This is a genomic window from Duganella zoogloeoides (assembly GCF_034479515.1).
GTDB classification, from domain to species: domain Bacteria; phylum Pseudomonadota; class Gammaproteobacteria; order Burkholderiales; family Burkholderiaceae_D; genus Rugamonas; species Rugamonas zoogloeoides.
In genome coordinates, this window is the sequence record NZ_CP140152.1 from 2064171 (window position 1) to 2119622 (window position 55452).

The following is a 55452-nucleotide window of genomic DNA, read 5'->3' on the forward strand; positions in this document are numbered from 1 at the left end:
TACCTGCAAACAGGCCGGGTGGCCGGCAAGGCGCAGGCGGCGGGCAGCATGGCCGAGGCGATCAGCCTCAGTTTCAGCCACCTGGAGCCAGCCGACCTGCGGGCGATTGCCGTGTACATCAAGTCGCTGCCGGCGGCGGTTGGCGATGCGGACCAGGCCATTGGCGCCTCGCGCTTCGAGCAGGGCAAGGCAGGCAATGCGCTGGACAAGATCCGTGGCGTGAGCTATGGCGAAAATATCAAAGGCGCCAACCTGGGCGCGCAGATCTTCTCGGCCAACTGCGCCTCGTGCCACGGCTTCAATGGCCAAGGCACCAAGGATGGCTACTATCCTAGCCTGTTCCACAACTCGGCTACCGTCAACACCAGCAACCTGCTGGCAACGATCCTGCTGGGCGTGGACCGCAAAACGCTTGAGGGCCACGTGTTCATGCCGCCGTTCGGCGACCAGGTCAACGCTGTCAACCACCTGTCGGATACCGAGGTGGCAGCGCTGGCCAACTACATGCTGGCGCAATTCGGTCCCGGCCAGGCTGCCGCCACCATCACGACCAAGGCCGTGGCGGAAATCCGCCAGGGTGGTCCGCAATCGCACCTGTTGATGATGGCCCGTGCCGGCGCCGTGCTGGGCGTGCTGGCCCTGGCCCTGGTGATCGTCTTTGTCCTGCGCCGCCGCAAGCGCGCTGCCTCCGTTTAAGGAACCGATATGCATAGCATTCTCACTTCGCGGCGCGGCGCGCTCAAGGCGCTGGGCGCGCTGGCGCTGTCCGGCGTGGCCAGCCAGCTGCTGCTGTCCACTCGCGCCAGCGCCGCCCTGGCGCCGGCAGGACAAGGCTTGATTGATTTCATCGACGTCTCGCGCACCTTGACCGGCAAGGCCGAGATCAACCCAACGCTGGCGCTGGCCTTGTACCAGGCCTTCGCCAGGAACTCGGCGGAGATCGATACCGCGCTGGCCGGACTGAAAGCCACGCTGGGCACGGGCGAGGTGCTGGCGCACGACGACAAGACCACGTTCGCGGAAGCGCAAAAGGCCGAACAGGCACTGGCGCAGGCCATCCTCCAGGGCTGGTACCTGGGCGTGGTCGGCAAGGGGAAGAAATCGGTGTGCGTGGCCTACGTCGAGACCTTGTCCAACCGGGCCGTGGCCGACGTCCTCGTGCCGCCGAGCTTTTCGTACGGCCCTTGCGGCAGCTGGTCCGCGAAACCGTGATCACCTCATTTAAATAATCTCTATGAACACTATCAATTCTGCCGACATCTGCGTGATCGGTGGCGGTATATGCGGCGCGCTGCTGGCGCGCAAGCTGGCGCTGGCCGGCAGCTCGGTGCTGATGCTCGAATCGGGTCCGCGCGTGGGTCGCGGCGAGCTGGTGGAGCGCTATCGCCATTCCGCCTTCAAGTCCGACTTCATGGCGCCGTATCCGTTTTCCGAAATGTCGCCGCACCCGGTGTTCACACCGGAAGCGAACAAGTACATCGAGCAGGTGGGACCGCACGCGTTCCAGGCCCAGTACATCCGCATGCTGGGCGGTACCAGCTGGCACTGGGCGGCGCAGATGTGGCGCTACCTGCCGTCCGACTTCAAGACCCAGTCGCTGTACGGCGTGGGCAAGGACTGGCCGATCAGCTACGAGGAACTGGAACCTTATTACTACGAGGCGGAAGTGATTTCCGGCGTCGGTGGCTCGCTTGAAACCGGTTCGCCGCGCTCGCAGCCGTTCCCGATGGAGCCGGTGCCGGCATCGTACTTCCAGCAGCGCGTGACCGAGCGCCTGGCGCCGGACTTCAAGGTGCTCGACGACTGCACCGCGCGCAACAGCCGCAGCTTCGACGGCCGCCCGGCCTGCTGCGGCAACAACAACTGCATGCCGGTATGCCCGATCGACGCCCAATACCACGGCGGCATCGCCGCCACCAGCGCCGAAAAGGCCGGCGTGCACACCATCACCGAAGCGGTGGTGTACAAGCTCGAACATGACGACCAGGGCGCCATCACGGCGGTGAACTACTACGACTGGAACAAGACCAGCCACCGCGTCACCGCCAAGACCTTCGTTATCGCCGCCAACGCCATCGAATCGGTGAAGCTGCTCTTGATGTCGGCCAGCCCGAAATTCCCGAACGGCCTGGCCAACCGCAGCGACCAGATGGGCCGCAACCTGTGCGACCATCCCGCCATCGGCGTCACGTTCGATGTCGATGAACCGATCTGGCCGGGCCGTGGCCCGGTGAGCCCGTGCTCGATCGGCCAGTTCCGCGACGGCGACTTCCGCCGCGAACACGCGCCGTTCCGCATCGATATCTCGAATTCGTCGCAGGTGGCGTCGGTGACCAAGGAGCTGATCGGCGCCGGCTACTACGGCGTCAAGCTCGAAGGCTCGATCCGCGACCGCGCCTCGCGCCGCATGAGCATCAAGAACGCGCTCGAACAGCTGCCAGACCCGGACAACCGCGTGACCCTGAGCGACAAGAAGGACGCGCTGGGCCTGCCCACGCCGCGCATCTACTGGGACATCGACGACTACGTCAAGAAGGGCACGGTGGAGACGCGCAAGCGCTACGACGAGATCGCCAAACAACTGGGGGCGACCAATATCAAGCATAGCAAGGAGGGGGCGTTCAGCAACCGCCAGCACATCACCGGTACGCTCTCCATGGGCAAGGACGAAAAGAACAGCGTGACCGATCCGTTCGGCCGCGCGCACGATCATCCGAACCTGTACATGGTCGGCACCGGCGTGATGCCCACGGTGGGCACGTGCAATGTCACGCTCACCGCCGTGGCGCTGGCACTGCGCACTGCGGACAAGATTCTGTCGGAGGCGCGCCATGCTTAAGCTCTGTCGTTATGTTCTTCGTGCCGGCGTGGCCGCTGCCGCCGGCCTGGTGCTCGCTGCCACCGGCGCGTCGTACGCCCATGCCGCCGACGGCGCCACCCCGGCGCTGATCGAACGCGGCAAGAACCTGGCCGTGGCCGGCGACTGCATCGCCTGTCACAGCGCTGCCGGCCGGCCCGAGTACACGGGCGGACTGGCAATCGCCAGCCCGCTTGGAACCATCTATTCGACCAACATCACGCCGTCCGTCAAAGCCGGCATCGGCGGATACACGCTCGAGCAGTTCAGCCGCGCGGTGCGCACGGGGGTGCGCGCCGATGGCAGCCACTTGTATCCGGCCATGCCGTATACCGCGTATGCCAAGCTGACCGATGACGATACCGCCGCCCTGTACGCGTACTTCATGCATGGCGTGGCTGCCAACGACACGCAGGCGCCAGTCACCAAGCTGCCATTCCCGTTCAATATCCGCCTGTCGATGGCGGTGTGGAATGCGCTGTACCTGGACGACAAGCCGTACGTGGCCGACAAGTCAAAATCGGTGGAGTGGAACCGCGGCGCCTACCTGGCGCAAGGACTGGCCCATTGCGCCACGTGCCATACGCCGCGCAATTTCCTGATGGCGGAAGACGCTGGGCAGTACCTGCGCGGCGGCTCGCTCGGCACCTGGTATGCACCCGATATCAGCCCGGGCGCGTTGTCCGATGGCGGCTGGGACCAGGCCGCGCTGCAAGCGTACCTGGCGACCGGTCACGCACCGAACGGCGCCACCGCCGGCGGCCCGATGCTCGAAGCGATCGACAAGAGCTTTTCGAAGATGGATGCGCAGGACATCAAGGCAATCTCGGTGTACCTGACCGACTCGCCGGGTACCGCACGCAAGGCCGCCACGCCGGCCAACGTGCCGGTGCTGCCGTCGAGCGACATTGCCGAGATGGCCGGCAAGATCGGCGCCGGCGAACGCCTGTACCGCAATAACTGCGCCGCGTGCCACCAGGTGAACGGCGACGGCGTGCGCGGTTTGCCGGCGCTGCGCAACCACCCGTCGCTGCGCCACCCGAACGCCGACAACGTGGGCATGGCCGTCCTGGAAGGCGTGTGGCCCGAACATCGGCAGGGCATGCCCGGCTTCGAGGACGAGCTGACCGACCGCGAAGTGGCCGAACTGACCAACTACGTGATGGCCACCTTCGGCGGAAGCCGCGTGACCATCGATGAGCAGCGCGTGCGCACGCTGCGCGCCGGCGGGGCAACTTCGTCGCTGTTGCTGCTGGCCCGTGCCGGCATGGCGCTGGGCGTACTGGTTGTGCTGGCCGCGCTGCTGTGGTGGCGCCGCCGGCGCCGGTCCGGCCCTTCAACGATTTGAACGGACATTATCATGCAATGGTTTTACGATCTGAAAATCAGTAAAAAGCTATTCCTGTCGTTCGGCGCAGTGCTGGCGCTGACGCTGCTGCTGGGCGTGGTGACGATCGCCAGCATGGGCCGGCTCAACGCGGCGTCCAACCAGCTCTCGTCGCAGTCGCTGCCAAGCATGCGGTTCATCCTGGCGCTCAAGTCGGCGCTCAATACCACGCGCCGCTACGAGATGGAGCAGTTGCTGGCGACCGATCCGGCGCGCGTGGACAAGTACGACGAGATGATCGCGCGCATGGTGGCCAAGGTGGACAAGCTGCAAGGCCAGTTCCAGGGCACCATCACCAACGGCGAAGACCGTCAGTTGCTGGCGCAACTGGTGGCCGTGCGCGCCGACTACGCGGTGGAGCGGGCCAGGATGGTCGAGCTGCGCAAGCAGGGGCGCCGCGATGAAGTGCTGGCGATTGCCGAAGGCCGCTCGTTCAAGCTGATCAACCAGAGCGCCGACGTGATCGACAAGATCGCCCAGCGCACGCAAGACCAGGGCGATGCCAACAGCGATGCGGCCGAAGCGCAGTACCTCTCCGCGCGCAACCAGGCTATCGCGCTGCTGGCCGCCAGCATCGTCATCGGCATGCTGCTGGCGGCGTGGGTGGCCCGCATCGTCTCGCGTCCGCTGCAGCACGCAGTGGACGTGGCGCGCCGGGTAGCCGACGGCGACCTCACCGCCAACGTGCGCGTGACCTCGCGCGACGAAAGCGGCCAGCTGATGGCAGCGCTCAGGCACATGAACGACAGCCTGCAACGGCTGGTGGGCCAGGTGCGCGGCAGCACCGACACCATCGCCACCGCCTCGAGCCAGATCGCCGCCGGCAACCAGGACCTGTCCTCGCGCACCGAGCAGCAAGCCAGTTCGCTGGAAGAAACCGCGTCGTCGATGGAAGAGCTGACGGCCACCGTCAAGCAGAACGCCGACAACGCGCGCCAGGCCAAGGGGCTGGCGCTCTCCGCTTCGCAGATTGCGGTCAAGGGTGGCGACGTGGTGGGGCAGGTGGTGGGCACCATGGCGTCGATCAACGCATCGTCGAAAAAGATCGTGGACATCATCGCGGTCATCGACGGCATCGCCTTCCAGACCAACATCCTGGCGCTGAATGCGGCGGTGGAGGCGGCGCGCGCCGGCGAGCAGGGACGCGGCTTTGCCGTGGTGGCGTCCGAGGTGCGCAACCTGGCGCAACGCTCGGCTGCCGCCGCCAAGGACATCAAGGTGCTGATCGACGACTCGGTGGCGACCGTGGGCGCCGGCACCGCGCTGGTGGACCAGGCCGGCGCCACGATGGGCGACATCGTCGCCAGCATCACGCGGGTGGCGGACATCGTCAGCGAAATCACCGCCGCCAGCCAGGAGCAAAGCGCCGGCATCGAGCAGGTCAACCAGGCCATCACGCAGATGGACCAGGTCACCCAGCAGAATGCGGCGCTGGTGGAGGAGGCCGCGGCTGCGGCCGAATCGATGCAGGAGCAGGCGGCCGCGCTCAGTGAACGGATGGCGGTGTTCAAGTTGGCCGGGCAGGCGTCGCCAGCCGCATCGCGTAGCGCCTTGCGGCTGGGCGCCCGGTAAGCCGGTCATGCGGATCGCCACCGGCGGCTCAACCGCGTCCGGTGGTGGAAACAGTCGACATGAGCGTGGCGCCGCAAGTGGTCTTGTGGCCCTCGAACGCCACCGGCACGCCATCGATCAGCACTTTCGGATCGCCCTCGGCGATCTTGCAGTTGTTGTGCCCCTTGATCGGGCAGATGCACTGGTCGCCCTGGCGTGCGACTGCAATGCCCAGCACTGTGCTGTTCGGGGCGGCGGAGATGACTTTGCCGCCGTGGGTGGTGGGGTCGCCGAGGCGGATGACGCCTTTCATTTCGAATAGCCCTGGATGTACTTCGGCGCATCGTCGCGCAATCCCCACCAGGGCAGGTAGGCGTCGGCCATGCTGCGCGCGCGAAACCAGGGTTTGTCGGGATCGATGGGACGCACCACTGCCGGCGGTGAGACAACGACGGCGGTTGGCTGCTCCGGGTCGGTCGTTCCCGCCACCACTACATGTTTGCCGAAGTGATTGGCATAGCCAATGGCGAGCGCAACGTTGGTCAACGCCGAACCGGCGCCCATTTCTCCCAGCAGTGCAGGGGTGTTGAACGACTGCTCCAATAAATCGAGATCCGGCGCTTCCGTGGTGAGGGTTTGGGCCAGCGGCCCAAGCCGGCGCGATGAATCGGGGTGGGAGTTGTTGGCGTCGTGGATCACGTAGCCGACCTGGTTCGGTTTGATGGCGGCGTTGTCGCTGACTTTATCCAGCGTTGCCTTCCATGCCTGGACTATGCGTGGCGTCGCACCCCCGTCACCGATATCCGAGAGCTTGGTGGTTTCCGGGCGCGCGATCCAGGCCAATGCCTTGCGGCCGGTCTTGTAGGTGGGGCCGGCCAGTACCAGCACGACCAGGTTTTCGTTGATTTGATGGTCGAGCGGCCGGCTGGGGGCATCCCAGCTCATCGCCCATGCGGTGCGGTCGGGATGGACTTCGAGGTAATCGATGGCGGCTTGCAGGGAGGTGAAGCCGGCGTTGGGGCCGCCGGCGGTGACGCGCACGTCGGGAGGGTCGGGGCGGGTCCATAAGGTGGGCCGACTTGGATTACCCATGGCGAAGGTGTTTTGAAGAATCTGCTGCGTCTTCTTGCCTGCTGCCTCGGCGTCGAAGTCCTTGCTCGGTAACGCATATTCAACGCGTATGCCAGCGAGTTCACGCCAATACTTTTTTCTTTTGATGTTGTTGACGTTGTAGAAGTAATCGGGGTCGCCGTAGTAGTTGTCGTGTAGTAGTCCAATAAGCTCGTATTGATATCCACGATGGTAATTGAGTTTGGATGTTTGTCCTGCATTCCCGTCGGCTATCAGTGATACATATTTTACCGTGGAATAGTTGAAGGGTTTTTTGCGCAACATATCGTCATCTGCGTTCGGCTTGGCGATGCCCATAACCCATAACGTCTGCCATTCTGTTGGGTAGTCCTTGCGGTGAAGTGGATTTAGCCAGATTAATCCCACGACTTGTACACCAGATTTTTTTATCGGGTTCATACTAAGAGTTTCTTTCATTGCTAAATTTTGTTCATGCAGGGGAGAGTTTTTGCACCCGGTTAGTAAAGCGAAAATTATTAGAAGCGTGCTGCCCATGATTTTCATAAACATTTATTTGCTCCGTCGTCTTGATGAAATTTCTACGTGCGGTTGTCAACAATTTTTTTCGGGATAAGTAAGTTATTTTCCTTCTTCGATATCCATATGCTTATAGGTAGCCCATTGATGCTTCCCGATTTGAAATGATCCGACTCGGCACTGTTTTCGATGTCTTTTACATCCTGCAGATATCGCCAATCTGAAAATTTCAAGAATCGACTCATATCCTTCTCCGATATCTGGCAAATCCCCACCGCAACGTCATAAGCCAATGCCCGCTCCGAATGCATCGGATTAGTAAAAATCGTCGAATGATCAGTCGCTGCCGCATCGACGGTCTCCGCCAGGCTGACCTTGATGTGCTCAGTTCTCCAGGCCGTGTATTTCGCACTTGCCTTTGACGGGTCATCCTCCTCGACCACCTTCGCATCGGCCGCATACAACTTTTCCCGCTTGGCCCGCAAGCGCAGCATCGCGTGCTGCTCGTATCGCAGCGATGCCTCGTCGCGGTCGTTGCCCAGTGCCACATCCGTGCTGCCGTCGGGTGCTTGGTGGACATTCGCGTAAGGGTCGCCAGCCTGCCGGACCCGGTTGCCGTCGCGCGAAGCGCCTGGCGGGTCATAACCCTGATCGAACGCGGCGCTGGGCTGGCCGAAGCGCATGCCTTGCGGTAGAAAGGGCGGATAAAGCGCCGGCGCGTCAGCGGGAACTTGCCAGTCGGCCTCTGGCAGTGCATTGACGCGCTGCCTGGAAAGGGCGGTGACCAACGTCCCCAACGGCGCCAGGACGACGGTGAAAAAGCGTCCAAGGAAAGAATCGCTCGCCTCCAGCCCTTTCTTGATCGAATATCGCGCGATCTTGGAGTGCGGCAGCCAGAAGTCCTTGCTGCCGCTTTTCGGTTTGCGCCAGTGGTTATCCCAATAATGGTAGGTTTCCTTTTCGCCCACCTTGAACCCCTGGGCAAACACGCGCTGCACCAGCACGCCCTGCGCCCTGGTTGCGTCGATCTCGTTAAAACTATCGCGATTTGTGATCCCAAGCCAGCCGATGCCGCGCACCGTTACCGCAGAGATGACCTGGTCATGGGGATTGGAATATAAGGTCACGCGGCCATAAGTCGATCCTTGAACACCGTATTTCCCGCGATCGGTCTGGGCATCGAAACCTCCGGTGCGGTTGGCCATGCGGCGGTCGATCCGCTCTGTGGTTTGCAAGGCATCGAGCGCTTTGCGAGTGCGCACGATGTCAAAGAACGCGGCCAGCGTGGCGATGCGGGCTGCGTGGGTCTGCCGCCCGGTATTGCCATTCGGGTCGACCAGGTTGCCCTGGGTCCAGTCTTCAGCGAGATTGTCCTTGACCAGGCTGTAAGGCGGATTGGCCAGAACGTAATTGTCGGCCACGCACGGCCCGCTTTTGCCGTCGGCGTCCGTCACGTGCGGCATGCGGTCGCCGAGGAAGGCGGCCGCCATGCCGATCATATTGCCCTGGCTATGGCAGACGATGGTGATCGGCACATCGGCTTGCGCCTTGCGGATCGCTTCGACCAGCTTGGCCAGGCGGTACGCGGCCAATACAAAGTAGCCGCGTGGCGGGCACGCATAGACGTCACGTTCGTTGACCGGATTGAGGTGCTGGACCTGCATCCACAGGAACAGCTTCTCCGACAGCCCTTCGTTCCACAGGTCGGGTAGCGAGGTGCAGCCGTTGGCAAACGGGCCGCCGCCCCAGTAGTTTTGTTCGTTGAGATAAATCTTGTCGCCGAAGGCCTGCAACTCTTCGCCGCCGGCCTTATAGCCCCACCTGAAGCGGATCACGGGCGAGCAGGCGTTGCCCATGTCGAAGAAGTTGTTGGAATTGAGTTCGGGATTGATGAAGCCGTCGTCGGTCAACTCCTGCGCGTAGGTGATGGCCTTGAGCTGACCCGATGCCGGGCCCGGATACTTCATCTGGTCGCTCCGGCGCGCCAGCCGGGTGTTCAAGCCGTCGCACAGGCCTTGTTCGCAAGCGTCGTACCACTCGCCATCCGAGTTGACGCCGTGGACCAGGATCACGATGCCCGGCAAAGGCAGGGCGTGCGGGATGTCGTAGTGGGTTGCATCGAAGTCGGTGTGGACGCTGCCCCGGGCGAAGGCCACGCAGTCGTTATCGGGTTTCAGCGCCATGGCATCTCCGTGTCCGTTCAATCGCGCGGGATGAAAAAGGTGGCGGTCAGCTGTTGCAGCTGGTCGCCGGTGATGGTCGGGCCTTTGCCGTCCGCATCGGTAACGCCGGAGACGACCTTGCCGTCCTCGGTTGCCACCGACACCTGCACGCCTTCGCACGGCGCGCCGTCGAGGGGGCTGACCAGGCGCGGCGTGCGTCCCAGTTGGCCTTCGCCGAAGGTGGGCAGTTCGCCGCGCTGGCTGGCCGGGCCGTTCCAGTGGTGGCCATCGGTCTTGATGGTGAGCGCGCCGGGACCGCCCAGTTCCACGGTACCGCCGGAGAGCTTGAGGTAGGCGCCGCCCTGGGTCATCAGGGTGATTTCGTCTTGCGCCACGCCGACGATGCGGGTGGCGGAGGTGAGCCGCAGGTCGCGTGCGGCGTCCAGTTGCATCAGGTCGTGCTGGCTTTGCATCCGGTACTTGCCGTGGTGGGCGATCTGGGTAATGCCTTGCTGGTGGGAGAACAATGAAATGCCCTGGCCTGCGTTGATGTTGCAGCACTTCGCGGCACTGAACTGCAGGTGTCGTAGGGCTACCTGGTCGATATTGCCCACGGCGTAGTGGACCATGGTTTTTCGCGTGCCCAGCGCGATGCCTTCAGGTGCGGTGACGGCGATGGTCGGCAGGTCGGCCGGCTTGACCGCGCTGGCGCTCGAGAGCTGTTGATGCAGTTCGCTGGCGCCGGCAGCGTCAAGCGCCAGCGCCTGGTGCTGCGCCGCGTACGTGCCCAGCGACTTGAACAAATCGAGGCAGTCCTGCATCAGCGCCAGGTGCTCTTGTTGGTCCAGCTGCGTGCCGGCGGCGTCTAACCGCTGCCATGCCGAGATCAGCAGCGAGCGGGCCGTGCGCAGGCTGCCACTGCCGTCGGTGCGCAGCTCGAAGCCGTCGCCGCGCTGGTCAGCACTACCGGCCTGGCGCGGGGTGGTCAGATAGCCGAGATTTAAGGCGCTGGTGGCGTGGTCGCTGGCCAGTTGAGCGCTGATCTGGCCGGTGGTGTCGTCGAAGCGCAGCTGGCTTTTGCGCTGGCCTCGAATTTCCTTGCTGCGCATGCCGGACAGGTAGCGGTTGCCGGGCAGGCCGCCGCCGTTGCCAAGTTCCGGCGGCACGCCGACGCCGTTGAACAGCTGGCCCACGATCACCGGCCGGTCGGGATCACCGCCGAGGAAGTCGATCAGCACCTCGCTGCCCACGCGCGGCAAGCTCACTGTACCCGCTTGCTGCCGGGCAGGCCCCGCGCCGGCCCATGACGTGGCCACGCGGATCCAGGCGCTGTCGGTCTCGGTAGTGGAGGCGCCGGCGCCGCTCGCATGCTGGTGATCCTGCGCCCGGGTGGCAGGAAAGCGTACCTTGACCCGGCCCAGCGCATCGCAATGGACTTCCTCTCCGGCGGGGCCGACGACGATGGCGCTTTGCGACCGGGCGCCCGGCACGTCGATGCGCGGATCGTAGGCCGGCACGAGGTGCACATCCTTGCGCACGCACGTAAAGCGGTTGCGATAGCGGTCGCTGTGCGCGTGGGCGACGGCGCGCCAGCCGCTCTGCGCGTACAGGCCTTCGAGACGCGCATCGAGCGCTTGCGGGAAGTTGTTGCGGGCTTCGATTTCCAGCGCGGTGATCACGAAAGCGCGTTCGGCTGGCGGGTGCTGGTCGATCTCCGGGTGACCGGATAGTGTGAACCACTCGCCGGTCCGTAAATCGCGCACACCGCTCTCGCCATAAAAGCACTTGGTCTCCAGATCGAACCGCGCCATCCGCAGAGCGCCCAGTTGGCGCAGGTCGTCGTTGTCGCTGCCGGCGTGCGGCGTCTCGGCCAGGTAGTCGGTGAGCGTGGCGGCAAAGCGGTTGCCGTGGCTACCCTGGTCGGCCAATGCCTCGCTGCCGGTTTGCATGAACTCGACGCCTTTCGGCCGCTTGTAGTCCCAGCTGAAGCGCTTGACGGCGCCCGGGCGCAACTGACGCGCGGCGGTCCAGGAGGTGATGGCGTCGCGCTCCTCGGTGGCGTGGTTGCGGTGAAAGCGGATGGTTTCCGCGGCGCTCACGGGCAGGCGCGCGGCGTCGTCGAACAGCACCAGCGTGTGGGTAGGGTGGTCGGCATCCGCTGCGCCGTGCCGTACGTACCACGAGATGCCCCGACGCTTGAGCAGCCGGCGCAGGAACTGCGCATCCGACTCGTTGTACTGCATGGTGAATTCACGCCCGGGGAACGCGCGCTGCGCCAGTGCGGCGTCGATCTCGTAGTGGAACGTGGTGACCATCACCGGGTTGGTTTGGCGCCACTCGGACATCAGGATAGCGGCGATATCCAGCTCGTTCTGGTTGCGGAAGATACGGGTGTTGGTGCGGTGCTCCATTAGCGCCAGTGCGTCGCGCAGCACCAGCTGATAGGTGGCAAGCCCGCCATCGCTCATGCCGGCACAGGCTTCGGCGACGATGCCGCATACCGCGTGCAGGTCGCCGCGATCGGTGACCAGTTGCAGCTCGGCTGGCACGGCGATGAACTGCTTCAGCGGCAGCGTGGCGTCGGTGGCCACGCACAGCACGCGGTACTCGATGCCGCCGCACACGGTTTCCGTGCCGGAGATGCGGTGCGGCAGCAGCAGGTCGTCGCTGTTGCCATCGTCAAAAGCCAGCCGCAGCCGCAATGGACGGTTGCTGGTGTTGAGCAGCGCTAGCGCTCTGTCGGTGGCCATGTGTGCTCCTGTGCGGTCAGTTGCCCAGTATCACTGTTCCTATCGGCAAGTTATTGCGGAGGCGCAACTTCAGGATGCGGTGCGTACTGTCCCGGAATGGACGATGTCATAGCAAAAATCGTCGCTGTCACCGCTGCGGCCGTGCAGGAATACGCCGTGGCCGAGGCCCACGGTGGCGGACAACTGGCAGGGTTCGATATCGGCTGCGTGCAAGACCAGCCGCACCCGGTAGCGGACATTGACCACGCCGAACATGGCCAGGATGTCCGCCAGTTCTTGCGCCCCCTTTGCGCCGGGCAGAAATTGCTCGTACCGTTCGCGGCGTAGTGGACCGATTTTTATCTCGGCAGCCAGGTCGGCGCGATGACAGTGCTCACCCAGCATGGCGCCCTGGCCCAGCGTGCAATGTTCGACCCCCAGGTGCAGCCGGTCCTCGCGCAGGTACCAGCCGCCGACGAACGGCTGAAACGTCACCGGCACAGCGAAATAATCCGTGATGACAGCGGTGATGGCCGCTGCCGTCACCGGTCGCTGGCGGAACAGCGCGGCATGGTGGGCCAGCGCTTGCGGTGGCAATCCAGTCCCTGCAGGCGGGGTGCCCGCCAGCGCCAGTTGCAGCGCCAGGAACTGGTCGCGCCCTGGCGGCTGGCTATCGATGCGGTGGGCCGCCCAGGCCTGGTAAAACTGCATGGTAGCGCGCGTGCCCAGCAAGTCGAGGAAGGCGCGCGGGCCGGCGTCATGGTGCTGGCGTTCGGCCTCTGCGATGGCTTGCGTGTAATGGGCGGGCAGGGCGCTGCTGTTACCGAGCAGGCTGAATGATGCGGGGGTGAGGTGGATGACTTGCGCGGGATCGTTCTCGAGCAGGTCCAGCAACTGCTCACCGGTGCGCACTTCGCGGTTGTCGTGCGTGCGCGCCCACAGCGCCGCCAGCTCGCTGGGCGGGAAGCTGCTGGGCATGCGGCTGTGAAAGCGCAGGCGTGCCGGCGGATCCGCGGTGCCGGATTGTTCGAGCCAGCGCAGCAGCAGGCGCACAGCCTGGAACAGCTCGAACCGCGTCGGGTCGGCCAGCAGTTGCTCGATCAAACCAGGGCCTGGTGGCCGCTTCGGGGCGGGCATCGCAGCAATTCCTTTCCGGAGTTCGACAGCACGATCAGGCGGGTGAAACTGTTAAATTGGACGGTCATGGCCAGCACATGATCGATCACCTGGGCAAACACCGACAGCCCGATGCCCGCGAATGCGTGGTCGTCCACGGTGAGCATGATATCGATGCCGTACACCAGGCTGCCACCACTGCTGTCACTGCGCCAGACGCTGGCGCTGCGGTGCTGCAAGGCGGTGATGCCGTCGATTTGCCGCTGCGTCACGTCGGAAGCGGCCAGGTCGTGCAGCGCCAGCATCTCCTTCAATACCGGCAGGCCGTCGCGGGTCAGGCTCTGGTGGTTGAGATTGAGGAGCGACACCAGGCGCCACTGGGTACTCTGGTTGATGGCGAAACGCCGTGGTCGGGTTGGCCGGCGCAGCAGCAGCACCGGCACGTCGCTGGCCGATCCTTCGTGGTGCAGGTCGCCGGTTGTTTTGCCAGAGGGGAGCCGGCACGGCATCTCGCCATTGCTGCAGGTGAGATTGATGGAAGCGGATGCGGTGGTGGCTGCGGTGTGGGCTGCGGTGGTGGCTGTCAAGGGCTGCATGGCGCTGTCGGTGAAAGCGATCTTCATGGCGTGGCCGGGCGAAGAGATGGCCAGCGCCTCATCGCGGCGGACGGTCCAGTAACGGCCACCGGCTTCGCCATGGCGCATCGCGTATAACGGATGCAGGTCCGCGACCCGGCTGCGGGCGCCGTCGTGGCGCAGCATGCTCACCTGGTCCACGCTGAAGATCTCGAACGTGTGCGCGCGCGGGTTTTCCACTGTCAGCGAGTATTCCGCGCACGTGTGATCGAGTTCGATCGGGCGTGCCGGGTGGCGGAACAGGTTGACGACCGGTGCACAGCTGGTGAGCAAATGCCTGGCGTCGAGCGACTTCAGGCGCGCCATGGTGTCGTCGCGGTTGGCATCGGCCAGTACCAGGTGCAGGGTAAAGCTGCGGCAGTCGCGCGGCAGTGCGGCGCCGATGGCGTGCATGTCGAGATCGACGAAATTGAATTTTTCGGGAAAGCAGAAATACTCGGTGAGCAGGCGATAGGGCGACGGGTGGTTGCCGGTGGGGAGCAGCGCCTGGTCCGGCCGCAAGCCTACCGCCAGCAGCGGCGCCTGCACCAGCAGCGACCATGGTCCGTCGCCGCTTTCCACCAGCGCGCAGGCGGTGCGCAGGAACAGCGCGTCGCGCAGCGCGGCGGCCAGGCCGGCATCGGCGTTGATGTACAGACGCAGCGCATGGTCCGTGCAGGCAGCGCTGGCGGTGAGCGCGATGCTGATGGCCGGCCCTGCGTTGGCAGGCAGGCGCACGCTGCGCGGCACTTCGAGCGCGGATTGCAGCCGCACGCTGTCGATCCTGAGCGGTTGCAGGACCAGGTCGTCGGTGGTGGTGAACTTGCACAATATGCCATCGTGTTCGGCAGCGCTCATGACGGTGCCGCGCGGGATCACGGCGGTGTGATCGAACGGATCATCGGTAACCGCATGCACGATCGAGCAGGAAGGAAAGGGGCGCAGGTAATGCGGAAAATTGTTGTGTAAAACCGATTCGACGAACTGCACATGCGAGTCGTCGAGGCGCTTGGCGGTGCGCGCGTTGAGCAGGGCGCAAGCTTGTACCAGGCGCTCGACGTGCGGATCGTTGCAGCCTTCGCCGCTGATGCCCAACCGGCCGGCAACCGCCGGATAGCGCGTGCAAAAATCGCCAGCCAGCGCGTTGAACAGCGCCAGCTCCGCCTCGTAGTATTTCAGCAGGTCGTTCATTGTCGTTTTGGTCCCCATAGCCGCGCTGGCGAACGGCAATTATTGAGGAAAACAACAAATTAATACTGAGATGCAACAATGTAAGGTCAGCCGATCGAAGTTTTAGAACCGCGTCTCGCGCGCCACCCGCAAAAACTGGTCAAGAATACCCGTGCAGTCGAGCAGCTCCACGCCACCGGCGCGGTGGAATTCGGGGTGCCATTGCAGGCCCATGACGAACGGCGCCTTGCGGTAGCGGATCGCTTCCACCATGTTGTCGGGCACCGACAACGCTTCCACCATCATGTCGCGGCCCAGGGTTTTGACGGCCTGGTGGTGGATCGAGTTGACCGTGCCGCTGGCCTGGCCCTTGAACATGCGCGACAACGACGAACCGGCCGGGAAGGTGATGTCGTGGCGATTGCGGTCGTAGTCGTCGTTGACGTGGGCCAGCGAATCGGGCACGTCGGAAGCAATGTCCTGGTACAGCGTACCGCCGAACGCCACGTTGATCAGCTGGCAGCCGCGGCAGATGCCCAGTACCGGCTTGCCCGCTTCCACGAACTCGTGCAGCAGTTCCAGTTCGTACATATCGCGCGCGCGGTCGCCGCTCCACTCGGGGCGGGTGGGCGTTTCGGCATAGCTTTGCGGCGAGACATCGGCGCCGCCTTGCAGCACCAGGCCGTCGAGGTGGCGCGCGTAGTCGCGCAGGCGGATGTTCGATGGATGCAGCAGGCCGTCGGTGTTCACGGTCGGGATCATGAAGACCAATACGTCTCGCGACATCACCCACTGGGCGATCGATTCTTCGAGATATTGCAGATTCTTGCTGCGCAGGCCGGTGGAGCCGGCTTCGGGATGGAAGATGCGCGCCGAGATGCCGATGTGGAGCGGGCGCTGCACGATGTGGCGGGTGACCGAGGCGGCCACGCGCCGGTAGCGCGCCATCAGCACCCGGCCCCACAGGCTGAACACGGTGTCGCCGGGGTCGAGGTAGCGCGGCGTGGCGGTGTTGATCTTGCTGTCACCGCGCGCCGGCCGGCGTTCCTGGTCGGAGGCGCGACGGTGCGGTGTGCTGTCCTTGTCGTCAGGGCCGTCAGTCATGCTGTTCCTCATTTACGGTAACGTGTTGTTAGTGTGCCACAAGCCAGCGTCGGCAGTCGCCCGGTTCACAATTCCTTACATGTCAGCCGGTATCAATCGGAAAGCCCGGTCCGCCTGGGCGGCCCTATAATCGGGCCATGAGAAAACTATGGAAAACCATCGGCCGCGTGGTCGCCTCGATTGCGATTGGCGTTGCTACCGCCTGGGGTGCGCTGGCGCTGTGGTACCAGCCGCCGTTGCAGGTAGAGGCGCTGCGCGTGCCGGCCATGGGCCTGTGGGTGTCGATTGCGCCGGTCACGCTCTTCTGGTGGTGGCGCCTGCACCGCGCGCGCGTGCTGCTGCCGTGGGGCGCGGCCATGGTGGCGCTACTGGTGTGGTGGGGCACTTTGCAACCGAGCCACGAGCGCGTATGGGCCGACGACGTGGCGCGCATGGTCACCGGCGACGTGCAGGGCAGCGTGGTCACGCTCGACCAGGTGCGCAACTTCGACTGGCGCAGCGACGACGACTACACGCCGCGCTGGGAGCGCCGCAGCTACGATCTCGATCAACTGCGCTCGGTGGATGTGGCGCTGTCGTACTGGATGGGCCCTGCGATTGCCCACACGCTGGTGTCGTTCGGTTTTGCCGACGGCCGCTACCTCACATTTTCCATCGAAATCCGCAAGGAGCGCGGCGAAAGTTTTGACGCCATCGCCGGCTTTTTCAAACGCTACGAAACGGTGCTCATCGCCGCCGACGAGCGCGACATCCTGCGCGTGCGCACCAATGCGCGCGGCGAGGATATGTATTTATATCGTTTGAACATTCCGCAGAAAACCATGCGTTCGCTGTTCCTGTCGTACCTGGACGAAGGCGCGCAGCTCAAACGCACACCGCGCTTCTACAACACGCTCACCGCCAACTGCACCACCATCGTGTTCGAGATGGCGCGCCGGATCGATACCGCGCTGCCGCTCGACTGGCGCCTGCTCGCTTCCGGCTACCTCGACCGCTACCTGTTCGATCTGGGCGCGCTGGCCGGCCCGCAGCATTTCGACACGCTGCGCCAGGCTGCCCACATCACGGCGCGCGCGCGGGCGGCGGACCAGGCTCCCGACTACTCTGCTGCCATCCGCCAGCCGGCGCCCTGAAAGATCAGTGATGGAACCAGGACTGGCGGGACAGCGTCGGCGCGCGGAAGAAGCCGGGCTGGCCATGCGCTGGCGGGTAATACAGCGGCGGCAGCGCCCGCGCCGCTGCCGGGGTGCGCAAGCCGCGCATCACTCCTTGCCGGTGCAGGTTCTTAGCCGCCCCTTGAGGATCTTGCCGGTGGCTGCCGCCGGCAGGGCCGCCATCACGATGATCTCGGCCGGCCGTTTATAAGGCGCCAGGTGCTGCGCCAGCCAGGCGTGCAGGTCTTCCAGCGCCACGGGATGGCGGGCGTCCAGCTCGATGTAAGCGACCACGTCCTCGTCGCCATGCCCACCGGGGCGTCCTACCACCGCCGATTGCGTCACGCCCGGGTGGGCGTTGAGCACCGTTTCCACTTCCAGCGGGTAGACGTTGAAGCCGGCGCGGATAATCAATTCCTTGGTGCGGCCGACGATGAACAGCGCGCCGTCCGCGTCGCTGCGCGCGACGTCACCGGTATCGAGCCAGCCGCCGTCACGCATGCTGGCGGCAGTGAGTTCCGCATCGCGGTAATAGCCGAGCATGACGTTCGGGCCGCGCACCCACAGCTGGCCATCGACGCCGGGTGCGACCGGCACGCCATGCGCGTCCACCACGCGCACCGCCACGCCGGGGATGGCATGGCCGACCGACGTGTCGGTGCGCGGCTGGTCCAGGCGCGTCTGGCTGACGGTGGGCGAGGTCTCGGTGAGGCCGTAGCCGTTATGCAGCGGCACGCCCAATACCCGCTCCACGCGCGCCTTCAGGCTGGGCGCGAGCGGCGAACCGCCCGCGTAGGCGAAGCGCAAATGATTCGGCAAAGAGTCGTCAACGCTGCCGAGCCTTTCCAGCAGCTTCGCATACATGGCCGGCACGCCCTGGACGATGGTGAGTGCGTGCTCGCGCAGCGCGGCCAGCAGCGCAGCGGGCGTGAAGCGTGGGCACAGGTACAGGCAGGCGCCCGCGTAGAGGGTGCCCAGCATCACCGATGTCAGGCCATAGACGTGGGTGATCGGCAGCACGCCGTATGCGCGGTCGGATGGCACGAGGCCGCGCAGGCGGCTCGAGACTGCCGCGACGAAGAGCAGGTTGCGGTGGCTGAGCATCACGCCCTTGGGCGCGCCGGTGGCGCTGGTGGTGCCGGTGGTGTACACCAGCGCCGCCACCTGGTATTCGGACGCCGCGTGCACCGGTTCGGGTACGCGGCCGGTATGCAAGGCGCCGACCATCCAGGCGCCGAACGGCGAATCGGCAACGATGGCCGCGTGGCGCAGGCCGTGGGCGGCAGTCTCGGGCGAGGTGCTGGAGCCAGGCGCGCTGGTATAGATCACGCGGCGCGCGCCGCAATGGTCGCGGATCTGGTCCACCTCGTGCGCGGAGAGGCGGCCGTTGACGTGGACGATCCAGGCGTCGAGATCGGCGGCGGCAAAGGTGAGTGCCACTTGCGCTGCGCAGTTTTCGCCGACTACCATCAGGCGGTCGCCGGCGCGCACATCCAGCGCGCGCAAGTTGGCGGCAGTAGCGTCGATGGCGGCAGCCAGCTGGGCGTAGGTCCAGTGGCGGCAGCCGTCGTGCAGGGCGGGGGCGTGCGGGGTGTCGTGCGACCAGCGGCGCACGATGGCGCCGAGCCGCGCCGGCAAGGATGCCAGCAGGGTATGGAGATCGAAGTCGTTCATCTGGCCGGGACCGTCGTTGGCGAAAAGCGGCCAATGTGACGGCACCGCGCGCCAGTGTCAAGCCTTGATGTCGAGCAGCGAGCCCAGCGTTTCGTCGGAGGTCTTGATCACCGACAGCGATGCTTGCGTCTGCGCCTTGTACACCAGCGAATTGGTGATGTCGGCGGCCAGGTCGGTGGCGCTGGGTTGACCGCCTGCGGCCAGTTGCTGTCCTTGCAAGGAAATCGATACCCCACCGCCGGCCGGGGTCGACTCGCGGAAATTCACCTGCGCCGGCTGGAAGCCTTGCGTGGATGCATTCGCGATCGAGTGGGCGCTGTTGGACAGCGCGCTGAGGCCGGCGGTAACGCCGCTGGCGCCGATGTGTAGGGCTGAAATGGCCATGATGAAATTCCCCTAGGGCAATACCCCCGATTGTACACCTTTGATCCAGATCATGCTTGGTGCGAAATGCTCATTTAGGCTTGCAGTTCGACCTGCGCTGGCGCAATGTGCCCGGTTCGCTTTCCAGGTTGATCAACCCGCAATCCTGTTCGTGGAGGACTATCCAATGTTTCCATATTCCCAATCCGTCACGCCCGCCGTCAAATCGCATCTCGACGCCCAGATGGCATTTTTCAACGACATGTCACGTTCGATGTTTCGTACCGCCCAGCAGTTCAGCGACCTCAATCTGCAGATGGCGCAAACCATGCTGGAAGATGTCGCGCACACCGGCTGCGATTGCCTCACCGCCAACCGCGCCACCGACATGATGTCGGCCGCTGCCAGCCGCGCGCAGCCGGCCACCGACAAGCTGCGCGCGTACCAGCAGCACCTGTCGCGCATCGCCGCCGACACCCAGGTGGAAATGTCCAAGGTCGCCGGCGAACACGTGGAATCGACTACCCGCACCGCCAAGGTGCTGGCCGACGAGGTGGCCCGCACCGCCCAGGAAGAAGCCCAGCGTGCGCTGCAACAGCAGGAATCGGCCATGGAGCGTGCCGCCGATCCGTTCCGGCAAAACGGTGCGCGGCGCATGGCCGATGGCCAGGATCACCAGCCCTACGGTAGTAGCACCGGTACCCAGGCGTCCGGCCAGGCCACGGCAGCGCAAACCGCAGCGCAAGCCGCCGCCCAAAGTGGCAAGCAAAGCGGCGCCCGCAAGGAGGCATGAGCACCGGATTGCCCCTCCTGAGGCAGACGGCACCATCGTCAACGATGGTTTATCATCGGGGCCTGTTGCCCTGGAGATAAAGATATGACGAATGCCACCGCCCAACCCGATTCATTGCACATTGTTTGCCCCCACTGCGACGCCGTCAACCGGCTCCCCGCCGCCAAGCTGGCGGCGCAGCCGGTGTGCGGCAAGTGCCAGAAACCGCTGTTTACCGGCCAGCCGGTCGATCTGACCAGCGCGCGGTTTTTAAAGCATATCGAGCGCAGCGACATTCCGGTGCTGGTGGACTTTTGGGCGCCGTGGTGCGGGCCGTGCCGGACGATGGCGCCGTTTTACGCGCAGGCCGCCGCCAGGCTGGAGCCGCACTTCCGCGTGGTCAAGGTCGATACCGAGCAGGCCCAGGACCTGGCCACCCGCTACGCGATCCGCAGCATTCCCACGCTGGCGCTGTTCAAGGGCGGCCGCGAAGTCGCGCGCCAGCCGGGCGCCATGGATGCGACCAATATTATTGCTTGGGCCAATCAAAACAATCGCTAAAATCGCCATCGCCATCGCCATCGCCATCGCCATCGCCATCGCTGCGTTGCAGCGCCGCGCCGTAAGTTAGACCGTCATGCGCCGAAGGTTTTATCAGGCGCTGTTAATGGCTGGCCGCGTTGCGCATGATGCGTACCGGCTTGCTGCCGGACTCGGCCGGCTGCGCGGGCAGCATGTCGGCCAGCGTCTGTTGGTCGAGCACAGCGAGAAATGCCCTGGTGGCATCGTTGAGCGTGTGTTTGAGCTTGCAGTCGTTGGTGAGCGGACAGGTGTCGTGGGCGCGGTCGAAGCATTCGGCCATGAAGAAATCGGTCTCGGTAGTGCGCACCAGCTGGCCGATATTGATGTCGGCCGGTTCCTTCGCCAGCCGCAGGCCGCCGTTGCGGCCGCGCACCGTCTCCACCAGCCCGGTTTGCCCCAGCTGGTACACCACCTTCATCAGGTGGTTTTTCGATATCCCGTGCAGGTCCGCGATGTCCTGGATGGTCACCAGGCGGTCGCGGTTGGCGCTCAGGAATAGCAGCGTGCGCAGCGAGAAATCTGTAAATTGGGTGAGGCGCATCGGCGGGGATTCAGGTAGATTGAGGCGCTATTTTAACCGGGGACAGGGTTTTGTGCGGATGCGCACCGACGCCTTGGCGGCACCGGCCGACACTACCCGAAATACCTAGGAGGAAACATGATCGACGACCAGGCACGCCGAGAGTTCATCAACGAATTGTGGGAACGCTTCGAACAACTGCAACAATGGGCCGAAGCCAACTGGCCAGACCAGGAAAACCCGCTCACCAGCGCCGACTTCGTGGAAGCGCGCAAGGAAATCCTGGGCTTGCGCAACCCGGCGCAAGCACCGGGCAAAGTGCCCGAGGCGCGCGAGCCAGAGCAGGGCGGCGCCCAGTACGAAAACCTCAATCCTGCCCCATGGCCGTGAGTGATCAGGCTTAAAAACCGTCATCCCCGCGTACGCGGGGATCCACAGAACGCTTGGACTGCGCAACCGCTCGCATCGCCCACGGATTCCCGCCTTTGCAGGAATCATAGCTCAAGCTTGCTCGCTCAGTGCACCACCGGCTTGCCGACCTGCGCCAGCAACCACGCCAGCACCGCCACCACCAGGCTCCCCAGCACACCCCACGCCAGGTTGAGCGCGCTGTCGAACAGCAGCGGCGCCACCAGTCCAGACACCAGCGCAAACAGCAGCATCTGCACGAACGACTGCATCGACGACGCCAGTCCGCTATTGTTCGGGAAGTACTCGAGCGCCATCAGGGTGATCGGTGTCATCATCAGCGACAGGCCGAACGAATAGATAAACAGCGGCAGCACCGCCCACGGCACGGCAGCGGTGAAATACAGGTTGTAGCCGACGTTGATCACGCCGGCCAGGATCATCACCGCAAAGCCCATCCAGGCCTGCGCCTTGCGCGCAAACTTGTGGGCGAATTTGCCCGACAGCGCCGAACCCACCACCATGCCGCCGATCAGCGGCACGAACATCCAGGCAAACGCGGTTTCCGGCAGGTGCAGGATGTTCATGACGAAGTACGCGGCCGAGCCGATGTACAGCGCCACGCCGGCAAAGCTCATGCCCACGGCAATGGCCAGCAGCAGGAAATGGTGGTGGCACAGCACCTTCCAATAATTGCGCGCGATGACTCCGAGGTGGAACGGGTGGCGATCTTTTACGGCCAGGCTCTCCGGCAGCAGGCGCGTGACGGCAACGTACATCACGATGCCGAAGGCGGCAAGGAACCAGAAGATCGAACGCCAGCCAAAGCTCACTTGCAGCCAGCCGCCCAGTACCGGCGCGATTGCGGGCGCCAGGCCGAACACCATCATGATGTGGGCCAGGATTTTTTGTGCGGCGGCGCCGGTAAAGCGGTCCTGCACGATGGCGCGGCCGACGACGGAACCGGCGCCCGCCGCCAGGCCCTGCACGATGCGGCAGGCCAGCAGCACGCCGATCGACGGCGCCAGCGCGGCCCCGATCGACGCGGCGATGTACAGCACCAGCGACACCAGGATCACCGGGCGGCGGCCGAACGAATCGGACAGGGTGCCGTAAAACAGCATCATGAAGGCAAAGCAGAACAGGAACATGCTCAGGGTTTGCTGCACCATGATCGGGCTGGCGTCGAACGCCACGCCGATGGCGGGGAACGATGGCAAATAGGTATCGATAGCGAGCGGGCCGACCATGGTCAGGCCGGCCAGCAGGATGGTCAGCAGAATATTCATTAAAGGCGTATTGTTCGTTGGACCCGGCATTTTACGCGATATGCGGCCAGCGCATATCGGGCGACATTTTGATTCGTTCACCTGGCGGCGTGGTGCGCGTATGCTTGATCATCGGCGTACTATAGCCAGAATTATCGCCAAAAATTTTAGATTTTCGAGACATGACTATTGATACCTTCGACGCCACCGGCGTCAAACCATCGCACTGGAACCTGGCCAGTGTGATCGAACAGCTGCGCGTGTCGCGCGAGGCCACCCATAATATCCGCCACCAGGGCCGGGTGCGCGAGCTGCCGTCGCGCGAGGCGCTGCAAATCATCGTCAACGGCCTGTCGGCGGTGCTGTTCCCCACCCATTACGGCCGGCCCAACCTGACCGACGAAAGTATCGATTACTTTGTCGGCGACACCCTTAACACCACGCTCAACCGCCTGACCGAACAGGTGCGGCGCGGCTTGCAATTCTCGGCCACCGAAGAAGTGCCCGACGACGCCGTGCTCACCCAGCAGGCCCACGCCATCACCCGCGAATTTGCCGCCAACCTGCCGGGCATCCGCGCGCTGCTGGTCTCCGACGTGCACGCGGCGTTTTCCGGCGACCCGGCCGCCACCTCGGTGGCCGAGATCATGCTGTGCTACCCCGGCACCATCGCCATCCTGTACTACCGCCTGGCGCACTGCCTGCACCGCCTGGGCTCGCCGTTCCTGGCGCGGCTGATATCGGACATCGGCCACTCGCTCACCGGCATCGACATCCACCCCGGCGCTCAGATCGGCGGCAGCTTCTTCATCGACCATGGCACGGGCGTGGTGATCGGCGAGACCGCCATTCTCGGCCAGCGGGTGCGCCTGTACCAGCACGTCACGCTGGGCGCCAAACGCTTCCCGGCCGATGACCAGGGCGTGTTGATCAAGGGCGTGCCGCGCCACCCGGTGGTCGAAGACGACGTGGTGATCTACGCCGGCGCCACCATCCTGGGCCGCATTACCATCGGCGCTGGATCAACCATCGGCGGCAATGTGTGGCTTACCCAGAGTGTGGCGCCTAACAGCAATGTCTCCCAGGCCCAGATGCGCAACGACTAGAGCAAGCCTTCAGCGGGCCAGCAGCGTGTAGCAGATGGAGCCCGAAAACCCCATCAGCACCACTGACGCGATCCGGTGCACCATCGGCTGGCGCGGGGTGGCGCTGGGGTAGGCCAGTACGGCAGCGCCCATCGAAATCCACAGTGCGGCGATCGGCAGCAGCAGGGCGCTGAAGATCAGGTAAGCCTCGAGCAGCGCTGCTGGACCGGCCGCCAGCGGCGGGAAGACCACGGTCGCAAAAAAGAACGCCTTGGGGTTGAGCAGCGTGACCGTGAACAGGTCGCGTGGACCGATGCCCTTGCTGCCGGCTGCCCCGGCCTGCGGCGCGGTGCGCCACAGCTTGATGGCCGACCAGGCGATGTACACGGCCGCACAGGCGCGCGCCACTGGCGGCGCCCATGGCGCCACGGCAGCAGCCAGCGCCAGGAACACGCACCACACCCCGATCGAGATCAGGTAGCCGACCCACTCGGCCGCGATCAGCGGCAGCGAACGGCGAATGCCGTCGCGGCTGCCCGCCAGGAACAGCAGCGTGTTGGTGGGGCCGGGCGTGAGCAGCACGGCGGCTATGGTCAGCGCAACGAACGTGGTGCCGTGCGGCGCGAGCTCCGACAGGGAAGGAAAAGCCATGGATGCTCCCGAAAAAATGCAGACGCCAGTGTGCGGCAGTTTTGATGCTTTGGCAATCTTTCAGTATCAGAGCCGTACCGCGTGCGCCACGTGACCGGCAGCGAGCCGCGCGCCGCCACCGAGCACCTGTCCGCGCAAGGTACCGCCGTCGTACGCCGTGCGATACCGCCCGCGCCGCTGCAATTCCGGCACGATCAGCTCCACCACGTCGCGCATGCTGTCGTGGGCCACGGCAAAGGCGAGGTTGAAACCGTCGATGCCGGTGTCGTCCTGCCATGCTTCCAGCTGGTCCGCCACCTGGCGCGGATCGCCTACCAGCACCGGGCCGCGGCCACCGAGGCCGATGAACAGTGCGGCCTCGCGCACGGTCCAGGTGCGGTCGGGATCGGCCTGGGTGAACGACGCCAGCGCCGAGCGGCCCGCGTCCGATTCGATGTACTCGACGGTGGCGTCGAGCGGAAACTGGCTGAAGTCGATGCCGGTCCAGCCGGATAGCAGGGCCAGCGCCGCCTCGATATCGACGTGGTTGCGGTAGTCCGCGTACCTGGCCCATGCTTCGGCCTCGGTGGGGGCGGTGACGATCAGCGCCTGGGCGTAAATTTTGAGGTCGTCGCCGTCCCGGCCGGCCGCGCGCACTGCGGTGCGCAGGTCATCGGCGTACTTGCGCACCACGGTCTTGCTGGGACCACTGACGAATGTGCACTCGGCATGGCGCGCGGCAAAGGCCGTGCCGCGCGGCGACGTGCCGGCCTGGTACAGCAACGGCGTGCGCTGCGGTGACGGCTCGCACAGGTGAAAGCCCGGCACCTTGTAAAAGCGGCCTTCGTGGTTGATAGCGTGGATGCGCGACGGCTCGGCATACACGCCGCGCGCCTTGTCGTTGACCACGGCGTCGTCGTCCCAGCTTTTCTCCCACAGTTTATAGACTACGTCCATGTATTCGTCGGCCAGGTCGTAGCGCTCGTCGTGGCCCAGTTGCCGGTCCAGGCCCAGGTTGCGCGCTGCGCTGTCGAGATACCCGGTGACGATATTCCAGCCGATGCGCCCACGCGTCAGATGGTCGAGCGTGGAGATGCGCCGCGCGAACGTATAAGGATGCTCGTAGGTGAGGGCGCAGGTTACGCCGAAGCCCAGGTGGTTAGTCACTTGCGCCATCAGCGGCACCAGCGCCAGCGGATCGTTCAATGGCGCCTGCACCGCGTGGCGCAGCGCGGCGTCGGCGCTGCCCTGGTACACATCGTAGGCGCCCAGCACGTCGGCCAGGAACACGGCGTCGAACAGGCCCACCTCCAGCAGGCGCGCCAGGTCGGTCCAGTGGTCAGGATCGGTGTAGCGGTGGCCGGTGTCGCGCGGATGCGTCCACAGGCCCGGCGACTGGTGGCTCACCGTGTTCATCTGGAAGGCGTTGAAGCGGATTTGCTTGCTCATGTCACTTGGCCGGCTTGGCTGCCACCTCTTTGGCCAGTGCCACCTGGTAGTCGGTCCTGGAGTAGTCAGCGAATTGCTTGTTGGTGATGTCGAGGAATTCGCGCGAGCGGTAGGCGGCCGCGATGTCCCTGGCAAACGGCTTGTCCTTGTCGGCCGTGCGCACTGCCACCAGGTTGACGTAGTTGTCCGAGATTTTCTCGGTCTTTAACGCGTCCTTGAGTTTCAGGCCCGAGGCCAGCGCGTAGTTGCCGTTGACGAAAGAGTAGTCGGTGTCTTGCAGCGAGCGGGGAAGCTGCGCAGCTTCGAGCGGGATCAGCTTGATCTTTTTGAGGTTAGCGGCGATGTCGCGCTCGGACGCGCGCACCGGGTCGTACTTGTCGCGCAGCTTGATCCAGCCCAACTGGTCGAGCAGCACCAGTGCACGCGCCTGGTTGGTCGGATCGTTGGGCAGCGCCACCGTCGTGCCGTCCTTCACCTCCGCCAGTGTCTTGTGGCGCTTGCTGTAGATGGCGATCGGCGCGGTGGGCACTTTCACCAGTTCGGTGATGGGCAGCTTGTTCTCGGTGGCGAACTTGTTCAGGTACACGATGTGCTGGAACACGTTGGCGTCGAGCGAACCTTCGGCCAGCGCGAAGTTGGGCTGGATGTAGTCGTTGAACTCCACCAGCTTGACTTTATATCCCTTCTTTTCGAGCAGCGGCTTGATGCCCAGTTTGATCTGGTCCGCGTACGGACCGGCGCTGGTGCCGATAACGATTTCTTTCGGATCTTTGGCGTGAACCGGCGCGTTGGCGCCGAGCGCCAGTGCCAGTGCTGCCAGTATCGTGGTCAATGCGGCATGGCGGCGGATCGGATTGATCATGGTTATTCCTTAACGTTTGTCGATGCGTTTTGCAATGCGGTTGCCGGTGAACTGGATCAGTTGCACCATGATGATCAGGATGGCGACAGTGGCCACCATGATGTCGGTCTCGAAGCGGTAATAGCCGTAGCGGATCGCCAGGTCGCCGATGCCGCCGCCGCCCACCACGCCGGCCACAGCGGAATACGACAGGAAGCTGATCGCCAGCACGGTCAATGCCAGCACCAGGCCGGAGCGCGCCTCCACCAGCAGCACGCGCAGCACGATCTGCAGTTCCGACGCGCCCATGGCGTGCGCCGCCTCGATCACGCCGCGCGGCACTTCGCGCAGGTTCTGCTCGACCATGCGGGCGAAATACGGAATGGCGGCAAACGACAGCGGCACCGCGGCCGCCAGCGGCCCGATCGACGTGCCGGCAATCAGGCGCGTCAACGGCACCAGGGCGACCAGCAAAATGATGAACGGGAACGAGCGCACCGTGTTGACCAGCCAGCCCAGCACCAGCGCGGCCGGGCGGTTTTGCAGCGACTGGCCATCGGCCACCAGGAACAGCACGATGCCGAGCGGCCCGCCGATCAGCACTGCTGCCGACAGGCCGATGCCGAGCATGGTGAGCGTTTGGCCGACGGCAGTGCCCATCTCGGGCAGCATGGCGACGATGGCGTTGAACGACACGCCCAGCGTGGAAAACAGTTCAGACATGGGCCGGCTCCCGGTAGGCAGCGATGGCGGCAACATCGGCTGTGCGAGGGTCGGTGGCAGCATCGGCGGCGTTCGCGGGGCTGGCGAGATCGGCGACATTCGCCCTATTGGCGGTATTGAACGCAGCAAGCTCGCGGCCCAGTGCGGTCTTGCGCGGTGCGGTGTCGTGGCCTGCCGGTTCGTTCAGCGCGAATTCCTCGGCAATCGCGCCATCCTCGATCACCGCCACGCGGTTGCAGATTTCGGCCAGCACGGAAAGCTCGTGGCTGACGATGACGATGGTGACCCCCAGCCGGCGGTTGATGTCGCGCAGCGTGGCCAGCAGCGCGCGCGTGGTCTCGGCGTCGAGCGCGGACGTGGGTTCATCGCACAGCAGCACGGCGGGGCCGCTGGCCAGTGCGCGGGCAATCGCCACGCGCTGTTTCTGGCCGCCCGACAGCTGGGCCGGATAGCTGTCGGCCTTGACGCCCAGTTCCACCAGTTCCAGGCACTGGTTCACGCGCGCGGCGATCTGTTCCGGTTTCTGGCCGCCGTGGATGCGCAGCGGGAAGGCGACGTTGTCGAACACCGTGGCGTTTTGCAGCAGGTTGAACTGCTGGAAAATCATGCCGATATTGCGGCGCGCATCGCGCAGGTCGCGCTTCGACAGCGACGTCAGCTCGCGGCCGGCGACGGTAATCGCCCCGGCGTCGGGCCGCTCCAGCAAATTGAACAGGCGCAGCAAGGTCGATTTGCCGGCGCCGCTTTTGCCGATCAGGCCATAGATGTCGCCCTGGCGCACGTCGAGCGACACGTCGCGCACGGCGTCGAAGCGCCCGCCGTCGGGCAGGGTAAAGGTCTTGCTCGCATGTTCGATGCGGATCAGTGGAATAGTCATCGGGTACTTCAGGAGTAGGCGGTGGGTTCGGGCAGCGAGCCATCGAGCGCATGGCGTCCGAGGTCGCGGATCTTGTAGTCAACCGGGTCGTGCAGGGTATGCACGCGGACGTTGCGCCAGAAACGGTCGTAGCCATAGCGGACCGACGTTGACCGGGCGCCGGTCAGTTCGAACATCTGGTTGCTGATGTCGATGCCGGCGGTATGGGCCAGCACCTTGGCTTCCGCCACGGCGATTGCCAGGTCGCCGCGCTGGCGGGCGGTAACTTGCGGGCCGAGACGGAACAACCGTTCGAGTTCGCGTGCCGCATGGTCGGCCAGCACGGCGGCCGGCCGCAGCTTGAGCCACAACTGGCCGAAGCGGTGCTGCACCAGCGGATCGGCGGCAGCCGATTGGGCGCCGGACGCAAACCACGGCCGCGCCTCGTCCACCGTGTAGGCGCGCGCCGCTTCGAAGGCACCTTCGCCGATGCCCAGGTACAGGTTCGTCATGATCAGTTGCGCCACCTGCGAGCGCAGCGTCGATTGCGGCGTGGCCGCCACGCCTGGCGCCTGCAGCACCTGCGTGGCCGGCAGCGCCACGCCGGTAAAGTGGACGTTGCCGCTGTCGGTCTGCTTCTGGCCGAAGGCATCCCAGTCGGCCTGCACCTCCACGCCCGGCTGGCGGGTGGGCAGCACGCCGATCAGCGCGGTGCCGGTGGGCTCGTGCCAGGCCGAAACCGTCAGCCAGTCCGAGCCCACGGAGCCGGACGAAAAGCTCTTGATGCCATCGAGCGTGTAGCCGTAGTCCGCATCCACGGCCGCCGTGCGGCGGTCGAGCGGATTGAGGGCATTGCCCCAGAACAGATTCTGTTCGACAGTGAGCGTCAGGAAGCGGCGCTGCTGCTGCGGTGTGCCATACAGCTGGATGCCCGCCAGTTGCAGGTGGTGGAAACCGAAGATATGGGCCAATGCGCTGTCAGCGCGCGCCAGGATGCGCACCACTTGCAGCACCGTGGGCCAGTCGGCGCCCTGGCCGCCGAATTCGGCCGGTATCGACAGCGTGAGCAGGCCCGAGGCGCGAATTGCGCCGCGTTCCTGCGCCGCATGGCCGCCGGCCTGGTCGCGGGCGTTGGCGGTTTCGCCCAGGCGGCGCGCCAGGTCGGCGGCCACCTCGAGCGGATCGGGAGTAGTCGGCGGCGCCGGATCGGGCGCCGCTGTTCTGAGTGCGTTAGACATGGTATGTCCGTTGTATAGGTTCGGTGGCGCAGTATTGCACCGTGCTCCAAACCTCGTACACGAAGAATTCCGGCTATTTATATGCAAAAAAGTCATGTGTCGTAAACCGCATATGGATGCGCAAAACTATTCGTTCTGATTTCAACCAGACGGCTCTATTCTGGCCGGCACAAACAATTGACGGGGATCGATCATGAGCATTCTTCTATTAGGCGGCAGCCCGGCTGCGGTATCGAGCACTGGCCGCTTGCTGGACCATGTCGCTGAAAAACTGGCTGAGCGCAGTACCGGACACCGCTACACCAAGGTGCAAGTGCGCGAACTGCCGGCCCATGCGCTGCTGCACGCCGAAACCTCGGACCTGGCCATCAAGCGCACGCTGGCGGCAGTTAGCGAAGCAGATGCCGTGATCATCGCCACCCCGGTGTACAAAGCCTCTTATACCGGTTTGCTGAAAGCCTTCCTCGACCTGCTGCCGCAGGACGGCCTGGCCGGCAAGCTGGTGCTGCCGCTGGCCACCGGCGGCAGCCAGTCGCACATGCTGGCGCTCGACTATGCGCTGCGTCCGGTGCTGCACGCGCTCGACGCGCGCCACGTGCTGGCGGGCATTTACGCCACCTCGTCGCAACTGGTGTGGAACGAGGGCAGCGGCCTGGCTGTCGATCAAGCCATCGCCTGGCGCGTGCAGGCTGGCGTGGAAGGCCTGGCTGCGGCACTGCATGGCCACAAATCTTGGCAAGCCCAGCAAGCACAGGCGCCGTTCGTCGCGCCGGTGGAACCGATCCGCCTGGCGCGCTGAGTGGAGACTCGCACATGACCATCGAAACCATCAACACATCCGCGCCTGCCGACACTCGGGCGCAGCAACGCACCGCGCGGCGCCATACCCTGGGACTGCTGTTTGCCGTTGGCGTGCTGGGCGTCACCGCCCACGCGCCGACGCTGGCCCAAGCCAACGCTGCCCAGGGCAAGCAGGAAATCCGCATCGGCTACCAGAAATACGGCACGCTCACCCTGCTCAAGGGCCGGGGCACGCTGGAACAGCGGCTGGCAAGTAAAAACATTACCGTCAAATGGACCGAATTCCCGGCCGGGCCGCAGCTGCTCGAGGGACTTAACGTGGGCAGTGTCGATTTCGGCACCGTGGGCGAGGCGCCGCCGATCTTTGCGCAAGCCGCCGGCGCCAACCTGGTCTATGTCGGCAATGAGCCGCCGTCGCCGGCCAGCGAGGCGATCGTCGTGCCCAAGTCGTCCACCGTGCGTAGCGTGGCTGACCTCAAGGGCAAGAAGATCGTCCTGAACAAGGGTTCCAACGTCCACTACCTGCTGGTGAAAGCGCTGGAAAAAGCCGGCGTCGCTTACAAGGACGTGCAGGTGATCTACCTGCCGCCGGCCGATGCGCGCGCCGCGTTCGAGCGTGGCAGCGTCGATGCGTGGGTGATCTGGGACCCGTTCCTGGCCGCCGCCGAAAAGCAGATCGGCGCGCGCGTGCTGGCCGACGGCAAGGGCCTGGTCAACAACTACCAGTTCTACCTGGCCGCCCGGCCGTACGCCGAAAAGAATCAGGACACGGTGCGCATCGTGCTTGAAGAAATTGCCAAGGTCGATGAGTGGGGTGCGGCCCATCCGAAGGACGTCGCCGCCATCCTCGCGACGCAAACCGGACTGGAAACCGAAGTCGTGGCGCTGGCCGCCTCGCGCTATGCCTACGGCGTCAAACCGATCAGTGCCGGCGTGCTGGCACAGCAGCAGCAGGTGGCCGACGCTTTCGCCAGCCTCAAGCTGATTCCGAAGCCGATCGCGGTCAAGGATGCGCAACTTGGCGCCAGTCAGCTGGCCAGGAAATAAAGGATTACATCATGTCGTTGAATATCTTCTGGTTCATCCCCACCCACGGCGACAGCCGCTACCTTGGCACCACCAAGGGCGCGCGCCCGGTCGATGCCGATTACCTCAGGCAGTGCGCGGTTGCCGCCGATACCCTCGGCTACGACGGCGTGCTGCTGCCCACCGGGCGTTCGTGCGAGGATGCGTGGGTGGTGGCGTCGTCGCTGATTTCGGTCACGCAAAAGCTCAAGTTCCTCGTCGCGATCCGTCCCGGCCTCACCACGCCGGGTTTGGCCGTGCGCATGGCCGCCACGTTCGACCGCCTGTCCAACGGCCGTCTGCTGATCAACGTGGTCACCGGCGGCGACCAGGGCGAGCTGGAAGCGGACGGCCTGTTTGCCGACCACGCCAAGCGCTACGAAATTTCCGATGAATTCATCCGCGTGTGGCGCGCGTCGCTGGCGGGCGAGGGCGGCGATGCCGGCTACGATTTCGAGGGCAAGCATATCCAGGTCAAGGGTTCGAAAACCTTGTACCCGGCCGTGCAAAAGCCGTATCCGCCGCTGTACTTCGGCGGCTCGTCCGAACCGGCGCACGCGCTGGCGGCCGAGCAGATGGACGTATACCTCACCTGGGGCGAGCCACCGGCAGCGGTGGCCGAAAAAATCGCCGACATCCGCGCGCGCGCCGCCAAGCATGGCCGCACCGTCAAATTCGGCATCCGCCTGCACGTGATCGTGCGCGACACCAACGAGGAAGCATGGCGCGCGGCCGATGAGCTGATCAGCCACCTCGACGACGACACCATCGCCAAGGCCCAAAAGGCATTCGGCAAGATGGATTCGGTGGGCCAGCAGCGCATGGCGGCCCTGCACGGCGGCCGCCGCGACAAGCTCGAAGTCTCGCCCAACCTGTGGGCCGGCGTGGGCCTGGTGCGCGGCGGCGCCGGCACCGCATTGGTGGGCGATGCCGAGACGGTGGTGGCCCGCATCCGCGAATACGCGGACCTCGGCATCGAGACCTTCATTTTCTCCGGCTACCCGCACCTGGAAGAATCGTACCGCTTCGCCGAGCTGGTATTACCATTGCTGGGCAAAGGCAAAGCGGCGGGTACCCAGTCGCTGAGCGGTCCGTTCGGCGAGATCATGGCCAGCGATATCGTTCCCAAGAAGGCGGCGTAATGGCTCAGGCAAAGAATAAAACGCCAAGCGCGCTGGCGCCGTGGATATTGCCGGTCACGCTGATCGTGCTGTGGCAGGTAGCGTCGCAGGCCGGCTGGCTGTCGAGCCGCATCCTGCCCGAACCGTGGGCCGTGGCCAAGGCCTTCTGGGCGCTGGCCGCGTCGGGCGAGCTGTGGGTGCACTTGCGCACCAGCCTGTGGCGCGCGGCATCGGGCTTTGCCATCGGCGCCGGCCTCGGTTTGCTGCTTGGCCTGTTGACGGGCAGCTTCCGCCGCGCCGAAACGCTGCTTGACACCACGCTGCAAATGGTGCGCAACATCCCGGCGCTGGCGCTGATCCCGCTGGTGATCCTGTGGTTCGGCATCGATGAAACGGCCAAGCTGTTCCTGCTGGCGGTCGGCGTGTTCTTCCCCGTGTACCTGAACACGTTCCACGGCATCCGCTCGGCCGACCAGGGCCTGATCGAGATGGCGCGCAGCTATGGCCTGTCCGGCTGGCCTTTGTATCGCGACGTGATCCTGCCGGCGGCGCTGCCGGCTATCCTGGTGGGCGTGCGGTTTTCTCTGGGGCTGGTATGGGTGCTGCTGATCGTGGCCGAGACCATTTCGGCGCAGGCCGGCATCGGCTACATGACCATGAATGCCCGCGAGTTCCTGCAAACGGACGTGGTGCTGGTGGGGATTTTGCTGTACGCGCTGCTGGGCAAGGCTGCCGACCTGGCGTCGCGCGGGATGGAAAAGCGCTTCCTGCGCTGGAATCCGGCCTACCGCTAATCGATCTGAATTGGAGTAAACCGTATGAATATTTCCACCACCTTGTTCGATGTCGGCGGCCTGGCCCGCGAGAACCTGTCGTCGCTGTCGGCGGCCGATGTCAACCGGCCGCCGGCGCGGCGCCAGGGCGTGTCGCTGTCGCTCGAGGGTTTAAGTAAATCGTTCGGCGAGCGCGCGGTGTTGCACGACATCGAACTGCAACTGCAGCCGGGCGAATTTGTCGCGGTGGTGGGCCGCAGCGGCTGCGGCAAGAGCACGCTGCTGCGCGCCATCGCCGGGCTGGAGACGGTGGAGCAGGGCACCATCGCAGTGGGCAAGGGCGCCATCGGCAGCAGCATCCGCATCATGTTCCAGGAAGCGCGCCTGCTGCCGTGGAAGACGGTGCTGGAAAACGTGGCGCTGGGCCTGCCCCGGTCGCTGAACGCGGCGGCCGCCACCTTGAACACCGTGGGCCTGGGCGAACGCGCCAACGACTGGCCGGCCGAACTGTCGGGCGGCCAGCGCCAGCGCGTGGCCTTGGCGCGCGCGCTGCTGCACGAACCGCAATTGCTGCTGCTCGACGAACCACTGGGCGCGCTCGATGCGTTGACCCGCATCGAGATGCAGCAACTGATCGAAAGCCTGTGGCTGGCGCGCGGCTTCACGGCAGTGCTGGTCACGCACGACGTGCAGGAAGCGCTGGCGCTGGCCGACCGCGTGGTGCTGATCGAGGAGGGGCGCATCACGCTGGACCTGAAAGTGGACCTGTCCCGCCCGCGTGCGCGCGGCAATGCGGCGTTTGCGGCGCTGGAGCAGCAACTGCTGGAAAGCATCCTGCACCCGGCGCCAGCCAGGCAAGCTGGCAAGATCGCGGCTGCTGCCTGAGCCTTGAGTCCCGTTGCGCCATCCTCCATCCGGAGGGTGGCAGGCTCAAGGTTATCCCATCCTCACCCTTCCGACAGATTCCTCTCCTCCCCCTCACCCGGTATGATTCCCACCTGTGCACGAGATTGAACTTAACCGCCGGTTATGATCGATTTTCTCGATAGTAACGAGGCAAATTTTTCGTTTTACAACGTCAATTGTGCAGAGCATAATCATTGCCACCCGAGACATGGACTTCGCCGGAACCCCGGACCGGTCGCATGTCTCACTGTTCCCAACACACAGGAGTCTGACAATGAAAAAAATCTTTGCCCTGCTGGTCGCCGCCGGTATCTCGATGTCCGCATTTGCCGCACCGGAAACCTTCACTTCCGATGCCAACCACACCTTCTCGAGCTTCAGCTACAGCCACTTCGGCTACTCGATCCAGACCAGCCGCTTCAACACCACCACCGCCAAGTTCACGGTGGACCGCGCTGCCAAGACCGGCTCGGTGGAAGCGACCATCGACACCAAGTCGGTCGATACCGGCTCGAAACTGTTCGACGGCCACATCCAGGGCGAAGATTTCCTGGACACCGGCAAGTTCCCGACCATCACCTACAAGTCGACCAAGGTCAACTTCAAGGGCGACGTGCCTTCCACCATCGACGGCAACCTGACCATCAAGGGCATCACCAAGCCAGTGACCCTGACCGTCACGCACTTCCAGTGCGCCGATCACCCGATGATGAAGAAACTGGCTTGCGGCGCCAACGCCACGGCCAAAATCAAGCGTACCGAGTTCAACGCCGGTAAATACGCACCGAATGTTGGCGATGAAGTCACCCTGACCCTCGCCATCGAAGCCATCAAGGAGTAATTGAAACGGGCCGGTCCGTTGGGCTGGCTTCATTTCATTGCACTGACCTGGACTGTTGCGACATCGTGTCGCAGCAGTCCATTTTTTTAGGAGCAAGACAATGAAAATGACGCAGCTCGCGTTTGCTATAACCGTATTGGCCGCCACGTCGGCGCACGCCACCGACCTGATCATCACCAACGGCAAGGTCGCCACCATGACCAAAGAGGGCGCGTTCGCCCAGGCCGTTGCTATGAAAGACGGCAAGATCACCGCCGTGGGCAGCAATGCCAGCGTATTGAAACTCAAGACCGCCGCCACGCAAGTGATCGACGCCGATGGCAAGACCGTGATTCCCGGCCTGAACGACTCGCACCTGCACATCATCCGCGAAGGTCTCAACTACAACGCCGAGCTGCGCTGGGACGGCGTGACATCGCTGAAAAAAGCGATGCAGATGCTCAAGGAGCAAGCCGCGCGCACGCCGGACGGCGCCTGGATCAAGGTCGTCGGCGGCTGGAACGAATTCCAGTTCGAGGAAAAGCGCCTGCCGACCCTGGAAGAGATCAACGAAGCAGTGCCGGACAAGCCGGTATTCCTGCTGTACCTGTACGGCCTGGGCTTCCTGAATAAGAAAGGCATAGCAACGCTGGGTTACACCGCCGAGACCAGGTTCAAGGATGGCGTGGTGGAACTGGGCGCCGACGGCAAGCCCACCGGCAAGCTGATCGCCAAACCGAACGCCATGATCCTGTACACCACGCTGGCCAAGACCACCGTGCTGCCGCGTGATGAACAGCTCAATTCCACCATCCAGTACTACCGCGATCTCAACCGCCTGGGCCTGACCAGCGCGATCGATGCCGGCGGTGGCGGCCAGGCCTATCCCGATGATTACGCCGTGAGCCTGGAACTGGCCAAGGATGGCAAGCTGACCGTGCGTACGTCGTATTACCTGTTCGCGCAAAAGCCGGGCAAGGAGCTCGAAGATTATCAGCGCTGGCTCACCCAGACCAAGCCTGACAAGAACGAACACCTGTTCTATGCGAATGGCTACAACACCGAGGGTGGCGGCGAAAACCTGGTGTGGAGCGCGGCCGACTTCGAGAACTTCCTCGAGCCGCGCCCGGACATGCCGCACGAGATGGAAGGCGAGCTCGAACCCGTGCTGCGCCTGTTGATCAAGAACCGCTGGCCGTTCCGCATCCACGCCACGTACGACGAGAGCATTGACCGTGACCTGGCCGTGATCGAAAAGGTCAACAAGGACTTGCCGCTGAACGGCCTGCGCTGGTTCTTCGACCATGCCGAAACCATCAGCGACAAGCAACTCAAACGCGTGAAAGCGCTTGGTGGCGGCATCGCCGTGCAAAACCGCATGTATTTCCAGGGTGAGCACTACTGGAAACAATACGGCGCCCAGACCCGCCAGATGCCGCCGATCAAGAAAATGCTGGAGATGAACATCCCGGTGGGCCTCGGCACCGACGGCACCCGCGTCAGCAGCTACGGTCCGTGGCCGTCGATCTACTGGGCGGTGACCGGTAAAACCGCCGGCGGCCTCAAGCTGTGGCAACCGCAGGACGTGCTGAGCCGCTACCAGGCCCTGAAGCTGATGACTCAGGGCAGCGCCTGGATGAGCGGCGAGGAAAAGCTCAAGGGTACGCTGGCCAAGGGCCAGTACGCCGACGTGGTGATCCTGCCGCAAGATTATTTCAGCATGGACGTCGAGCAGATCAAGAACCTGGAAAGCGCGCTGACCATCGTCAACGGCAAGGTGGTCTACGCCGGCGAGCAATTCAAGCAACTGGCGCCGCCAGCGCTCGAAGTCAAACCCGAATGGAGTCCCGTCAAGCACTACGGCGGCTACCAGAACCAGTAAGCCTTACTTCGGGGTCAGTGCCGACATTTGGACACAAACTCGACAGTAAATGGTTGAGGCCGTGTCTAAATGTCGGCACTGACCCCGAAGTGGGAAGCGTCAGACCAGCTGGAACCATCCCAATACGGCGCCTGCCGCCAGCAGCCACAGCAGGTGGATGCGGGTGCGCCAGATCAGTATCCCGGCCACCACTGACAGCAGCCACAGCGGCCAGTCGAGGGCGAAGTCGCGGTGGGCGCTGCCGAGGGTAATGCCCACCGATACCATCAGCCCCACCACCACCGGCGCCATCCCCTGCTTGAAGGCGCGCACGCCCAGCTTGTCGCGGTGCAGGCGCGCCCAGCGCGCGGCCATGTAGGTCAGGCAGGTGCTGGGGATCAGGATGCCGCACATGGCCACAACCACGCCGGCGAACGCGGCGGCATAGCTGCCCGCGTTGAGGCCCACGTTCCAGCCCATCAATGCCACAAACAGCACGTTCGGCCCCGGCGACGCCTGGGCGATGGCCACCGAGTCGTTGAATTGCGATTGCGTCAGCCAGCCTTGTTCGAGTACCAGGTAGCGGTGCATCTCGGTCGTGGTGGAAATCGCGCCGCCCACCGACAACAGCGACAACAGCAGGTAATGGCCGAACAGGCTGCACCAGTCCGCCATGCTGAGCACGATGTGGATCGGTGCGCCGCTCATGGCGTTGCCGCTTCCAGGCTGCGCGTTTTCAAGATCCGGTACGTCAGGCCGACGCACGTGCCGCCGAGCAGCAGCAGGGTCCAGGCCAGCGGCACCTTGAAGACTACCAGCATCGCCACGCACAGCACGGCGGCGGCGCCGCTGAACCAGCCGGGCAGCGGATGGTTGCGCAGTGCCGAGGCGAGCTTGATGCCGGTGGCGGCGATCAGCCCGGCCGCCACCGCCGCCATGCCGCGCAGCGCGCCGGCCACGCCCGGGTGGTTGGCGTAATGCGAGTGCAGCACGGCCAGGCACAACACCAGCAGCAGCGGCACGGTCAGGATGCCGGCCAGCGCCGTCATGGCGCCGCGCAGGCCAAAATAACGGTCGCCGATCATCAGCGACAGGTTGACTACGTTGGGACCGGGCATCACTTGCGCCACGGCCCAGTCTTCGATGAATTCTTTCTGGGTGAGCCAGCGCTTGCGTTCGACCATTTCGCGCTGGACCACGGCCAGCACGCCGCCGAAGCCCTGCAGCGCCAGCAAGGTGAATGACATAAACAGGTCAGCGAGGGAGGCGGGGCGGGGATGGTCTTCGGTCATCTTGGCATTATGACCCTGCTCATTGCTTCGTGTCCACGCCCATCAAATTTACGCAATATTTTAATTGCGAAATGATAGGAGCCTGACATTGACTTTACAAAACGGTCGCGCATACTGCCGTTGCATATCTGCTTGATCCGGATCAAAACCCCTGTTTTTTAGCGAGGCTTATGATGAACGATTTGCATTTACTACGTACCATGCAAGAGCACTACCAACGCAGCGACAGCCACAGCAGTGCCATCGTCGAGCGCGGCATCATCGTGCAGTCCACCTTCAATACCGTGTGCGCCATTGAATACCTGCGTTCGCACAACGTCCAGCCGCACATCATCGAACGGGTACTGCTCCATCCCGAGCAAAGACGCCAGCTGGTGCACTAGCCATCCATAAGCTTTACCTCATGCAAGTGCCGGGTTTACTTATGCACACATCATGATGGCAAGAATGAATTTGAAAATTTTTCGTGTCGAAAAATATATCAATGTAAGTGCTTGATTTATAAGGCGATAAAAACTGCCTGTTGGATGGGCAGTTTGTTGAACCCCGCGCCGTTACAGGCGCGCTTCGTTGTCAATGGGGAGATATCCACATAGATATCCACAGAGCTTGTGGATATCGTAAAAAACGCTTGAAAATCCTGTACTTAGCGTTGTATGCGCCGGATCAAAGCGGTTTCTTCAAAGGCTGCATCACGCTGCCCACCACGACGTAGGGCGCGGATGGGTCGTCCACCACGCTGGCGGTTACCCTCAGCCGCAGTTCCTGACCGTCGCGGCGCCAGCCGGTGACCACGTCGGTCCAGGTTTCGCCGGCGCCCAGTGCACCCAGGGCGTCGGCCAGCTGGTCGGGCGGGTAGGGTGGCGTGTGCAGCAGGCGCAGGTCGGCGCCGACCAGTTCCTGGCGCGAAAACTGGAATTTGGTGCAAAACTTGTCATTAACGCTGGCAATGCGGCCGCGTGCGTCAAACGTGGCGATGACGGCGTGCTGGTCCACGGCGTCGAGCAACCGTCTGGCTTGGTCGAGCTGGGTTTGCAGGACGGCGGCGCGTTCCTGCGCCTCCTGCAGGCCGGCATAGGCGCGCAGCGACGAGATTACGGTCGTGAACAGCTTGCGCGTGGTGAGGTCGGTCTTGCACCAGAAATCGTTGATATCGTAGTCGAGAATGATGCTGTGCTCGAGCGCCTGGCCCGGCTGTCCCGTGCGCAGCACGATGCGCACCAGGCTGTTGTGCAGATTGTCACGGATTTGCCGCGCCACGTTGAGGCCGGCATCGCTGGTTTCCATGATCACGTCCAGCAGCACCAGTGCGATGTCGGGCGTGTTGCGCAGCGTGGTCAGCGCTTCTTCGCCGCTGTAGGCATGCAGGAAACTCAGGCGCCGTCCACGGAAGCAAACATTGCTAAGTGAAAATTTTGTCACAACGTGGACATCGACGTCGTCGTCCACGATCAATACCCGCCACGGCGGTGGCGCGGCAGCGGCCGCCTTGCCGCCCGACTGCGCTTCGGCGGCGACAGCATCGTCGTCGTCGATCATCCAGTCTGTGTCGTCATCATTCTGATTCATGCATTGATCCCGAAACGAGTTCTTGGAAGAAAATAGCGAAACTCTGGAGTTACACTATTCCTCGTATGCGGATTTGTCAAAGAATTCGCTGTCCGATATTCCATGGACCGTATTTATGCACACAAAAATATTTTTCAAGCCGGCTCAAAAACACGCGAGGGCCTTTCGGCCCGCGCTGTAAGTCATTGATTTTATTCCCCTAAAATTTTGCCTTCCGATTGGGCATTTTGTTGAAACGCCCGCCATTAAAGGCGGTCCCGGCTGTCAAGTGGCGGTTATTCACAACCTTATCCACAATTCGTGTGGATATCTTTAAATCGCTACAATTTCGGACAATTGCTTGCGTACGGCACCGTGCGCCATCACCAGTTCCGGGCCGTCGTGCAACATGGCGTTATACTTGGCACGGAACTCGAGGTCGCCCTGTTCGGACGGGCCGATCAGCGCTTCGATGGCGCGGCGGAAGGTCACCGCCTCAGCGGCTGTGACCGGTTCTTCTTCGTCCAGGCGTTCGTCCATCTGCGCCATCAGGCCCGACAGTTTTTGCAGCCAGGCAAAGTTAGGATGGTTGGTCACCAGTTGCAGCAGTTCCAGCGGACTGCCCACGGCGCCGAAATACTGGCTCTCGATGTGGATCAATTGCTTGTGCAGGTCGCGCAGGGCGCGGCCCAGGCTGGTCAGTTTGGCGCGTTGCGCGGTGTCGTCATTGTTCATGGCTCTTCCTGATCATGGGGATGGCCGCAGCTTAGCAGAGTCCCCCCTATGGCGGAGCCTATCTTATTGCAGTGGTGGAGGGTCGTTGCGCGCCCTACCATGAGGGTTCCTTTACACCACTCTGGAAGCATGATGATGAACCCAAAACTCGAAGTCCTGACCCCGCAAAACTCGCAGCTGATCTTCATCGACCAGCAGCCGCAAATGGCGTTCGGCGTGCAGTCGATCGATCGCCAGGTTCTGAAAAACAATACCGTTGCGCTGGCCAAGGCCGCCAAGGTATTCAATATTCCGACCACCATCACCACCGTCGAAACCGAATCGTTCTCGGGCCACACCTACCCTGAACTGCTGGACGTGTTCCCAGGCAAGGACATCCTCGAGCGCACCTCGATGAACTCGTGGGACGACCAGAAAGTGCGCGATGCGCTGGCCGCCAACGGCAAGAAAAAAGTGATCGTGTCGGGCCTGTGGACGGAAGTGTGCAACACCACGTTCGCCCTGTGCGCGATGCTCGAAGGCGGCTACGAAATCTACATGGTGTCCGATGCGTCGGGCGGCACCTCGAAAGAAGCGCACGACATGGCCATGCTGCGCATGGTGCAAGCCGGCGTGATCCCGGTGACCTGGCAGCAAGTACTGCTGGAATGGCAGCGTGACTGGGCCCACAAGGAGACCTATAACGACGTGATGGCCATCGTCAAGGAACACTCGGGCGCCTACGGCATGGGCGTGGACTACGCTTACACCATGGTGCACAAGGCCGCTTCGCGCGCCAACCCGGACCACAAGACCCTGGCCCCAGTCCCGGCGAAATAATTAAAACGCGCTGAGCAAGCCGCGCCGGGACGCCACTGTGGCGGCTTCGGTGCGGCTTCCGACGTTGAGCTTGGCAAGAATATTGTTGACATGGAATTTGACCGTGCCCACCTCGATCGCTGCGCTGCGCGCGATCATCTTGTTGCTCTTGCCGGTAGCCAAGTGCGCCAGGATTTCCAGCTCGCGCGGCGACAGCCGTGCAACTTCCGTGTGTGCGGCCAGCTTGCTGGCCACTTCCGGCGGCAGGAATTTGCGGCCCTCGGCCACGGCGTGGATGCACGCGACCAGTTGTTCCGGGCTGCTGTCCTTGAGCAGATAGCCGCGCGCACCTGCGCGCATGCCCCGGTGCACGTCTTCGTCGCCCTGGTATGTGGTGAGGATGACGATGCGGGCGTCGGGATCGAAGGCCAGGATCTGGCCGATCGCCTCGAGCCCGTGCATGACCGGCATGCTCAGGTCCATGATGGTTACCTGGGGACGACGCTGGCGGTACAGTTCCACCGCGCGGGCGCCGTTGTCGGCCTGTCCCGCCAGGGTGAGGCCGGGCAGGGCGTCGATCAGGGCGGCCAGGCCGGCCAGGATCAGCGGGTGGTCGTCGGCAATGAGGACGGAAATGGTGTCGTCGGGCGTGTTCATCCGGGATGTCCTTTGAGGCTGATGTGGAAGGCGGCGCCGTGCGGCTGGCGCGAGGTGGACCAGATGCGCCCGTTATGCGCCTGGACGATGGTGCGGCAAATCGCCAGCCCCAGTCCGGTGCCGCCGGGCTTGGTGGAAAACAGCGGATCGTACAGGCGCTCGGCCAGCTTGGCCGGCACGCCCACGCCATTGTCTTCCACGCTGATGCGGACCGTGCCGGCAATATCGGCCAGCACCGAGCGCACGTGCAGCTGGCGCGGGCGGGTGTGCACGTCTTTCATCGCTTCGATGGCGTTCAGGACCAGGTTCATCATTACTTGCTGCAATTGCACGCGGTCGGCGCGCAACTGGTGGCCGTTCAGCGCCAGCGCGTCGTGGACAGCGATGCCCTGCTTGTGGAATTCGGCGCGCAACATGCGCAGCACTTCGCGCAGCGCTTCATCGATATCGAAAGTGGTGGGTTCGGGACTGGTACGGCAGGACATGCCGCGGATGCTGCGCACCACGTCGGCGGCGGTGGCGCCCGCGTGGCGGATCAGCTGGAGTGCATCGCGCACGCGCTCGGTGTTATCGGATTGCAGGGACATCAGGCCCACTTCGGCCTGCAGCACGATGGCCGCCAGCGGCTGGCTGACTTCGTGCGCCAGCGAGGCGGCAAACTCGCCCATGGACGAGATGCGCGCCAGTCTTGCCAATTCTTCCTCGGCTTCCCGCAGCGCCTCTTCCGCCTGCAGGCGGCGGGCTTTTTCGGCCAGGTAGCGACGGTACAACTGCTCGTTGTCGAGCGACTTGTCCGTCGCGAGGTCTGCGGGTGCGGGCATCTTGCCTACTTGGCGGCCTGGGTTTGCGCGGCCAGGTGTTCGCCGATGAACCAGCTGTGCAGCTCGTTGCTGCGCACCACCTGGCTGACGATCAGGTCGTTGGTGCCGTCGTCGCCGTTGTCGGCAGCGGCGCGTGCCAGCGGACGGGCTTCGATCAGGATGGTTTCATGCGCATCGAGCAGGCCGGACAGCTGGGCTGCCGCCGTCTCGCGACCACGCGGGGCGCTGCGCGAAATGGTCGATTCTTCCATGACGTCCTGCGCCAGCGCGAAGGTGACGCCGCCCAGGGTTTGCACGCGCTCGGCGATGGCATCCATGATGGTGACCTGCTCGTTGTAGTGCTGGTCGAACAGCAGGTGCAATTGATGGAAGGTGGCGCCCGACACCTGCCAGTGGGCTTTCTTGTAGGCGTCGCGGATGGCCATGGTGTGGGCCAGCAGGCGGTTCAGCGCCTGCACGCTGTGGGTGCGCACTTCGGCCGACAGGCCGATACGCACGTCGGCCAACGAACCGAAATCTTGCAGCACTTGTTTGGTATTTGCTTTGCTCATGATGTATTTCCTTTGAAAGTGCCTTCTTGCCCACCGATTCATTATGGACCGTGATCGCCATGGCGTTTAGCTCCGAAAGAGTGAGGCAGAAGATTGAACAGGGGAGGGATTTGACTCACCCTATCGGGTGATCAGGATTGCAGGAATTCCAGCAAGCCCGCGTTGAGCTTGTCCTTGTGGGTGGTTGGCAAGCCGTGCGGCGCGCCTTCGTAAATGACCAGTTTGGCGTTCCTGATGATCTTGGCCGAGGCCTTGCCGGCGGCGTCGATCGGCACGATCTGGTCGTCGCTGCCGTGCACGACCAGCACCGGTACGTCGATCTTTTTCAGGTCTTCGGTAAAGTCCACTTCCGAGAACTGCTTGATACAGTCATAGGCGTTCTTGATGCCGCACTGCATGCCTTGGGCCCAGAACGTGTCGCGCACGCCTTCGGACACCTTGGCGCCGGGGCGGTTGTAGCCATAGAACGGCAAGGTCAGGTCCTTGAAGAACTGCGAGCGGTCGGCCAGCACGCCGGCGCGGATGCCGTCGAACACTTCCATCGGCAAGCCGCCCGGGTTGGTTGCGGACTTGACCATTTGCGGCGGCACCGCGCCCACCAGCACGGCCTTCTTGACGCGGGCGCTGCCATGGCGGCCGATATAGCGCGCCACTTCGCCGCCACCGGTGGAGTGACCCACCAGCGTGGCTTCCTTGACGTCGAGTGCGTTCAGCAGCGTGGCCAGGTCGTCGGCATAGGTGTCCATGTCGTTGCCGCCCCAGGGCTGGCTCGACAGGCCGTGGCCGCGGCGGTCATGGGCGATCACGCGGTAGCCGTGGCTGGCCAGGAAGATCATCTGGTCTTCCCAGGCATCGCCTTGCAGCGGCCAGCCATGGCTGAACACCACGGCCGGGCCGGTGCCCCAGTCCTTGAAGTGGATGCGGGTGCCATCTTCGGTGATGACGCTGTCGACTGAGAGATTGCTGTTTGCCATGTTGTTGCTCCTTGGTGTGTGAGGGGTGACTACCTACCCAGTGTAGTCAGCGCACCGTTGAAAAGCTCCTGCCAAAAGTGCAGGGCCATGGCTAACGTTTGGGCGGGGCTTCCCTGGTCACGGTGATGGCGACCGGGTCGCTCGATGGAAACGACTCGGCCAGGGCCTCGTCGAGCGCGTCCTGCTCGTGCTGCGACGGCGCGACTGGCGTGACTGGTACGACTGGCGCGGTGTTCGGTGCCTGCGGTGGCACCGGGGCTTTGCTGGGCTGTTTCATGGCGGACCTTTCCTAGATTAATTGACGGTGCCGGGCGTGCCGTCGTAGTTGAGCGGCAGCCAGTCATAGGTTTTGCCGTCCTGGCGGATGCGGCCCAGGCCCGGGAAGGCGATATGCGCGGCGCCGACCATGGTGTGGTCCTTGGCTAGCGACTGCAACAGCCGCGCGCGGGTGGCTGCAGCGTCGGCTTCGCTGCTGTCGTACTTGACGGTGGCCTCCGGGTGTTCGAGCTGGATCGCGGTCACGTGCACGATGTCGCCCCAGATCAGCAGCGTCTGGCCGGCGCTCTGCACGCGGTACATGGCGTGGCCCGGGGTGTGGCCCGGCGCCGGCAGCGCTTCGATGCCAGCGTCGAGCTGGCCGAACTGTTGGTACGGTTGATAGTGGTTGGCGGCCTGGTATGGCGCCACGGCGGCCCTGGCCGCATCAAAAAAGGTCGAGAGGAAGTCGGGCGCCTTGACTTGATTGGCGGCGGACAGCCAGTAGTCGGCCTCCAGCTGCGACAGGCGCAGCACGGCGTTCGGGAACACGGCCCTGCCCTGCGCCATGATGCCGCCCGCGTGGTCCTTGTGCAGGTGGGTGAGCAGCACCTCGTCGACCTGCTCCGGCCGGTAGCCGGCAGCGCGCAGGTTGGTCAAGAGCTTGTTGCAGCAGTCGCCATACAGCACGCCAGCGCCGGCATCGACCAGGATCAGCTTCTTGCCGGTGTTGATCAGGAAGGCGTTGATCGAACCTTGCACCGGCTGCGCCAGTTCGGCCTTGGCCAGGTCCTGCTTGATCAGCGCGGCTTCGATATGGGTCATCACCGTATCGATGGGGAATGGATGGCTGCCGTCGGACAGGGCGGTGATTTCGAACTCACCCAGCATGGTGCGGTAGTAGCCGGGCGCCTGGGTCTTGACCAGCGGCGCGGCGGCCTGGCTGGCCACGGCGATGAGCAGGGCGCACGCTGCGAGCAGGGGCAGCAGCAGGGTTTTATTGATTTTCATGGCGGTCCTTTACGTATCATCTTGGATAGATGAATGGTAAAGGTCCGCCGCAATTAAGCCACCTCCATTAAGGCGGGGCTAAGGCTCCTGCCTAGACTTCGGTTTCCGCTTCGTCGATGGCTTCGCGCACCTCGTCGGCAAAACCAAACTGCACGTCGTGGCCGCCGACGCCGTCCTGGTAGAAGAAGTGCACCGGGCCGTCTTCGTCGGCGACGATCCAGGCATCGACCTCGGCGCGCTGGTGGCGGTCGCCGATGCGCACGATGTCGATCTTGTGGCGCTCACCGGGAGCGAGCAGGTGCTTGACGACGTCCTTGGTGCGGGCGGTGGCCAGGGGAACGTAGTGGGCGGTGTGGCGGTCGATCATGGTGACTCCTTGTGATATAGGCGCAATATGCTCCCGCGAGTGTACCGCGCACGGGAGCATGGCACCTCTGCCATTGGGGGAGTTCGGTGCGCCAGCTTACTATCCGGTTACGGTTTGATGCCGTAGCCGGCGTACTCGGCGTCAATGCCGGGGCGTTTTGCCCGCGCCGCTTTCAGGTCCGCTGCCGCACCGGCTTGCTGGCCCAGGTGTTGCCTGGCGATGCCGCGTACGAACAGGGTGCCGGCCATGGTCGGCGCCAGCGCCAGGGCGCGGTCGAAACGCTCGACCGCCTGATCGAATTTGCCCAGGCGCAGCAGGATCACGCCTTCGGTGTCGAGGAAGGCCGGTGCGTCCGGCGCGTCGGTATTGGCCTTTTGCGCCAGCGTCAGCGCGGTGGGCAGGGCTGCATTGTTGGTGGCCAGGATCCATGCGAGATTGTTGAGCCGCATTGCCGTGTCGGCCCGGGTACGGGCCTTTTCCACATCGTCAGCGGCCTGGTCCGGCTTGCCCGCCATGGTGTAGGCCACGCTGCGCAACGCCAGCAGCTGGATCACGGTATCGGTATCGTCCAGGCGCTCCATCGCTCGCTTGTAGGTGGCGATGGCGTCGTCCGGACGGCCCGCTTCGCGCTCCCACCATGCCCGTGCACTGAGTACTCCTATCGGATTGTCGGTGAGCGCAAGGGCCGAGTCGAAGTCGCGCTCCCTGCCGGCCCGGTCGCTGGCCGGGCGCAGCAGGGCGCGGTCAAGGTACATCGTGGCGTCGGGTGCGCTGGCCACGCCCCGCGTCAGCACCTCCATGGCCTTCTCCATGTTGCCGTTTTTTTTGTGGATAAAGGCGATCAGGTGATACACGCGCGGCTTGTCGCTGAAATGCGTGAGCATCGATTCCAGTTGTTCCAGCGCTTCCGGCGACCGCTGTACATTGAGCAGGACTTCGACCTGCAAGATCCGCGTGAAATAGAGGTCCTCGTCGCCGGGCAGCAGCCGGTCGATATCGCGCAGTGCTTCCTGGAAGTTGCCGCGGTTGGCCGAGATCGCGGCCCGCAGGCGCAGCAGCCGTACGGAATCGGGATTGAGCGCGGCCGCTTTTTCCAGCATGCTGTCGATCGGCTTCTCTACGCCGGCCAGCTGCCACAGGTAGGCGCGCATGGCGTAGGCGTCGGCAAAGTCGGGCTTCAGGGCGTTGGCCTGGTCAAGGCTTGTCATCGCCGCTTCCATCTGACCGTCGAAGTACTGGTTTTCAGCCTGATTTATCAGGGCCTCTGCGTCGAGAGCCATGACTGGCGGCACGTTGTGATGGTCGGCCCCCGTGTTCGACAGGGTTCGGACTGCAAAAAATATAACGACCAGCAAGACCCATACCCAATACCAGCGAAACGTGTCCTCAGCCCGTGCATCTCTCATCGTTGCGCGCCGCTTCAAGCCCAGCAGTGCCAGTGCGCGCTGCCAGCCGGGCATGTTTTCCTCCATCTTGCGCCAGCTGTTAATGGTGTCGACGTCCACCACCATGGATAACCAGTTCGGGAATCGTGCCGTCATGGTCTCGAGTGCGTGCACCTGTAGCGCCAACACGCGCCAGCTCGGCATGGCGGGATCGCGCAGTTGTTGCAGCAGCCGGCGCTGGGCGTCGGCTTCGTCGTCGTGCTGCGAATCGAACAATGCGCGTTCGTCGATGGCCAGGTCGATCAGCATGCCGGCGTAGCCCAGATTTTGCACCCGGCGGCGGTCGGCCGCCCAGCCGAAAGTATCCACGGCTGCCACCAGCAGCGCCTCGTGGCCCGGCCGCCAGCCTTCTGCCAGCAGCATTGCCACGCGCCGCTCGAACTGCTCGCGCGCGTCGATGCCGAACAGGCGCAGGTCGTCCAGGCAGGTTTGCAGGGCTTGCGCCCAAGGCGTTTCGCTTTCGATGGGGCCCTTTGCGGCGGCGGCCAACGCGGGCAGGCGTGCAACGAATTCTTCGAAGACTTCGTCGCCAAGCGCTTGCGGGTCTTCGCCGGCCGGCAGCACCTCGGCTGGCAATGCGGTGGCTTCGATAACCTCGGTGCCGGCGACATCAGGGGCGGGTGGCGCGTCGGCCTGCACTTGCGCGCGCTTCTCTTCGCCATCGCCATCATCATCACCGGCGAAATACTCGGGATTGCGCACCCAGAACAGCGCCGCCTCGTACGCTTCGCGCAGGCTCTGGAAGCCGGCCGCATCGTGCTCCTGGTCGATCAGCTTGAGTTCGCGCGCATAGGCGCGGCGAATGGTGCGCTCGTCGGCATCCCCGGCCAGCGACAGCCGTTGCAAAAACATCAGTTCCATCACAGCCTTATTGCGGTTCGTTGAGTGGCATGCTTAGTGGCGTAACGAAGCTGTCATGCTCGATTTCGTTGAGCATGGCCTCGAACTGCTTGCGGGCCGGTTCGACCACGCGCTTGTCCTGGCTGTCCAGCGCCTGTTCGAACAGCACGATCTGGGCGCCGAACCATTCGCGGCCCTGGCCGCGCATCAGCTGGTACAGACGTTCGGCGCGCGCCAGCAGGGTGCGGTGCTCGATGCGATCGCGCGGGTGGATTTTAAGTTCCGACAGCGAGACGAAACGTTTGGCGATGTCTTCCTCCGACAGCAGACCCGGATTGCCCTCGATGACCAGCGTGTGCACCGCGCTGGTGGCGGTCACGGTCGCCTCCACTTGCAGCAGGCCGTTGACGTCGTAGGTAAAGCGAATATCGACGCCGCTGTCGGCGATGGCGCCGCCGGCCAGTTTCACTTTCAGGCTGCCGAGCAGGATGTTATCGCGCGTCATGCGCGCCTCGCCCTGGAACACGCGCAGCTCCAGCCATTTCTGCTTGTCGCTCACCGGGTGGTACTGCTTGACGCGGCTGACCGGCACCGGCGTATTGCGCTCGATGATGGGATCGAAGTGGCCGCCGGCGAAATTGCGCTCACCGAGCTGCATCGACACCTCGATGCCCAGCGAATAGGGCGAGACATCGGTCATCACCACTTCGTCCAGCGCGGCGTCGCGCATTTTCAGGCCGGCCTGCACGGCCGCACCGAGCGCCACCACTTCGTCCGGATTGATGTCGCAGGCAGGGAAGCGGCCGAACATGCGCGCCACCAGCTTGCGCACCACGGGCATGCGGGTAGCGCCGCCGGCCAGCACGATGTTGTCGAGTTCGGAGATTTTCAGGTTGGCGTCGCGCAGCGCCCGTTCGATCGGATCGCGCAGGCGGCGCAGCAGCACCGTGCAGATGCGTTCCAGCGCCGCTTCGTCCAGCGCCAGTGTGTATTGGGTGTCGTCGTGGTAGATCTCGATGCTGGCGGCAGCTGTATCGCTGAGCGCGCGTTTGGCCCGCTCGCACGAGGCCAGCAGGCGCTGCATGAAATACGGGTCGTTCTTGAGCGTGGCCGGTAGCTTGTGGTGGGCCAGAAAATGATCGACCATGGCCAGCACGAAGTCTTCGCCGCCCAGCATATTGTCGCCGGCCGAGGCGCGCACTTCCATCACGCCCTCGAACAGGTCGAGCACCGACACGTCGAACGTGCCGCCACCGAGGTCGAAGACCAGGAAGCGGGTTTCGGCGTCGCGCTGGTGGATGCCGTAAGCGAGCGCCGCAGCGGTCGGCTCGTTCAGCAGCCGGTCCACCTTCAGGCCGGCCAGCTGGCCGGCCGCGCGCGTGGCCTTGCGCTGGCTGTCGGAAAAGTAGGCGGGCACGGTGATGATCGCCTCCGTCACCGGGTGGCCCAGTACGGCCTCGGCGTCTTCCTTCAGCGAACGCAGGATCAGCGCCGACAATTCCTCGGGCCGGAAATCGCGCTGGCCCAGGCGCAGCGTGCGGTCGCTGCCCATGTAGCGTTTAAATACGGCAGCCGTGCGGTCAGGATGGGTTTGCAGCCGTTCGCGGGCAGCCCGGCCGACGAGGATGGTGCCGTCCTCGTCGACACTGACACACGACGGTGTCAAGGTTTCTCCCAGGCTGTTCGGGATCAGGCGCGCGGCGCCGTTTTCCCATACTGCGATCAAGCTGTTGGTGGTGCCTAAATCTATCCCGACGATCATTTTGGTGCTCAGCAAAAATAGTTATGCTAGCACAACTTGCAAACTTTGTAACGGTGTTGGTGGGTTGAAAATATCAGGAAAAATGGACCAGGCCCCGGCGCGCCGCCACCATGGCTGCCTCGGTGCGGGTGCAAACGTTCAGCTTGGACATGATGCTCTTGACGTGGAACTTGACGGTGCCGACGCCGATGCCGGCGGCGCGGGCGATGACCTTGTTGCTCATGCCGGTGGCCAGGTGGCCAAGGATGTCGCGCTCGCGCGGGGTCAGCTGGTTGCCGTGGATGCGGCTGGCAAGCTTGATCGCCATTTCCGGCATCATGTATTTTTTACCGGACAGCACGGTATGGATGCAGGCCATCAAGTCGTCGAGCGGCGCGCTCTTGGCCATGTAGGCGCTGGCGCCGGCGCGCATGCCGCGGTCGGCTTCGTCTTCGCCTTCGTGGCCGCTGAGGATGATGATCTTGGCGCCGGGATGACGGGCGCTGATGCGGCCGATCGCTTCGATGCCGTCGCAGTCGGGCATGTTCAGGTCCATCAGCAGCAGGTCCGGTTGCAGCCGGTCGCACATTTCCATCGCCTGCATGCCGCTGGCGGCCTGGCCCAGCAAGGTGAACGCATCCTGCTTTTCGATCAGCGACGCCATGCCGGCGCGGATCAGCGGGTGTACGTCGGCGATAACGATGGATGCGGAAGTCAGGGTATTCATGGTCGTGCTCCTCGTGTGGTTGGATGAGCACATTTTGCGCAAAGCTGGCGGTTATGGATAGTTATACAAAGGTATGGTGAATCGGTTAAAAAGGTTAAATTCACCATGGCCATCACCCGAAAGAGTGAGCGATGGCCGCTCCCTATGACGCGCTACGCGCTTATTGCACTGCGCGGGCCACCGGTACGTTTTCCACGTGCACGTTGGCGTAATTGAAGCCGCCGGTGCCGTTCCACTCGCCGTTGATGGCCAGGTGGGCTTCGAATGGCAGGACGACCGTCGACGGGCCGTCAGGATGGATCACGCCGGTCAGACCGACAACTTGCGTGACGTCGCCGAAACCGGTGGCGTAGATCGATCCCTTGACCTGGCCCGAATAGCTGCCGTTCTGGACGGCCTGGGTGACGTGCACGCTGCCCGTTACGCTGTGGGTGGACGGCACCACCACCAGGGCGAAGTTGACGATGGGCGCGCCCGGCATGCCGACGTTGCCGATCGTGCCTTTGACCAGATAAGCGCCTGCCAATGGATTTTGTTCGGTGGACATGATGACCTCTTGAGATTGGTTTAGTTGGAGTTCCCAGGTTTGGTACTACACCGGCGTTATTGCAAAGGACGTGCCAGCCTGGGAGCCAGTAAAACCGTGCCGATCGAATGTCAAACGCAAGGTTTTGCCATGTCAACTGAAGTTTTTTACATGTAAGATGCGCTCGCCCAGCCAGGCATGGCAACTGACCAGGACGATCCCGGCAACCACCAATGCGCTCCCGGCCGAAAACGTGGGACTGACGCGCTCATCGAGCAGCCACGCGCCCAGCGCCACGCCGAACATCGGCGTCAGGAACGAGAACGTGCCCAGGCGCGAGGCAAGATAGCGGCGCAGCAGCGCAAACCACAGCAGCAGGCTTGCCACCGAGACGATCAGCGTCTGGAACGCCAGGTTGGCCAGTACCAGCGGGGTGGGGCGGAGGTGCCACTGGCCCAGCACGCCAGCGGCAATCGTCAGCATCACGAACGCCACCAGCAACTGAAACACCGTGGTCTGGGTGGCCGGCGCCTGGGCCAGCCGCGAGCAGCGCACCAGCACCGTGGTGGCGCCCCAGGCCGCACCGGCCAGCAGGCACAGGGCGTCGCCCACCAGGGACACGTCCGAAGCAGGCCCGGGCGCGGCAGGGCCACGCAGGAATGTGACCACGATGCCGGCAAATGCCAGTGCAATGCCCAGCCACTGCAACCGCGCCAGGCGCTCGGAGCGCAGGCGGAAATGCAGCCCCACGGCGGCAAACAACGGGCCCGTGTACAGCAGCACCGCGCCGTGGGCGGCGCTGGTCAAACGCAGGCCGGCGCCCAGTAGCAGGTATTCGAGCGCGAACAGCAAACCGGCGCCCAGGCCTGCGCGCCAGGGCAGCGCTGCGGATGCGATCGTCTCGCGCCGTACGCGCATCAGCGCCAGTACCAGCACGGCGGCCAGGCCGGAGCGCAGCGCCACTTGCAGGATCGGGCTGGCGTCACCGGCGGTGGCTTTCAGGCCGATCTGCTGCATGCTCCATACCAGGCACAGCCCGGTCATGGCCATCGTTGCCCGTCCATCCATCGCCTTGTGTGGGTCCATTATCGTTGCTCCTGTTGTGGTCCGGGCATTTTGAACTGGGCGGTTTTTATTGATATAGTGAGAAACCGACAGCACATCGCTGGTTTCGGTCAACTTCACCCATTCCCCCATGACCAGGAAGCCGCAACAGGTGCTTGTCGCCCCCTTTGCCACGGCGCTGCCGGCGGCGATTTTCTTTCGCAGCGCACCGATGCCGGTCGATGGCATTTATCCCGCCCATCACCATCCGTGGGGCGAGTTCGTGTATGCCGTCAATGGCGTGGTGAAGGTGCGGTTCAAGGGCGGGCACTACCTGGTGCCGCCGCAATTCGGCATCTGGCTGCCGCCCGGCGTCGAACACCTGGGACAGAACCGCAAGGAGGCGTGGCACAGTTCGGTGTACGTGGGTGCTGCGCACTGCGCGAGCTTGCCGGACCGGGTGACCGCGCTGGGCGTTACACCGTTGATACGCGAGATGCTTGAACATCTGCGCCAGCATCCGCCGGCCATGCCGCCCATGCCGGACCAGGCGCGCCTGCTGCACGTGCTGGTCGATTTGCTGGCCGGCACCGAGCGCATGGGCAGCTATCTGCCCACGTCCACCGATCCGGCGCTGCTCAAGGTGCTGACCCTGCTGGAACGGCATGCTGGCGATGCGCGTTCCGCGGCGGCGCTTGCGCGGCACGCGGGCGTGAGCGAACGTACCCTGATGCGACGCTGCCAGCGCGACCTGGGTATGACCCTGGCTGCCTGGCGGCAGCGGCTGCGCGTGGTCCAGGCCATGCCCTTGCTGGCCGAAGGCCAGACCGTCGAGCGCATCGCGCTGGGGCTCGGATACGCCAGCGCCTCGGCCTTTATCACCATGTTCCGGCGCCTGACGGGGCAAACCCCGGACGAATACCGCAAGCGCACTGCCGGTGCCCCTGCGCGTTGAGCCGCTTGCGGACCCGCTTCAGGTCGCCAAGTGCCGCAGTTCTTCGAACCGTTCCAGGAACAACGCATACGCGCGCTCCGGTCCCACCGGCACGATGACCGCTTCGGCCGGCGGCGGCAGGTGGCCCCATTCCATCCAGGCCGGCGGCAGCAGGTCGCGCAGCTCGGTGGCCATGCACACCAGGTCGGCGTGCTTGATTGCCGGGACGTCGTCCTGGAAGCCGAAGCGGCGCCGCAGCGCCTGCTTGACGGGGTGCATGCGTTCTTTTACATAGTCCCTACCGAGCATCACCTTGACCGGCGACGGCCAGTCGCCGAGAAATTCCTCGCAGTCGTGCAGCAGTGCGGCGTACGCGTGTTCGGGCGCTACCAGGCGCGAGCACATGATCGAATGTTCGGCCACCGAGTACCAGGGCCGGGCGGCGCCGCCCCAGCGCGGCTGCGAGGCCAGGCACAGCGCGATATCGGTGATCGGCAGTCCGGAGGCATCCGGTGCCAGCAGGTTGAGGACGAAGCCGGAGGGCAGCAGGATGGACGTGCGGCCATCGGGTTTGTGGGAAGCGTGTTGGGTCATCGCCAGATCGTACACCAGCAGCGAAAATTTTATTTCGGCAACTTAATCGGCAATTTGTCCGAGTTTTGTCCTACACTATTGATCATGTTCAATCCTTAACCTACGCTTTTATGGCAACCAGACCTTCATACATTTATCAGGGCGGTTCGGCGATGATGCACTCGCCGCTGCAATTGAAAAACGCCGAGATGTACGGCTTTTTCATCAAGGGCGACAGCGCCCGCCTGCAGGCCACGCTCGACGACACGCTCAACCGCGTGGCCGGTGCACGGATGCGCTTCAAGGCGATTTCCCCGTACGTGCTCACCACGTTCACGCGTGTTAATCACGCCAATTCGGCGGTGGCGGTGGACCAGGCCAAGGGCTGGATCACCGAGATCGACATCGTCACCTGGATCATGGTGGGCGCCATGGACGAAGAGGGCGAACTGGCCCACATCTATTACTATCCGGCGCACATTTTTGTCGATGACGGCATGGCGCTGATCAACGGCCGCGAGCTGTTCGGCTACCCGAAATACCTGTGCGAATACGAGATCCCCACCGCCGGCACCGAGCCGCTGCGCTGTTCAGTGGCCGCCAAGGGTTTTCAACCGTTTTCGCCGGAGACCCGCATCGCGCTGCATCCGCTGCTGGAAGTGAATGCGACCCACAAGACCGGCGTCGAAAAGCCCGTGCACAGCGTGCTCGACCTGATCGAGGAAGCCATCACGCTGTTTCTGTCGATCCCCGATTTCTTCAACCTCGACGTGGCGGGGTGGGATGACATCATCTCGCTGCTGCGCAATCCGCGCATCGACCAGATTTTTCTCAAGCAGTTCCCCGACAGCGCCGGCATCAAGGCCGTGTACCAGGCCATCCTGGCGGCGCCTGCCACCATCGAGAAAATCCACGGCGGCAAGCTGCTCGGCTACGAGTACCAGGCCGTGCTGCATGCCTTCGACAGCTTCCCGCTCGACCAGACCCTGGGCTTCAAGCTGGGCTCGCAAGAAGCCATCCTGCCGTTCAACCTCAACTTCGATTTCACCGCCCAGCCGGGCGAGGAGCTGATCGACAACTCCACCATCGCGCCGCAGAAGATTGCCGTGCTTGGCGGCGGCGTGTCGGCCATGACCGCGGCGTATTACCTGAGCGACCAGCCGGGCTGGCAGAACAACTACGACATCACCGTGTACCAACAGGGCTGGCGGCTGGGCGGCAAGGGCGCCAGCGGGCGTAACCCGCAGTACGGCCAGCGCATCGAGGAACACGGCCTGCACATCTGGTTCGGCTTCTACACCAACGCCTTCAAGATGATCAAGCAAGCGTATGGCAGCTTGCACCGTCCGCCCGGCGCGCCGCTGGCCACCTGGCAGGATGCGTTCAAGCAGCACGACTACGTGGC

At 63.9% G+C, this 55452-nt stretch carries 56 protein-coding genes (2 of these 56 running past the window's edge); 21 read left to right on the plus strand and 35 right to left on the minus strand.

The annotated features are described in order from the left end of the window. The 5 genes in view from SR858_RS09130 to SR858_RS09150 are tightly spaced (at most 22 nt apart) and all read left to right on the plus strand, a layout consistent with a single transcriptional unit that may run on beyond the window. Window positions 1-696: the end of a c-type cytochrome gene (locus tag SR858_RS09130; protein WP_019922449.1), read on the plus strand. Its footprint begins 738 nt before the window's first position; 696 of the gene's 1434 nt are visible here — the last part of the coding sequence; its start codon lies beyond the left edge, outside the window; its stop codon occupies window positions 694-696. 9 nt (window positions 697-705) lie between these two features. After that, a complete protein-coding gene (locus SR858_RS09135; protein WP_019922450.1) occupies window positions 706-1212 on the plus strand; it encodes a sugar dehydrogenase complex small subunit in 507 nt (168 codons plus the stop codon). 22 nt (window positions 1213-1234) lie between these two features. Next, on the plus strand, window positions 1235-2839 hold the full coding sequence (locus SR858_RS09140) for a GMC family oxidoreductase (RefSeq protein ID WP_019922451.1): 1605 nt from the start codon (window positions 1235-1237) through the stop codon (window positions 2837-2839). Beyond that, window positions 2832-4205 carry a cytochrome c gene (locus tag SR858_RS09145; protein ID WP_026637395.1) on the plus strand — a complete coding sequence of 458 codons (1374 nt, stop codon included), beginning with the start codon at window positions 2832-2834 and terminating at the stop codon, window positions 4203-4205. Before SR858_RS09140 ends, SR858_RS09145 begins: the two co-directional genes overlap by 8 nt. Before the next feature lie 12 nt (window positions 4206-4217). Continuing rightward, on the plus strand, window positions 4218-5816 hold the full coding sequence (locus SR858_RS09150; protein ID WP_019922453.1) for a methyl-accepting chemotaxis protein: 1599 nt from the start codon (window positions 4218-4220) through the stop codon (window positions 5814-5816). Window positions 5817-5844: 28 nt separating this feature from the next. Here the strand turns inward: SR858_RS09150 and SR858_RS09155 are convergent, their stop codons facing one another. The 7 genes from SR858_RS09155 to SR858_RS09185 form a co-directional block, all read right to left on the minus strand. Beyond that, window positions 5845-6108 carry a PAAR domain-containing protein gene (locus tag SR858_RS09155; protein ID WP_019922454.1) on the minus strand — a complete coding sequence of 88 codons (264 nt, stop codon included), beginning with the start codon at window positions 6106-6108 and terminating at the stop codon, window positions 5845-5847. Further along, on the minus strand, window positions 6105-7436 hold the full coding sequence (locus SR858_RS09160; protein WP_157094836.1) for a hypothetical protein: 1332 nt from the start codon (window positions 7434-7436) through the stop codon (window positions 6105-6107). Before SR858_RS09160 ends, SR858_RS09155 begins: the two co-directional genes overlap by 4 nt. A 29-nt stretch (window positions 7437-7465) precedes the next feature. Beyond that, window positions 7466-9586 carry a T6SS effector phospholipase Tle3 domain-containing protein gene (locus SR858_RS09165; protein WP_019922456.1) on the minus strand — a complete coding sequence of 707 codons (2121 nt, stop codon included), beginning with the start codon at window positions 9584-9586 and terminating at the stop codon, window positions 7466-7468. A gap of 17 nt (window positions 9587-9603) precedes the next feature. Beyond that, complete coding sequence (locus SR858_RS09170) at window positions 9604-12315, minus strand: type VI secretion system Vgr family protein (RefSeq protein ID WP_019922457.1); 2712 nt, start codon at window positions 12313-12315, stop codon at window positions 9604-9606. Window positions 12316-12384: 69 nt separating this feature from the next. Next, the gene (gene tssG, locus SR858_RS09175; protein WP_084669994.1) at window positions 12385-13431 is read right to left on the minus strand and encodes a type VI secretion system baseplate subunit TssG; all 1047 of its coding nucleotides are present in this window, start codon (window positions 13429-13431) and stop codon (window positions 12385-12387) included. After that, the gene (gene tssF, locus SR858_RS09180) at window positions 13395-15215 is read right to left on the minus strand and encodes a type VI secretion system baseplate subunit TssF (protein WP_019922459.1); all 1821 of its coding nucleotides are present in this window, start codon (window positions 15213-15215) and stop codon (window positions 13395-13397) included. Before tssF ends, tssG begins: the two co-directional genes overlap by 37 nt. A 102-nt stretch (window positions 15216-15317) precedes the next feature. Further along, on the minus strand, window positions 15318-16298 hold the full coding sequence (locus tag SR858_RS09185) for a gamma-glutamyl-gamma-aminobutyrate hydrolase (protein ID WP_019922460.1): 981 nt from the start codon (window positions 16296-16298) through the stop codon (window positions 15318-15320). 137 nt (window positions 16299-16435) lie between these two features. On the opposite strand from SR858_RS09185, the gene SR858_RS09190 reads away from it, so the two are divergent. After that, entirely contained in the window at window positions 16436-17431 is a 996-nt protein-coding gene (locus SR858_RS09190; RefSeq protein ID WP_019922461.1) for an Lnb N-terminal periplasmic domain-containing protein, read from the plus strand. Between the two features lie 4 nt (window positions 17432-17435). Here SR858_RS09190 and SR858_RS09195 read toward each other — a convergent pair whose 3' ends face one another. Genes SR858_RS09195 through SR858_RS09205 form a run of 3 tightly spaced genes read right to left on the minus strand, consistent with a single transcriptional unit; the run spans window position 17436 to window position 19510 of the window. After that, window positions 17436-17564, minus strand: a complete 129-nt coding sequence (locus SR858_RS09195) for a hypothetical protein (protein WP_322534533.1) — start codon at window positions 17562-17564, stop codon at window positions 17436-17438. Beyond that, complete coding sequence (locus SR858_RS09200) at window positions 17561-19126, minus strand: class I adenylate-forming enzyme family protein (RefSeq protein ID WP_026637396.1); 1566 nt, start codon at window positions 19124-19126, stop codon at window positions 17561-17563. Before SR858_RS09200 ends, SR858_RS09195 begins: the two co-directional genes overlap by 4 nt. A 57-nt stretch (window positions 19127-19183) precedes the next feature. Next, the gene (locus tag SR858_RS09205) at window positions 19184-19510 is read right to left on the minus strand and encodes a hypothetical protein (protein ID WP_019922464.1); all 327 of its coding nucleotides are present in this window, start codon (window positions 19508-19510) and stop codon (window positions 19184-19186) included. Between the two features lie 166 nt (window positions 19511-19676). Here SR858_RS09205 and SR858_RS09210 point away from each other — a divergent pair, with 166 nt between their 5' ends. Beyond that, window positions 19677-20282, plus strand: coding sequence for a phasin family protein (locus SR858_RS09210; protein WP_019922465.1), 606 nt, complete (start codon window positions 19677-19679; stop codon window positions 20280-20282). An 84-nt stretch (window positions 20283-20366) separates the two neighbouring features. Then, window positions 20367-20822 (plus strand): thioredoxin TrxC, encoded by a 456-nt coding sequence (gene trxC, locus SR858_RS09215; RefSeq protein ID WP_019922466.1) that lies wholly within the window; start codon window positions 20367-20369, stop codon window positions 20820-20822. Window positions 20823-20925: 103 nt separating this feature from the next. Here trxC and SR858_RS09220 read toward each other — a convergent pair whose 3' ends face one another. Then, on the minus strand, window positions 20926-21384 hold the full coding sequence (locus SR858_RS09220) for an RrF2 family transcriptional regulator (protein ID WP_019922467.1): 459 nt from the start codon (window positions 21382-21384) through the stop codon (window positions 20926-20928). Window positions 21385-21501: 117 nt separating this feature from the next. Here SR858_RS09220 and SR858_RS09225 point away from each other — a divergent pair, with 117 nt between their 5' ends. Further along, window positions 21502-21753 carry a hypothetical protein gene (locus SR858_RS09225; protein WP_019922468.1) on the plus strand — a complete coding sequence of 84 codons (252 nt, stop codon included), beginning with the start codon at window positions 21502-21504 and terminating at the stop codon, window positions 21751-21753. A 125-nt stretch (window positions 21754-21878) separates the two neighbouring features. Here the strand turns inward: SR858_RS09225 and SR858_RS09230 are convergent, their stop codons facing one another. Next, window positions 21879-23060 (minus strand): multidrug effflux MFS transporter, encoded by a 1182-nt coding sequence (locus SR858_RS09230; RefSeq protein ID WP_019922469.1) that lies wholly within the window; start codon window positions 23058-23060, stop codon window positions 21879-21881. Window positions 23061-23221: 161 nt separating this feature from the next. Here SR858_RS09230 and epsC point away from each other — a divergent pair, with 161 nt between their 5' ends. Beyond that, entirely contained in the window at window positions 23222-24145 is a 924-nt protein-coding gene (epsC, locus tag SR858_RS09235) for a serine O-acetyltransferase EpsC (protein ID WP_019922470.1), read from the plus strand. Window positions 24146-24154: 9 nt separating this feature from the next. Here the strand turns inward: epsC and SR858_RS09240 are convergent, their stop codons facing one another. The 6 genes from SR858_RS09240 to SR858_RS09265 all read right to left on the minus strand — a co-directional run bounded on the left by SR858_RS09240 (window position 24155) and on the right by SR858_RS09265 (window position 29861). Continuing rightward, window positions 24155-24775 carry a LysE family translocator gene (locus SR858_RS09240; protein WP_019922471.1) on the minus strand — a complete coding sequence of 207 codons (621 nt, stop codon included), beginning with the start codon at window positions 24773-24775 and terminating at the stop codon, window positions 24155-24157. A gap of 66 nt (window positions 24776-24841) precedes the next feature. After that, window positions 24842-26203, minus strand: a complete 1362-nt coding sequence (locus SR858_RS09245) for an LLM class flavin-dependent oxidoreductase (protein WP_019922472.1) — start codon at window positions 26201-26203, stop codon at window positions 24842-24844. Between the two features lies 1 nt (window position 26204). After that, complete coding sequence (locus SR858_RS09250; protein ID WP_019922473.1) at window positions 26205-27065, minus strand: MetQ/NlpA family ABC transporter substrate-binding protein; 861 nt, start codon at window positions 27063-27065, stop codon at window positions 26205-26207. Window positions 27066-27074: 9 nt separating this feature from the next. Then, window positions 27075-27767: a methionine ABC transporter permease gene (locus tag SR858_RS09255; RefSeq protein ID WP_019922474.1), complete on the minus strand. Its 693-nt coding sequence runs from the start codon at window positions 27765-27767 to the stop codon at window positions 27075-27077. Beyond that, entirely contained in the window at window positions 27760-28644 is an 885-nt protein-coding gene (locus tag SR858_RS09260) for a methionine ABC transporter ATP-binding protein (protein ID WP_019922475.1), read from the minus strand. Before SR858_RS09260 ends, SR858_RS09255 begins: the two co-directional genes overlap by 8 nt. 8 nt (window positions 28645-28652) lie before the next feature. Next, window positions 28653-29861, minus strand: a complete 1209-nt coding sequence (locus SR858_RS09265) for an acyl-CoA dehydrogenase family protein (RefSeq protein ID WP_026637399.1) — start codon at window positions 29859-29861, stop codon at window positions 28653-28655. Window positions 29862-30054: 193 nt separating this feature from the next. Between SR858_RS09265 and ssuE the strand changes: the two genes are divergently transcribed. From ssuE to SR858_RS09300, 7 genes are all read left to right on the plus strand, one after another. Further along, window positions 30055-30660 (plus strand): NADPH-dependent FMN reductase, encoded by a 606-nt coding sequence (gene ssuE / locus SR858_RS09270; RefSeq protein WP_051120330.1) that lies wholly within the window; start codon window positions 30055-30057, stop codon window positions 30658-30660. A 14-nt stretch (window positions 30661-30674) separates the two neighbouring features. Next, window positions 30675-31709, plus strand: coding sequence for a sulfonate ABC transporter substrate-binding protein (locus tag SR858_RS09275; protein WP_019922478.1), 1035 nt, complete (start codon window positions 30675-30677; stop codon window positions 31707-31709). 17 nt (window positions 31710-31726) lie between these two features. Beyond that, a complete protein-coding gene (gene ssuD / locus SR858_RS09280; RefSeq protein WP_026637401.1) occupies window positions 31727-32869 on the plus strand; it encodes an FMNH2-dependent alkanesulfonate monooxygenase in 1143 nt (380 codons plus the stop codon). Next, complete coding sequence (gene ssuC / locus SR858_RS09285) at window positions 32869-33642, plus strand: aliphatic sulfonate ABC transporter permease SsuC (protein WP_019922480.1); 774 nt, start codon at window positions 32869-32871, stop codon at window positions 33640-33642. The genes ssuD and ssuC overlap by 1 nt, the downstream gene beginning before the upstream one ends. A 24-nt stretch (window positions 33643-33666) precedes the next feature. Continuing rightward, entirely contained in the window at window positions 33667-34506 is an 840-nt protein-coding gene (locus tag SR858_RS09290) for an ATP-binding cassette domain-containing protein (RefSeq protein ID WP_019922481.1), read from the plus strand. Between the two features lie 295 nt (window positions 34507-34801). Continuing rightward, a complete protein-coding gene (locus SR858_RS09295; protein WP_019922482.1) occupies window positions 34802-35368 on the plus strand; it encodes a YceI family protein in 567 nt (188 codons plus the stop codon). A 100-nt stretch (window positions 35369-35468) separates the two neighbouring features. Beyond that, window positions 35469-37229 carry an amidohydrolase gene (locus tag SR858_RS09300; protein ID WP_019922483.1) on the plus strand — a complete coding sequence of 587 codons (1761 nt, stop codon included), beginning with the start codon at window positions 35469-35471 and terminating at the stop codon, window positions 37227-37229. 99 nt (window positions 37230-37328) lie between these two features. Here SR858_RS09300 and SR858_RS09305 read toward each other — a convergent pair whose 3' ends face one another. Together SR858_RS09305 and SR858_RS09310 are read right to left on the minus strand one after the other, a co-directional pair. Beyond that, window positions 37329-37916: a chromate transporter gene (locus SR858_RS09305; RefSeq protein WP_019922484.1), complete on the minus strand. Its 588-nt coding sequence runs from the start codon at window positions 37914-37916 to the stop codon at window positions 37329-37331. Then, the gene (locus tag SR858_RS09310; protein ID WP_019922485.1) at window positions 37913-38500 is read right to left on the minus strand and encodes a chromate transporter; all 588 of its coding nucleotides are present in this window, start codon (window positions 38498-38500) and stop codon (window positions 37913-37915) included. The genes SR858_RS09305 and SR858_RS09310 overlap by 4 nt, the downstream gene beginning before the upstream one ends. A gap of 200 nt (window positions 38501-38700) precedes the next feature. Between SR858_RS09310 and SR858_RS09315 the strand changes: the two genes are divergently transcribed. Further along, window positions 38701-38883 carry a hypothetical protein gene (locus tag SR858_RS09315; protein WP_019922486.1) on the plus strand — a complete coding sequence of 61 codons (183 nt, stop codon included), beginning with the start codon at window positions 38701-38703 and terminating at the stop codon, window positions 38881-38883. Between the two features lie 283 nt (window positions 38884-39166). On the opposite strand, the gene SR858_RS09320 is transcribed toward SR858_RS09315, so the two are convergent. Continuing rightward, window positions 39167-40069 carry a PAS domain-containing protein gene (locus tag SR858_RS09320; protein ID WP_026637403.1) on the minus strand — a complete coding sequence of 301 codons (903 nt, stop codon included), beginning with the start codon at window positions 40067-40069 and terminating at the stop codon, window positions 39167-39169. Window positions 40070-40381: 312 nt separating this feature from the next. After that, the gene (locus SR858_RS09325; RefSeq protein WP_019922488.1) at window positions 40382-40783 is read right to left on the minus strand and encodes a hypothetical protein; all 402 of its coding nucleotides are present in this window, start codon (window positions 40781-40783) and stop codon (window positions 40382-40384) included. 132 nt (window positions 40784-40915) lie between these two features. Between SR858_RS09325 and SR858_RS09330 the strand changes: the two genes are divergently transcribed. Then, the gene (locus tag SR858_RS09330) at window positions 40916-41602 is read left to right on the plus strand and encodes a hydrolase (protein WP_019922489.1); all 687 of its coding nucleotides are present in this window, start codon (window positions 40916-40918) and stop codon (window positions 41600-41602) included. On the opposite strand, the gene SR858_RS09335 is transcribed toward SR858_RS09330, so the two are convergent. The 12 genes from SR858_RS09335 to SR858_RS09390 form a co-directional block, all read right to left on the minus strand. Further along, window positions 41603-42238 (minus strand): response regulator, encoded by a 636-nt coding sequence (locus SR858_RS09335; RefSeq protein ID WP_019922490.1) that lies wholly within the window; start codon window positions 42236-42238, stop codon window positions 41603-41605. Next, a complete protein-coding gene (locus tag SR858_RS09340; protein ID WP_019922491.1) occupies window positions 42235-43059 on the minus strand; it encodes a sensor histidine kinase in 825 nt (274 codons plus the stop codon). Before SR858_RS09340 ends, SR858_RS09335 begins: the two co-directional genes overlap by 4 nt. A 5-nt stretch (window positions 43060-43064) precedes the next feature. Continuing rightward, a complete protein-coding gene (locus SR858_RS09345) occupies window positions 43065-43610 on the minus strand; it encodes a Dps family protein (protein WP_019922492.1) in 546 nt (181 codons plus the stop codon). Between the two features lie 131 nt (window positions 43611-43741). Continuing rightward, window positions 43742-44584, minus strand: coding sequence for an alpha/beta fold hydrolase (locus SR858_RS09350; protein WP_019922493.1), 843 nt, complete (start codon window positions 44582-44584; stop codon window positions 43742-43744). Window positions 44585-44675: 91 nt separating this feature from the next. After that, window positions 44676-44861, minus strand: coding sequence for a hypothetical protein (locus tag SR858_RS09355; protein WP_019922494.1), 186 nt, complete (start codon window positions 44859-44861; stop codon window positions 44676-44678). 17 nt (window positions 44862-44878) lie between these two features. After that, the gene (locus SR858_RS09360) at window positions 44879-45850 is read right to left on the minus strand and encodes an MBL fold metallo-hydrolase (protein WP_019922495.1); all 972 of its coding nucleotides are present in this window, start codon (window positions 45848-45850) and stop codon (window positions 44879-44881) included. Between the two features lie 91 nt (window positions 45851-45941). Continuing rightward, window positions 45942-46217 (minus strand): hypothetical protein, encoded by a 276-nt coding sequence (locus SR858_RS09365; RefSeq protein WP_019922496.1) that lies wholly within the window; start codon window positions 46215-46217, stop codon window positions 45942-45944. Window positions 46218-46324: 107 nt separating this feature from the next. Beyond that, window positions 46325-48523, minus strand: a complete 2199-nt coding sequence (locus SR858_RS09370) for a tetratricopeptide repeat protein (RefSeq protein WP_019922497.1) — start codon at window positions 48521-48523, stop codon at window positions 46325-46327. 7 nt (window positions 48524-48530) lie between these two features. Beyond that, the gene (locus tag SR858_RS09375; protein WP_040377905.1) at window positions 48531-50264 is read right to left on the minus strand and encodes a molecular chaperone HscC; all 1734 of its coding nucleotides are present in this window, start codon (window positions 50262-50264) and stop codon (window positions 48531-48533) included. 73 nt (window positions 50265-50337) lie between these two features. After that, window positions 50338-50970: a response regulator gene (locus SR858_RS09380; RefSeq protein ID WP_019922499.1), complete on the minus strand. Its 633-nt coding sequence runs from the start codon at window positions 50968-50970 to the stop codon at window positions 50338-50340. Window positions 50971-51130: 160 nt separating this feature from the next. Beyond that, window positions 51131-51517: a DUF1842 domain-containing protein gene (locus SR858_RS09385; protein ID WP_019922500.1), complete on the minus strand. Its 387-nt coding sequence runs from the start codon at window positions 51515-51517 to the stop codon at window positions 51131-51133. Window positions 51518-51649: 132 nt separating this feature from the next. Continuing rightward, window positions 51650-52582: a DMT family transporter gene (locus tag SR858_RS09390; RefSeq protein WP_026637404.1), complete on the minus strand. Its 933-nt coding sequence runs from the start codon at window positions 52580-52582 to the stop codon at window positions 51650-51652. Window positions 52583-52691: 109 nt separating this feature from the next. Here SR858_RS09390 and SR858_RS09395 point away from each other — a divergent pair, with 109 nt between their 5' ends. Beyond that, on the plus strand, window positions 52692-53495 hold the full coding sequence (locus SR858_RS09395) for an AraC family transcriptional regulator (protein ID WP_019922502.1): 804 nt from the start codon (window positions 52692-52694) through the stop codon (window positions 53493-53495). A gap of 18 nt (window positions 53496-53513) precedes the next feature. Here SR858_RS09395 and SR858_RS09400 read toward each other — a convergent pair whose 3' ends face one another. Then, the gene (locus SR858_RS09400; RefSeq protein WP_019922503.1) at window positions 53514-54068 is read right to left on the minus strand and encodes a hypothetical protein; all 555 of its coding nucleotides are present in this window, start codon (window positions 54066-54068) and stop codon (window positions 53514-53516) included. Window positions 54069-54220: 152 nt separating this feature from the next. Between SR858_RS09400 and SR858_RS09405 the strand changes: the two genes are divergently transcribed. Then, on the plus strand, window positions 54221-55452 hold the 5' portion of the coding sequence (locus SR858_RS09405; protein ID WP_019922504.1) for an NAD(P)-binding protein. It continues 1882 nt past the right edge of the window; the window shows 1232 of its 3114 coding nt (coding positions 1-1232); it begins with the start codon at window positions 54221-54223; its stop codon lies off the right edge, out of view.

Excerpts from the sequence above, each read along its gene's own strand:
- SR858_RS09375 (WP_040377905.1), bottom strand. The coding sequence starts at position 50,264 with ATGATCGTCGGGATAGATTTAGGCACCACCAACAGCTTGATCGCAGTA.
- ssuE (WP_051120330.1), top strand. The coding sequence starts at position 30,055 with ATGAGCATTCTTCTATTAGGCGGCAGCCCGGCTGCGGTATCGAGCACT.
- SR858_RS09170 (WP_019922457.1), bottom strand. The coding sequence starts at position 12,315 with ATGGCCACCGACAGAGCGCTAGCGCTGCTCAACACCAGCAACCGTCCA.
- SR858_RS09335 (WP_019922490.1), bottom strand. The coding sequence starts at position 42,238 with ATGAACACGCCCGACGACACCATTTCCGTCCTCATTGCCGACGACCAC.
- SR858_RS09390 (WP_026637404.1), bottom strand. The coding sequence starts at position 52,582 with ATGGACCCACACAAGGCGATGGATGGACGGGCAACGATGGCCATGACC.
- SR858_RS09345 (WP_019922492.1), bottom strand. The coding sequence starts at position 43,610 with ATGAGCAAAGCAAATACCAAACAAGTGCTGCAAGATTTCGGTTCGTTG.
- SR858_RS09140 (WP_019922451.1), top strand. The coding sequence starts at position 1,235 with ATGAACACTATCAATTCTGCCGACATCTGCGTGATCGGTGGCGGTATA.
- SR858_RS09395 (WP_019922502.1), top strand. The coding sequence starts at position 52,692 with ATGACCAGGAAGCCGCAACAGGTGCTTGTCGCCCCCTTTGCCACGGCG.
- ssuC (WP_019922480.1), top strand. The coding sequence starts at position 32,869 with ATGGCTCAGGCAAAGAATAAAACGCCAAGCGCGCTGGCGCCGTGGATA.
- SR858_RS09165 (WP_019922456.1), bottom strand. The coding sequence starts at position 9,586 with ATGGCGCTGAAACCCGATAACGACTGCGTGGCCTTCGCCCGGGGCAGC.
- SR858_RS09255 (WP_019922474.1), bottom strand. The coding sequence starts at position 27,767 with ATGTCTGAACTGTTTTCCACGCTGGGCGTGTCGTTCAACGCCATCGTC.
- SR858_RS09205 (WP_019922464.1), bottom strand. The coding sequence starts at position 19,510 with ATGGCCATTTCAGCCCTACACATCGGCGCCAGCGGCGTTACCGCCGGC.
- SR858_RS09150 (WP_019922453.1), top strand. The coding sequence starts at position 4,218 with ATGCAATGGTTTTACGATCTGAAAATCAGTAAAAAGCTATTCCTGTCG.
- SR858_RS09385 (WP_019922500.1), bottom strand. The coding sequence starts at position 51,517 with ATGTCCACCGAACAAAATCCATTGGCAGGCGCTTATCTGGTCAAAGGC.
- SR858_RS09355 (WP_019922494.1), bottom strand. The coding sequence starts at position 44,861 with ATGAAACAGCCCAGCAAAGCCCCGGTGCCACCGCAGGCACCGAACACC.
- epsC (WP_019922470.1), top strand. The coding sequence starts at position 23,222 with ATGACTATTGATACCTTCGACGCCACCGGCGTCAAACCATCGCACTGG.
- SR858_RS09135 (WP_019922450.1), top strand. The coding sequence starts at position 706 with ATGCATAGCATTCTCACTTCGCGGCGCGGCGCGCTCAAGGCGCTGGGC.
- SR858_RS09250 (WP_019922473.1), bottom strand. The coding sequence starts at position 27,065 with ATGATCAATCCGATCCGCCGCCATGCCGCATTGACCACGATACTGGCA.
- SR858_RS09330 (WP_019922489.1), top strand. The coding sequence starts at position 40,916 with ATGATGAACCCAAAACTCGAAGTCCTGACCCCGCAAAACTCGCAGCTG.
- SR858_RS09260 (WP_019922475.1), bottom strand. The coding sequence starts at position 28,644 with ATGACTATTCCACTGATCCGCATCGAACATGCGAGCAAGACCTTTACC.
- tssF (WP_019922459.1), bottom strand. The coding sequence starts at position 15,215 with ATGAACGACCTGCTGAAATACTACGAGGCGGAGCTGGCGCTGTTCAAC.
- SR858_RS09275 (WP_019922478.1), top strand. The coding sequence starts at position 30,675 with ATGACCATCGAAACCATCAACACATCCGCGCCTGCCGACACTCGGGCG.
- SR858_RS09160 (WP_157094836.1), bottom strand. The coding sequence starts at position 7,436 with ATGTTTATGAAAATCATGGGCAGCACGCTTCTAATAATTTTCGCTTTA.
- tssG (WP_084669994.1), bottom strand. The coding sequence starts at position 13,431 with ATGCCCGCCCCGAAGCGGCCACCAGGCCCTGGTTTGATCGAGCAACTG.
- SR858_RS09320 (WP_026637403.1), bottom strand. The coding sequence starts at position 40,069 with ATGAATCAGAATGATGACGACACAGACTGGATGATCGACGACGACGAT.
- SR858_RS09290 (WP_019922481.1), top strand. The coding sequence starts at position 33,667 with ATGAATATTTCCACCACCTTGTTCGATGTCGGCGGCCTGGCCCGCGAG.
- SR858_RS09265 (WP_026637399.1), bottom strand. The coding sequence starts at position 29,861 with ATGTCTAACGCACTCAGAACAGCGGCGCCCGATCCGGCGCCGCCGACT.
- SR858_RS09350 (WP_019922493.1), bottom strand. The coding sequence starts at position 44,584 with ATGGCAAACAGCAATCTCTCAGTCGACAGCGTCATCACCGAAGATGGC.
- trxC (WP_019922466.1), top strand. The coding sequence starts at position 20,367 with ATGACGAATGCCACCGCCCAACCCGATTCATTGCACATTGTTTGCCCC.
- SR858_RS09315 (WP_019922486.1), top strand. The coding sequence starts at position 38,701 with ATGCAAGAGCACTACCAACGCAGCGACAGCCACAGCAGTGCCATCGTC.
- SR858_RS09360 (WP_019922495.1), bottom strand. The coding sequence starts at position 45,850 with ATGAAAATCAATAAAACCCTGCTGCTGCCCCTGCTCGCAGCGTGCGCC.
- SR858_RS09400 (WP_019922503.1), bottom strand. The coding sequence starts at position 54,068 with ATGACCCAACACGCTTCCCACAAACCCGATGGCCGCACGTCCATCCTG.
- SR858_RS09305 (WP_019922484.1), bottom strand. The coding sequence starts at position 37,916 with ATGAGCGGCGCACCGATCCACATCGTGCTCAGCATGGCGGACTGGTGC.
- SR858_RS09190 (WP_019922461.1), top strand. The coding sequence starts at position 16,436 with ATGAGAAAACTATGGAAAACCATCGGCCGCGTGGTCGCCTCGATTGCG.
- SR858_RS09185 (WP_019922460.1), bottom strand. The coding sequence starts at position 16,298 with ATGACTGACGGCCCTGACGACAAGGACAGCACACCGCACCGTCGCGCC.
- SR858_RS09210 (WP_019922465.1), top strand. The coding sequence starts at position 19,677 with ATGTTTCCATATTCCCAATCCGTCACGCCCGCCGTCAAATCGCATCTC.
- SR858_RS09325 (WP_019922488.1), bottom strand. The coding sequence starts at position 40,783 with ATGAACAATGACGACACCGCGCAACGCGCCAAACTGACCAGCCTGGGC.
- SR858_RS09310 (WP_019922485.1), bottom strand. The coding sequence starts at position 38,500 with ATGACCGAAGACCATCCCCGCCCCGCCTCCCTCGCTGACCTGTTTATG.
- SR858_RS09380 (WP_019922499.1), bottom strand. The coding sequence starts at position 50,970 with ATGAATACCCTGACTTCCGCATCCATCGTTATCGCCGACGTACACCCG.
- SR858_RS09230 (WP_019922469.1), bottom strand. The coding sequence starts at position 23,060 with ATGAATATTCTGCTGACCATCCTGCTGGCCGGCCTGACCATGGTCGGC.
- SR858_RS09340 (WP_019922491.1), bottom strand. The coding sequence starts at position 43,059 with ATGCCCGCACCCGCAGACCTCGCGACGGACAAGTCGCTCGACAACGAG.
- SR858_RS09145 (WP_026637395.1), top strand. The coding sequence starts at position 2,832 with ATGCTTAAGCTCTGTCGTTATGTTCTTCGTGCCGGCGTGGCCGCTGCC.
- SR858_RS09240 (WP_019922471.1), bottom strand. The coding sequence starts at position 24,775 with ATGGCTTTTCCTTCCCTGTCGGAGCTCGCGCCGCACGGCACCACGTTC.
- SR858_RS09295 (WP_019922482.1), top strand. The coding sequence starts at position 34,802 with ATGAAAAAAATCTTTGCCCTGCTGGTCGCCGCCGGTATCTCGATGTCC.
- SR858_RS09155 (WP_019922454.1), bottom strand. The coding sequence starts at position 6,108 with ATGAAAGGCGTCATCCGCCTCGGCGACCCCACCACCCACGGCGGCAAA.
- SR858_RS09225 (WP_019922468.1), top strand. The coding sequence starts at position 21,502 with ATGATCGACGACCAGGCACGCCGAGAGTTCATCAACGAATTGTGGGAA.
- SR858_RS09300 (WP_019922483.1), top strand. The coding sequence starts at position 35,469 with ATGAAAATGACGCAGCTCGCGTTTGCTATAACCGTATTGGCCGCCACG.
- SR858_RS09220 (WP_019922467.1), bottom strand. The coding sequence starts at position 21,384 with ATGCGCCTCACCCAATTTACAGATTTCTCGCTGCGCACGCTGCTATTC.
- SR858_RS09200 (WP_026637396.1), bottom strand. The coding sequence starts at position 19,126 with ATGAACGACTTCGATCTCCATACCCTGCTGGCATCCTTGCCGGCGCGG.
- SR858_RS09370 (WP_019922497.1), bottom strand. The coding sequence starts at position 48,523 with ATGGAACTGATGTTTTTGCAACGGCTGTCGCTGGCCGGGGATGCCGAC.
- SR858_RS09245 (WP_019922472.1), bottom strand. The coding sequence starts at position 26,203 with ATGAGCAAGCAAATCCGCTTCAACGCCTTCCAGATGAACACGGTGAGC.
- SR858_RS09365 (WP_019922496.1), bottom strand. The coding sequence starts at position 46,217 with ATGATCGACCGCCACACCGCCCACTACGTTCCCCTGGCCACCGCCCGC.